This is a genomic window from Dysgonomonas mossii (assembly GCF_004569505.1).
GTDB lineage: Bacteria > Bacteroidota > Bacteroidia > Bacteroidales > Dysgonomonadaceae > Dysgonomonas.
The window spans coordinates 230,687-288,357 of the sequence record NZ_SPPK01000002.1 but is presented as its reverse complement, the minus strand read 5'-3'; the positions used below and the strand labels follow the sequence as shown (position 1 = coordinate 288,357).

At 39.8% G+C, this 57,671-nt stretch carries 49 protein-coding genes and 1 tRNA gene (2 of these 50 running past the window's edge); 23 read left to right on the top strand and 27 right to left on the bottom strand.

Annotated elements, in window-relative coordinates; genetic code table 11:
- The 5 genes from E4T88_RS06515 to E4T88_RS06495 form a co-directional block, all read left to right on the top strand.
- A protein-coding gene (locus E4T88_RS06515; protein WP_135104665.1) for a hypothetical protein crosses the window boundary here: on the top strand, positions 1-231 show its 3' end. Its footprint begins 558 nt before the window's first position; the window shows 231 of its 789 coding nt (coding positions 559-789); the start codon falls outside the window, past its left edge; the stop codon is at positions 229-231.
- A gap of 214 nt (positions 232-445) precedes the next feature.
- Positions 446-1,108: a VOC family protein gene (locus E4T88_RS06510; RefSeq protein ID WP_135104664.1), complete on the top strand. Its 663-nt coding sequence runs from the start codon at positions 446-448 to the stop codon at positions 1,106-1,108.
- A 290-nt stretch (positions 1,109-1,398) separates the two neighbouring features.
- Complete coding sequence (locus E4T88_RS18260) at positions 1,399-1,866, top strand: hypothetical protein (protein ID WP_228093780.1); 468 nt, start codon at positions 1,399-1,401, stop codon at positions 1,864-1,866.
- A 10-nt stretch (positions 1,867-1,876) separates the two neighbouring features.
- Positions 1,877-3,085 (top strand): hypothetical protein, encoded by a 1,209-nt coding sequence (locus tag E4T88_RS06500; RefSeq protein WP_135104663.1) that lies wholly within the window; start codon positions 1,877-1,879, stop codon positions 3,083-3,085.
- A 68-nt stretch (positions 3,086-3,153) separates the two neighbouring features.
- Positions 3,154-3,660, top strand: a complete 507-nt coding sequence (locus E4T88_RS06495) for a hypothetical protein (protein WP_135104662.1) — start codon at positions 3,154-3,156, stop codon at positions 3,658-3,660.
- A 288-nt stretch (positions 3,661-3,948) separates the two neighbouring features.
- Here E4T88_RS06495 and E4T88_RS06490 read toward each other — a convergent pair whose 3' ends face one another.
- The gene (locus E4T88_RS06490) at positions 3,949-6,156 is read right to left on the bottom strand and encodes a hypothetical protein (protein WP_135104661.1); all 2,208 of its coding nucleotides are present in this window, start codon (positions 6,154-6,156) and stop codon (positions 3,949-3,951) included.
- A gap of 238 nt (positions 6,157-6,394) precedes the next feature.
- Positions 6,395-6,937 carry a DUF6712 family protein gene (locus E4T88_RS06485; RefSeq protein WP_135104660.1) on the bottom strand — a complete coding sequence of 181 codons (543 nt, stop codon included), beginning with the start codon at positions 6,935-6,937 and terminating at the stop codon, positions 6,395-6,397.
- A gap of 257 nt (positions 6,938-7,194) precedes the next feature.
- On the opposite strand from E4T88_RS06485, the gene E4T88_RS06480 reads away from it, so the two are divergent.
- Positions 7,195-7,557 (top strand): hypothetical protein, encoded by a 363-nt coding sequence (locus E4T88_RS06480; RefSeq protein WP_135104659.1) that lies wholly within the window; start codon positions 7,195-7,197, stop codon positions 7,555-7,557.
- A gap of 61 nt (positions 7,558-7,618) precedes the next feature.
- Here E4T88_RS06480 and E4T88_RS06475 read toward each other — a convergent pair whose 3' ends face one another.
- Positions 7,619-8,719 (bottom strand): phage portal protein, encoded by a 1,101-nt coding sequence (locus E4T88_RS06475; protein WP_135104658.1) that lies wholly within the window; start codon positions 8,717-8,719, stop codon positions 7,619-7,621.
- A gap of 423 nt (positions 8,720-9,142) precedes the next feature.
- On the opposite strand from E4T88_RS06475, the gene E4T88_RS06470 reads away from it, so the two are divergent.
- Positions 9,143-11,230: a T9SS type A sorting domain-containing protein gene (locus E4T88_RS06470; RefSeq protein ID WP_135104657.1), complete on the top strand. Its 2,088-nt coding sequence runs from the start codon at positions 9,143-9,145 to the stop codon at positions 11,228-11,230.
- A gap of 119 nt (positions 11,231-11,349) precedes the next feature.
- Here the strand turns inward: E4T88_RS06470 and E4T88_RS06465 are convergent, their stop codons facing one another.
- From E4T88_RS06465 to E4T88_RS06455, 3 genes are all read right to left on the bottom strand, one after another.
- Entirely contained in the window at positions 11,350-12,222 is an 873-nt protein-coding gene (locus E4T88_RS06465) for a DKNYY domain-containing protein (RefSeq protein ID WP_135104656.1), read from the bottom strand.
- 184 nt (positions 12,223-12,406) lie between these two features.
- Positions 12,407-13,339, bottom strand: coding sequence for a hypothetical protein (locus E4T88_RS18255; protein WP_228093779.1), 933 nt, complete (start codon positions 13,337-13,339; stop codon positions 12,407-12,409).
- Positions 13,340-13,417: 78 nt separating this feature from the next.
- Entirely contained in the window at positions 13,418-13,972 is a 555-nt protein-coding gene (locus E4T88_RS06455) for a hypothetical protein (RefSeq protein ID WP_135104655.1), read from the bottom strand.
- Between the two features lie 168 nt (positions 13,973-14,140).
- Between E4T88_RS06455 and E4T88_RS06450 the strand changes: the two genes are divergently transcribed.
- The 6 genes from E4T88_RS06450 to E4T88_RS06425 all read left to right on the top strand — a co-directional run bounded on the left by E4T88_RS06450 (position 14,141) and on the right by E4T88_RS06425 (position 22,184).
- Positions 14,141-14,833, top strand: coding sequence for a hypothetical protein (locus E4T88_RS06450; protein ID WP_135104654.1), 693 nt, complete (start codon positions 14,141-14,143; stop codon positions 14,831-14,833).
- Positions 14,834-14,956: 123 nt separating this feature from the next.
- Positions 14,957-15,505, top strand: a complete 549-nt coding sequence (locus E4T88_RS06445; RefSeq protein WP_135104653.1) for a hypothetical protein — start codon at positions 14,957-14,959, stop codon at positions 15,503-15,505.
- A 13-nt stretch (positions 15,506-15,518) separates the two neighbouring features.
- Positions 15,519-15,983 carry a hypothetical protein gene (locus E4T88_RS06440; protein ID WP_135104652.1) on the top strand — a complete coding sequence of 155 codons (465 nt, stop codon included), beginning with the start codon at positions 15,519-15,521 and terminating at the stop codon, positions 15,981-15,983.
- Between the two features lie 297 nt (positions 15,984-16,280).
- On the top strand, positions 16,281-18,005 hold the full coding sequence (locus tag E4T88_RS06435) for a hypothetical protein (protein WP_135104651.1): 1,725 nt from the start codon (positions 16,281-16,283) through the stop codon (positions 18,003-18,005).
- A 323-nt stretch (positions 18,006-18,328) separates the two neighbouring features.
- Positions 18,329-19,501, top strand: coding sequence for a PBSX family phage terminase large subunit (locus E4T88_RS06430; RefSeq protein ID WP_135104650.1), 1,173 nt, complete (start codon positions 18,329-18,331; stop codon positions 19,499-19,501).
- Positions 19,502-19,595: 94 nt separating this feature from the next.
- Entirely contained in the window at positions 19,596-22,184 is a 2,589-nt protein-coding gene (locus E4T88_RS06425; protein WP_135104649.1) for a hypothetical protein, read from the top strand.
- A 56-nt stretch (positions 22,185-22,240) separates the two neighbouring features.
- Here E4T88_RS06425 and E4T88_RS18250 read toward each other — a convergent pair whose 3' ends face one another.
- Together E4T88_RS18250 and E4T88_RS18105 are read right to left on the bottom strand one after the other, a co-directional pair.
- A complete protein-coding gene (locus E4T88_RS18250) occupies positions 22,241-22,675 on the bottom strand; it encodes a hypothetical protein (RefSeq protein ID WP_228093778.1) in 435 nt (144 codons plus the stop codon).
- Positions 22,676-23,053: 378 nt separating this feature from the next.
- Entirely contained in the window at positions 23,054-23,365 is a 312-nt protein-coding gene (locus tag E4T88_RS18105) for a hypothetical protein (protein ID WP_185146734.1), read from the bottom strand.
- Between the two features lie 506 nt (positions 23,366-23,871).
- Here E4T88_RS18105 and E4T88_RS06405 point away from each other — a divergent pair.
- Together E4T88_RS06405 and E4T88_RS06400 are read left to right on the top strand one after the other, a co-directional pair.
- The gene (locus tag E4T88_RS06405; protein ID WP_135104646.1) at positions 23,872-24,423 is read left to right on the top strand and encodes a hypothetical protein; all 552 of its coding nucleotides are present in this window, start codon (positions 23,872-23,874) and stop codon (positions 24,421-24,423) included.
- Positions 24,424-24,742: 319 nt separating this feature from the next.
- Positions 24,743-25,441, top strand: a complete 699-nt coding sequence (locus E4T88_RS06400) for a hypothetical protein (RefSeq protein WP_135104645.1) — start codon at positions 24,743-24,745, stop codon at positions 25,439-25,441.
- A 99-nt stretch (positions 25,442-25,540) separates the two neighbouring features.
- On the opposite strand, the gene E4T88_RS06395 is transcribed toward E4T88_RS06400, so the two are convergent.
- The 6 genes from E4T88_RS06395 to E4T88_RS06370 all read right to left on the bottom strand — a co-directional run bounded on the left by E4T88_RS06395 (position 25,541) and on the right by E4T88_RS06370 (position 29,045).
- Positions 25,541-25,612: transfer RNA gene (locus E4T88_RS06395), tRNA-Arg, on the bottom strand.
- A gap of 135 nt (positions 25,613-25,747) precedes the next feature.
- Entirely contained in the window at positions 25,748-26,662 is a 915-nt protein-coding gene (locus E4T88_RS06390) for a DMT family transporter (RefSeq protein WP_135104644.1), read from the bottom strand.
- Positions 26,663-26,931: 269 nt separating this feature from the next.
- Positions 26,932-27,276, bottom strand: a complete 345-nt coding sequence (gene rplT, locus E4T88_RS06385; RefSeq protein WP_006798843.1) for a 50S ribosomal protein L20 — start codon at positions 27,274-27,276, stop codon at positions 26,932-26,934.
- Positions 27,277-27,378: 102 nt separating this feature from the next.
- The gene (gene rpmI, locus E4T88_RS06380) at positions 27,379-27,576 is read right to left on the bottom strand and encodes a 50S ribosomal protein L35 (RefSeq protein ID WP_006843779.1); all 198 of its coding nucleotides are present in this window, start codon (positions 27,574-27,576) and stop codon (positions 27,379-27,381) included.
- 53 nt (positions 27,577-27,629) lie between these two features.
- Positions 27,630-28,253: a translation initiation factor IF-3 gene (gene infC / locus E4T88_RS06375; RefSeq protein WP_135104643.1), complete on the bottom strand. Its 624-nt coding sequence runs from the start codon at positions 28,251-28,253 to the stop codon at positions 27,630-27,632.
- A gap of 222 nt (positions 28,254-28,475) precedes the next feature.
- A complete protein-coding gene (locus E4T88_RS06370) occupies positions 28,476-29,045 on the bottom strand; it encodes a DUF4468 domain-containing protein (protein ID WP_135104642.1) in 570 nt (189 codons plus the stop codon).
- A 279-nt stretch (positions 29,046-29,324) separates the two neighbouring features.
- On the opposite strand from E4T88_RS06370, the gene E4T88_RS06365 reads away from it, so the two are divergent.
- Positions 29,325-29,786: a hypothetical protein gene (locus tag E4T88_RS06365; protein WP_135104641.1), complete on the top strand. Its 462-nt coding sequence runs from the start codon at positions 29,325-29,327 to the stop codon at positions 29,784-29,786.
- A gap of 115 nt (positions 29,787-29,901) precedes the next feature.
- Here the strand turns inward: E4T88_RS06365 and thrS are convergent, their stop codons facing one another.
- Positions 29,902-31,854 (bottom strand): threonine--tRNA ligase, encoded by a 1,953-nt coding sequence (gene thrS / locus E4T88_RS06360; protein WP_135104640.1) that lies wholly within the window; start codon positions 31,852-31,854, stop codon positions 29,902-29,904.
- 681 nt (positions 31,855-32,535) lie between these two features.
- Between thrS and E4T88_RS06355 the strand changes: the two genes are divergently transcribed.
- On the top strand, positions 32,536-34,473 hold the full coding sequence (locus E4T88_RS06355) for a hypothetical protein (RefSeq protein WP_135104639.1): 1,938 nt from the start codon (positions 32,536-32,538) through the stop codon (positions 34,471-34,473).
- A gap of 266 nt (positions 34,474-34,739) precedes the next feature.
- On the opposite strand, the gene E4T88_RS06350 is transcribed toward E4T88_RS06355, so the two are convergent.
- The 10 genes from E4T88_RS06350 to E4T88_RS06305 all read right to left on the bottom strand — a co-directional run bounded on the left by E4T88_RS06350 (position 34,740) and on the right by E4T88_RS06305 (position 49,030).
- Positions 34,740-36,800: a tetratricopeptide repeat protein gene (locus E4T88_RS06350; protein WP_135104638.1), complete on the bottom strand. Its 2,061-nt coding sequence runs from the start codon at positions 36,798-36,800 to the stop codon at positions 34,740-34,742.
- A gap of 109 nt (positions 36,801-36,909) precedes the next feature.
- Complete coding sequence (locus E4T88_RS06345; RefSeq protein WP_135104637.1) at positions 36,910-39,306, bottom strand: exopolysaccharide transport family protein; 2,397 nt, start codon at positions 39,304-39,306, stop codon at positions 36,910-36,912.
- A 49-nt stretch (positions 39,307-39,355) separates the two neighbouring features.
- Complete coding sequence (locus E4T88_RS06340; protein WP_135104636.1) at positions 39,356-40,099, bottom strand: polysaccharide biosynthesis/export family protein; 744 nt, start codon at positions 40,097-40,099, stop codon at positions 39,356-39,358.
- A 1-nt stretch (position 40,100) separates the two neighbouring features.
- Positions 40,101-40,913, bottom strand: a complete 813-nt coding sequence (locus E4T88_RS06335) for a polysaccharide biosynthesis/export family protein (RefSeq protein ID WP_006843790.1) — start codon at positions 40,911-40,913, stop codon at positions 40,101-40,103.
- An 11-nt stretch (positions 40,914-40,924) separates the two neighbouring features.
- Positions 40,925-41,488 (bottom strand): peptide deformylase, encoded by a 564-nt coding sequence (def, locus tag E4T88_RS06330; RefSeq protein WP_135104635.1) that lies wholly within the window; start codon positions 41,486-41,488, stop codon positions 40,925-40,927.
- Between the two features lie 7 nt (positions 41,489-41,495).
- On the bottom strand, positions 41,496-41,921 hold the full coding sequence (gene ruvX, locus E4T88_RS06325; protein WP_006843792.1) for a Holliday junction resolvase RuvX: 426 nt from the start codon (positions 41,919-41,921) through the stop codon (positions 41,496-41,498).
- A gap of 330 nt (positions 41,922-42,251) precedes the next feature.
- Positions 42,252-43,829 (bottom strand): RagB/SusD family nutrient uptake outer membrane protein, encoded by a 1,578-nt coding sequence (locus tag E4T88_RS06320; RefSeq protein ID WP_135104634.1) that lies wholly within the window; start codon positions 43,827-43,829, stop codon positions 42,252-42,254.
- Between the two features lie 48 nt (positions 43,830-43,877).
- A complete protein-coding gene (locus tag E4T88_RS06315; RefSeq protein WP_135104633.1) occupies positions 43,878-47,225 on the bottom strand; it encodes a TonB-dependent receptor in 3,348 nt (1,115 codons plus the stop codon).
- A gap of 145 nt (positions 47,226-47,370) precedes the next feature.
- Positions 47,371-48,330 carry a FecR family protein gene (locus E4T88_RS06310; RefSeq protein WP_135104632.1) on the bottom strand — a complete coding sequence of 320 codons (960 nt, stop codon included), beginning with the start codon at positions 48,328-48,330 and terminating at the stop codon, positions 47,371-47,373.
- A gap of 130 nt (positions 48,331-48,460) precedes the next feature.
- Positions 48,461-49,030, bottom strand: coding sequence for an RNA polymerase sigma-70 factor (locus tag E4T88_RS06305; RefSeq protein WP_135104631.1), 570 nt, complete (start codon positions 49,028-49,030; stop codon positions 48,461-48,463).
- A 538-nt stretch (positions 49,031-49,568) separates the two neighbouring features.
- On the opposite strand from E4T88_RS06305, the gene E4T88_RS06300 reads away from it, so the two are divergent.
- The 4 genes from E4T88_RS06300 to E4T88_RS06285 all read left to right on the top strand — a co-directional run bounded on the left by E4T88_RS06300 (position 49,569) and on the right by E4T88_RS06285 (position 54,674).
- Positions 49,569-51,410: an ABC transporter ATP-binding protein gene (locus E4T88_RS06300; protein ID WP_135104630.1), complete on the top strand. Its 1,842-nt coding sequence runs from the start codon at positions 49,569-49,571 to the stop codon at positions 51,408-51,410.
- Between the two features lie 90 nt (positions 51,411-51,500).
- Positions 51,501-52,262 carry a tRNA (guanosine(46)-N7)-methyltransferase TrmB gene (gene trmB / locus E4T88_RS06295; RefSeq protein ID WP_135104629.1) on the top strand — a complete coding sequence of 254 codons (762 nt, stop codon included), beginning with the start codon at positions 51,501-51,503 and terminating at the stop codon, positions 52,260-52,262.
- Positions 52,255-53,367 (top strand): Mrp/NBP35 family ATP-binding protein, encoded by a 1,113-nt coding sequence (locus E4T88_RS06290; RefSeq protein WP_135104628.1) that lies wholly within the window; start codon positions 52,255-52,257, stop codon positions 53,365-53,367. The genes trmB and E4T88_RS06290 overlap by 8 nt, the downstream gene beginning before the upstream one ends.
- Before the next feature lie 74 nt (positions 53,368-53,441).
- On the top strand, positions 53,442-54,674 hold the full coding sequence (locus tag E4T88_RS06285; protein ID WP_135104627.1) for a TlpA disulfide reductase family protein: 1,233 nt from the start codon (positions 53,442-53,444) through the stop codon (positions 54,672-54,674).
- 94 nt (positions 54,675-54,768) lie between these two features.
- On the opposite strand, the gene E4T88_RS06280 is transcribed toward E4T88_RS06285, so the two are convergent.
- A complete protein-coding gene (locus E4T88_RS06280; protein WP_135104626.1) occupies positions 54,769-55,158 on the bottom strand; it encodes a YybH family protein in 390 nt (129 codons plus the stop codon).
- Positions 55,159-55,322: 164 nt separating this feature from the next.
- The gene (locus tag E4T88_RS06275; RefSeq protein WP_135104625.1) at positions 55,323-56,195 is read right to left on the bottom strand and encodes an AraC family transcriptional regulator; all 873 of its coding nucleotides are present in this window, start codon (positions 56,193-56,195) and stop codon (positions 55,323-55,325) included.
- Between the two features lie 170 nt (positions 56,196-56,365).
- Between E4T88_RS06275 and E4T88_RS06270 the strand changes: the two genes are divergently transcribed.
- The gene (locus E4T88_RS06270; protein ID WP_135104624.1) at positions 56,366-57,127 is read left to right on the top strand and encodes an amidohydrolase; all 762 of its coding nucleotides are present in this window, start codon (positions 56,366-56,368) and stop codon (positions 57,125-57,127) included.
- Positions 57,128-57,552: 425 nt separating this feature from the next.
- Positions 57,553-57,671, top strand: the 5' end (the start) of a protein-coding gene (locus E4T88_RS06265; protein WP_135104623.1) for a sodium-translocating pyrophosphatase. Its footprint extends 2,305 nt past the window's final position; the window shows 119 of its 2,424 coding nt (coding positions 1-119); the start codon lies at positions 57,553-57,555; its stop codon lies beyond the right edge, outside the window.

Here is a 57,671-nt window from a genome sequence, read left to right as displayed (position 1 = left end):
CCTTTGAGAGACAGCAACAACACCAATCGCTACAAAGCAATAGCTGTGGCCAATCGTGAATATGGACCAAGCGCAATAACAATTACGATAGATAATAAATCTTATATCGCTTTTATCTCGGAAGGCTCACTGGAAGCTGATACGCACTACACATTTAAGGTGAAACCCGACATGGAAGCCAAAGAATTTGTAATTACAGATCTTACAAAAACCAAGTGGAGCGAACAGTAAAAACTATATAGTACACATCTTCGTCTTTTTCGTCTTTCGGGGTTTGTAACCCCGAAGCCTTATTATAAGATTTGAAATCCAAATAAAATAACTTTCGAATTATAAATCCGAAAGAACGGAAAAACAGGTGATTTCGATTCTCCCTATGATGGATATTACTGCTTATATACAAAGCAGAGTATCTGACTTTCATTAAACTAACAAAACAAAAAACATGAAAATTAAAGAGTTACATCTGTTGTCAGATAATATTATAGAAACCGAACTATTTTATAACAACGTTTTAAACGTAAAAACAGAGGATAAAAGTCCAAATACTGTATCTTTCAATGTGGGAAGTACTAAAATCATTTTTATCCAAACCAAAACAAATATCAAACCTGTTTATCATTTTGCATTTGATATTCCTAACAATAAATTCGAAGAGGCGTTTGAGTGGATGAAAGCACGAACTCAACCAATACCGGTGATAGATGAAAATAATTTCGTTTCAAAATTCGACTTGTGGAATGCAAAATCATTCTACTTCTATGATAACAATCTAAATTTACTCGAGTTGATTTGTAGATTTGATGTGAATAACGAAACGAAAAAGCCGTTTGATAGCTCCTCCATACTTTATGCCAGTGAAATTGGTATAGTATCTGAGTCGGCAAGTCAAACAGCTGACTTTCTAACGAATAAATACGGTATAAAAGAATTTACCAAGCAAGCAGGTACCGATAGTTTTACGGCTTTGGGAGATGATTATGGCTTGTTGGTATTAGTAAACAATCAGAGAAATTGGTTCCCTACAAATGATTTAGCGAAGTCTTTCCCCACAAAAATTGTCTTTGACAATGAAGCTAATGAGAATTACATATTAGAGATTGAATAATTCTAGAATATTATACTATTCGTGTCCTAATGAAGGCTATTCACAACGTTCCTTCGGATTTGAAATCCGAAAGGAGACAGAAACAGGGGATTACAAATCCCCTGTGACCAAGGCTTTTGCTTCGTCTTTCGGATTTGCAATCCGAAAGTTATTCTTATCAGGATTTAAAATCCTCTCGTAAAGGATAAGAGAAAAACCTTTCTATTCCCACTATTAATGGGAATTGTAGCTGTTTTTGGATAAAAAAGGTTATCTTTACTGATAAGGACAAATACAAACACACAATAATCATGAGAAAAATTACCATCGTAGCATTTTTTGTGCTTAGCTTAGCAACGTTTGCTCAAAATTCAACACCCCCAATCGAAGGTTTCGGACATTTCAAATTTGGTATGACAAAGAAACAAGGGCAAAATGCTATCAAAAAACACAAAACACGTAATACTAAAACTATTAAGTTAGACACAGATATCGAAGTAGAGAACATAGAGTTAGACGGAGTCGTGTTTGACAGAACTATACTTAGCTTCGATAAGTTACTCTGGTTTGGGAGTTTCGAAAAGGAATATACCTATTGGGACGATGCCGAAAAAGATTTCAACCATCTACTTCGCATAATGCAAATAAGGTATGGTGACACCTCTGTAAAAGATGGATCGACAATATGGTACGACGCCAAGAACAACATAATCTTACTGAAAATAGAAACGAATAATAACGTACCTAAATTGTCGGTTGCATACATCGCAAATCTTTAAATCCTATAATATGAAAAAAATCATTTTATCATCAGCCTTTTTGCTGATGACAGTAACATCATTCGCCCAACAAGCAGTTTACTATGCCCTAGACGGCAGCGAATGGGTATCGGAAACACATCGCGATGCACAGGAAATAATATTGTGGAAAACACTCTCCGAAGATATCAAATATATGAAAGTAAACGGTCGCTGCACTTCCGACTATTTTGATACTTTTTCCGAAATGTTTGAACTCTATAAGAGTGCAATTTCAGATATTAGAATAGCCAATGTATATGCAAAAAAAACGATCGATTCGGGCGAATACAAAGAGATAAAAAACCATATAAAACTGGAACCTACTATCGCCTGCAATGGAGAAACATTCTACAGGAAAGAATTTAGAGAGCTCTTCGATCTGATTGTTGATCAATACAATATGATTTCAACATATCATACCGATATCATAAACCTGCATAAAGGAAGATCGATCAAACGACCGAGAATAGATTTGGATAGATATGTAGAAAACAACAATAAAATTGGAGACTTAGGCAAAGTTTTGAGAGAAACATCGCAAAAATTACAAAACGAGAAAGCCCCTATCGATAAATCGGAAGCGTTAAGAATAGTTGCTGATGAGATCAGAGGCGTAAAAAAAGGATTATACTATACTATCGACGGAAAAGAATACAAAACACTCAAAGGACGTGACAATTATGAAACAAGACTAACTAAAAAATACAAAGAAAGGTTTGATGTAATAAAAACCGATATGAAATATAAAGAGAGTGCTCAATATTTGGAGCAACTTTTATTTGACAATCTGGATTATTTAAAAAATGCAAGAACTATCAATGATCTGCTCAGCTTTCTGAGAGACGAAGCAATGTTGAAAAAAGTAAAAAAGGCATTCCCAAATAGAGATTTTACAACATACATTGCCCGTAATAACGATACTTGCTATATAAAAGAAGTGTATGACTGGTATGACCAGCTTTTAGGTCTTTTTGAAATATACGACAACACATTAAATTATATGGAGCAAATCGACAAGGAAGGTCTCAAAAATAAAGATAAAACTTTTACAATAACCGAATTAATCTCATATATGGATAAACAAAAAGATGCTCGGGGCAATACCCATACAGAGCTATTTAACGATTCTCTTATTAATCTGGAAGCTGTAACACCAATTGCTTCCAGCTTAATAAAGTACTACCTTGACAATAAATAGATTGCAAATCTCCCTGAGTCGAAGAGGGAAAAGCAGCCTATTATTATGCACCAAATAATATAAAAGCTATGAAGACACCAATTATCCTTCTTATTTTATTACTATCCGCCACTACATCTTTTGCACAATCGGTAAAAACAGACGTACCGATAACCGGGCTAGGTGAATTCTATCTGGGTATGCCTATCGAACAAGCATACGAAATATTAATCGATATCAAGACAGAAGACATACAAATCATCCCCCTATTGGAAAACGTGATAAAAGTTACGAATATGGAATTGGCCGGATATGTATTCAATACTTGTTTTTTAACATTTAATGAGAGTGGGCTTCGGCTAATCTCATATATCAAAGAGTTTGATAAGAATAATAAGAATCCTATAGAATTCAATGAGTTGGTATCTATACTCGAAAACGACTATGGCATACAGCCAAATAAAGAAACCGAACTACGCAAAAAAGGAAAAATAGATTTCGCATGGAGCAGACCACCGGAGGGTTTTGTCGGAATAACAAAACAGTATGATGAAAAAAAGAAACTAAATACAGTTCTCATATACGTCAGTAAATAATATGCAATATGAAGGTTGCAAGCGAATGTCCTTTCGGATTTAACTACGCTACACTCTGTTGATTGCTAATTGCAATCCGAAAGTTATTCTTATCAGGATTTAAAATCCTGATAGTATGAGCTTCGGGGTTGCAAACACCGAAGAACGAAAGTTTACAACCGATAGGCAGGTGATTGCAAATCCCCTTTTGTGGCGAAAAAAGTAAATTGAAATGATTGCATATAATAAAAGCGTGACTCATGAGCCACGCTTTTTTGCAAAGGGACGAAATCCATTCCTATTCATCCATTATACCCCCGACCAGCCACTTACACTTACCATATTGTCTTGCGCACGATGAATATCGGTGACGGCAACTTTAGGCTCTATTTTTATAGCTTGAATTGCTTTTATCAGGCTGTCGTTGTCAACATTGGTTGCGGGTTCGATGGTTGGCAACTGCCCCCCTTGAGCAAACATACGCTTGAAGGACGGTTCCAAGCCCTGAGACGAACGTGCGAAAAAGGCATCGAAGTCTTTTGGCTTCAGTTCGCGCCGTTGCTCATTGATATATTTTACGAGTCCCAGATTTTTATCGGTCGACACTCGGTTGACAACAAACTCGCCGCCCTCTACTTCCATATTTGTACCCTCGATACGCATACCTCCTTGTGAGTGGCGTTTGCCGTGGAGAAGACCACCGTCTTGGAATTTGGCCAGTTGCTTGGTCATAATCCCTATCTGAACAGCACCTGCAGCACCAACAATAGTAGCAAGTGCGAGATTTAACGGCCATGGATAAGCCCCTAAAGTCTTGGTTATCCCTTGGGCGACATTGACTGTCGCTTCTCCAATATTTTTTATTAGCGAGGCTTTGCGATTTAGTTTCTCTATTTTTTCTTTTTTTGCTTGCTCTTTTGCTTTTCGCCTTTCGTATTCCCTTTCTTTTTTTTCGAGTTCTTCTTTGTTTTTTAATTGTTCTTGATATATTTCCTTTTCTGCTTTTAAACTTGTCGCTAATTCCTCCGCTCTTTTCTCTAAGCCGGCAGCAGATGCGTTTTTTTGTGCAGCTTCTAACGCCGCTACTTTCTTCCCTTGATTCTCAATTTCTTTTGAGACTTCTGCATTTTTATTTTTCAGATGTTTTATTTTTTCATCCCATGAAGCTATCTCCGCATCGTAAGCTTTACTTACAGCAGTAAATGCAGATCCTAATGCACCTGATATCTGGTCTGTAATTCCCTTTATGCTACCTGCTATCTCTTCTGCTTTCTGAGCATATTGTTTCCATTGCAATATCCCCAGATCTTGCTCTTTCTTTTCCAGTTGATTCTTTGTCTGGTTCAGGATCAACAGTTCTTGCGTAAACTCTTCCATATACTGCGCTTTGCGGGTTTCTATCTCTTTCCGCTTTTCGGCGTTGTCTCCGGCAGCCTCCAGCTCTTCGTCATATCCTTTTATTCTTTTTTCACTTGCATCTTTCAACATCGATCGGTATTCTTCCAACGACAGCTTTATCTTTTCTATATTTTTTCTGGTAGCATCTATGTCCACTATCTTTTTTGTAGCCTCAGCGGTCTTGGCTGCTTCCTCACCGGTCTTTTTTACTTCTGCGGTAGCAGTTTTGGCTGTCTCTTCGGTACTTTTCACCCCTGCTGTAGCTTCTTTCGCCTTTTCTTGTGCCTCTATTGCCGCCTTTATGATAGCTTGTGTTGTCTCATCGCTTATACCCAGCATTTCGGCAGCTTCGGTTGCCGTTGATTTCATCAGCTCCTTTGTACTCTTAGAAGTCGTGTCTTTGAAGATTTCTGCATTCTCGCTAAGACTACTTACCAGCTTATTATATACACCCTTAAAAGAAGCAGAATACTCTTCCGAATTCTTTTTCAGGTCTTTGCCTAGTTCTTCATTAATACGTTTTACTTGCTCTGCCTTTGCTTCTTCGAGTGCCACAACGTTTTTGCCCGCCAGTTTTGCCTTCTCTATTTGTACATTGTATGAGGCCTCTGCCTCAGCTTGAGCTATAATGGCTTGTTCTTCTATAATCTCTTTCTTTTTTTTATAGGCTTCGGTAACAGCTACTACCGATTTGGCATTCTTTGTCAGACCATCTATCTCTTCTTGAATAGCTTTTGCCTTTTCCTGATTATTTTTCATCAATAATTTGTACGATTCTTGATTCAGGTCGCTTATTTCTGAAACTTTAGCCGCTACCTGATGCGACTGCTCAAGCATCTTTGCTGCATTCTCTATATGACTATGCTCTTGAGTGGATATAGCACGATATAACTCAGTCACTTTTTCAGAGTTTTTGGCTCGTCGCTTCGCAATTTGTTCATCTTTCTCCGATTTTTCATTGCCGATCTTTACTGCTTCCTGTTCTATTTTTATTACATCCTTCAATGTCTCTTTCAAGTCTTTGTTACTTATATCTACCGACTTTACAGCTGTTAGAAGCTTTTTTACAGGATCAACATCACTTTTAACTTCGATTTCATACGTTCTTTTATCTGCCATAATATTTTAATTATTAGTATATATAAAGATAAATTTGAAGAGGAATCATAAAAAAAAGCCTGAGACTTCTCTCAAGCTTTTTCAGATATAACGTCCTTTGGGATTGTAAGTCCGAAAGTCATTCTTATCAGGATTTTAAATCCTTATAGTAAAGTTTCGTGGTTGCAAACCCCGAAGGACGGAGGACAAAATAAAACAAAATCCCCTAAACTTGAATGAGTTTAGGGGATTTCTTTCCTCAGCAGCCTTTCCTCTTGCCTTTGAAGTAGAAGCCGCTGTCGAACGATTTCCTACCTGAGCCTTCGCCCATCACCTTGTCGCAGCACCCATCTTGCGGACGCCACAACGGATAGTGGGCACTACACTTGGAGAGAAAGTTCATCAGTTGATTTTTTAACACATCGCCATCGTTCTTTATCCACTGGCGAAGTTGTGCAAGGTCTTTGATATCTACGGCTTTGCTGTTCTCACTCTCACGGATGGTGATACCTTTGTTGACGATGGTAGCCCAATGGAAAGGCAATGCCTGATAGACGGCATAGAACGACAAGGCGGGGGCAAGGCGCACCACAAGGTCGCTGTTGTGCGCCGTAAGGCTGTTTTCGGTTATCTGTGTCTTGAGCTCGGTCATCAATGCTTCGCCCAGTACAGGTTCTATATGTAGCTCTTGCGCAATGCAGATGTAAGGTACAAACTCGGTGATGTCGGTGTTTGCTGTCACGGGAGAGTGCTGCTTAAAGAGGCTCTCGGTGATAAGTGGAATTTGTATGTATTCGTTCATTTTATGTTTTTGTTTAATTGTTTTTTTACTTGATATGCTTTCTTTTACCCTCTTCGTCCTTAGGGGTTTGCAACCCCTAAGGCTTACTATAAGGATTTAAAATCCTGATAAGAATGACTTTCGGATTGCAAATCCGAAAGAACGGTGAAGAACGGCGGAAGTTTTATTATTATTCTCGACTTTTTATTCATATTGCGATTAAACTTATACTACTTTTGCTGGTCTTAACTATAAAGCTAAATATAAAATTAAACATTATGAAAAAGATTAAGCTCCTTCAAAGAACGCTCTTCGCTGCTTTGTTTTCGCTTATTTTAGCATCGTGTGCTACTGTACAAACAGGTGTACAGCAGTTGGAATTGGGGATGACCAAGTCGCAAGTAATAAAGAGATTGGGTTCCGATTTTCAGCTTGTAACCTTGACTCAAACCAACGAGGGTAATCTCGAAGTATTGCGTTATACACAGTATGAGCCGGGAGCCGAAAGGATTCCAACAGACTACTATTTTTTACATTTCCTCAACGGGAAGCTGGTAGAGATAAACAGTGACAAAGCCGGATTTTATTATCCCGACCGTCCCAATCGACCTAATCGCCCACTCAACCCGCCAAGAAGATAAAAATTGCATCCAATATTTTTAATGTGCCAATATGCTGATAGATTCAGCTATTGGCACATTCTTATATAGCCCTATCAGAAATCTGCCCTACGATATCCAAGTCACGCAACTCAAGTTTCTTATATCCGTTGTTGATCGTAAAAATGCTGAGTGTGTCCAATATCCGTCGGCGAAGCTGGTGAATAACGGTCTGGTTGTAAAGTACAAACGAGTTGATAATTTCATTGGCATTACCCGACAGATTGCCCGAACCCGACAGCCCCGCCAAGGTAGGTGATGTAAGACGATGCGCCGAAATAATCTTCTGAAAAATAATTTCATCCACATTGTTGTACAAGTCGGCATTGTTGCTCGCCGTGTATGAAGTCACCACAGGCTTCACTTCCTGACTTTCGCCCCAAAGCACCACAATGCTGTTTGCACCGTTCGTACCCGCATAGCTGCGTTCTATATCGGTTTGGAACTGGTCCTTCTGATCTTCGCTCGGGTTGCTCGGCATAGTGATGATGGTAGAGGGCACAAAGCCGTTGTGAATAGAGTTGCGGTAGAATTTGCCCAGCAATCCGTCCGCTTCGATGTAGTTCAACGCCGAGTAGTATTGCGGTACAGGATAATGGTCGAGGCTTGGCGCATAGTCTTTGTAATAGTACAGATACGGAACGCCCTTTTGCATCTCCTCGCTGCCGTAGGCTTTTATCGCCACAGGTGCATACTTGCCTGCCGTGCGTCGCCAGTCGTTAGACAGATAGAAGCTGAGGTTGATGCCAAAATCGTTCACCTCTCCTATCCTCACCTTACTAAAGTCGGTGTGATAGAGGCTCATGCTCTTGCCATTTTCGTTGAGGATGATCTGGAAGCAATACCCGCCAAAGGTGACATAGTCTTTGGCTACCTTTTCGATGAGGTCGTCCCAGCTATCGTTTGGATTGGGCTGACCGTAATACTCCGTACCGTCAATTCCCGATCCGCAGATATAAGTCACTTTGTTTTCTATCACCGCCTGATTGATTGCCGACTCGTTGTTGAGCTCGATAATGCGCTGTGGCAGGAGATTGTCACGATCGTAGTTTATCCAGCCTTTGTGGTTTTTGGTAAAAGTGGGATACGTGCGCACGGTATCCGACAGCTTAATTACTGTGTACGTTTTTTCTTCTTTTCTCATATCGTTTTTGATGTTATCAATTACATCAATAGATAATTATTGGAGAAAATGATGAAAAAGAGGGGGATTCTTTATAATAATCGAGAGACTTTGGTAATTAGCATGGCAGAGTAATAATACTATAAATCATTTCATAACTTGATTTTTATCACTAAATATTTATTAAAAAATATTAGTTAAATTTTAACAACAACACAAAATCTTTTTGTACATTTATCAACTCAGTTACTAAACATTGATATCACCTCATAAGTATTACAGGGTCTGATAAAAGACCACAAAAAGCATATGTTCAGGATATTACTCCATGTATAATATCTGATTTATGCTCTATAGATTTGCGATAGACATATTGTTAATAAAAGTTACATATTCTTCCATAAGAATAAATAACAAATTGTTTAATTATTAAATCTTATAGTTATGAGAAAAATTGTACTATTGTTTAGTTTATCAATTTTCACGCTACTTGCCGTCGGACAGGTAGAAACAAGGAGCTTTCCTAATGGAAATGCTATCGATCAGGTAAAAACAATACAGAAACGAACAAAATCGATCACAAAAAAGCAAATGCCATCTTTTGACGTACAACAAATGCTCAAAGAAGATTTGATTGTAGACAAAATGGGCGATGCTCCTTATCGCTTTGGAAAAGGCTTCGATGTGAATTACAGTTTGCAAGACGGAAGCTGGGCGAGTACCGACAATGGCAGATTATGGTCGATGAACGTTGAGTCGCAAGGGGCTATTTCTATCAATTTTATATTCAACAACTTCTACCTTCCCGAGGGAGCAGAGTTGTATATAACAAATAAAAAAGGAACAATGCTTTATGGCCCGGTAACTCATAAAGAGAATACCAATAGCGGATTTTTCATGACTGACCTTATAGAAGGAGATAATGTTACTATTTATTTGTTCGAACCTTCAGATCAGAGGAATAAAAGCAAACTGACTATCGAAAGAGTAGTACATGCCTATCGGGGAACTATTTCTACGAATGTTAGCAAACTCAAGGGCTATGGCGATGCAAGATATCCTCATAATGATGTAGTTTGCTATCCCGACTGGAAAAGTGAATCTGATGCTGTATCGGTAATTCTTCTAAGCAATGGAACGGAACTGTGCAGTGGCTCATTATTAAACAGTTACCATAGGAATCCATATTTTCTCACAGCTTTTCATTGCATTGACAGCAATACAGACAGAATATTAAGTACCACCGAAAAGTCAAATGCAGAAAAATGGCTGTTCAAATTCCATTTCACAAGAAATGCTTGTGGCGGAACATCTGCAACAACAGGTATTACATGCAATGGAGCAACATTCAGAGCAGCATGGGCTAATACCGATTTTGCGTTAGTAGAAGCAACGAATGCGCCATATTATGGATCAGCAAGAGCTTCGTTCTTAGGTTGGGATCGCAGTGGTGCAACATCTCCGCAAGGAATCGGAATCCATCACCCGGCAGGGGATGTTATGAAGATATCTTTTGACAATCAGAGTATAACAACAAATAATAGCGTAATAAACTTTCCGGGACAAGCTTTTGCTATAGGCTCTATCTGGAATGTAAATTTTGACAGTGGAGGAATAGAAGGAGGATCTTCGGGCTCTCCGTTATTCAACTCTGACAAAAAAGTAATCGGTCAACTGATTGGGACTACAACAGGTTCCTACACCTCTGTATTTTATGGTAGATTTGATCAATCCTGGACAGGAGGAGGAACAGACGATACACGGTTAAGTAATTGGCTTGACCCTTTTGATGCAATTGGAATGACAGCAAATACGGTTTATATGCCTCTTCCGGAAATAAAAAAAGGGACTCCGGACTTTGTTAACAGAAACGAGATTTGTCAGTTCTTCTTGGATTACTACAGGGGTAATCAAACCATCAATTGGCTAAGCAATAGCGACATGACTTTAATCAGCGGACAGGGAACCGCTTGGGCTACTTATCGTGTTTCAAGTACAGCCTTAGGCAATGTGAAAGTAGAAGCGAATATAGGAACTGAAATAAAGCTAACAAAATATACCTCTGTATTTTACAGACACTTTGGGGGAGTCGACAGCTATTTTTACGGACAAACTTCTCCTATAATTCTAGTGGGAGGAACTAATACAGAACCCACATGGACCTATGATTCTTATTTCTTCGACAAGGTGAGTGATTACAATCCCGAGCCTAAAGTCTGGGGTATTATGCTGAAATCGAAATATAATGGTTCCACTCCAATAACTACAACAGTGACAGTAAAACAGGATGGAGTAACATTAAGCAAAGTGGTAACACTAAAACCTGCAACCACCAAATCTCTTATCGTAGAAGATACTCCTATTTTCAAAAATGTCCGCATCTATAATATATACGGAGTAAAAGTATATGAAGAAAAAAATACCGTGAACTTCAATATAGAAAACACAAACCTTAACAGGGGTATATATTTCTTCGAAAGTACAGATAACGAAGGCAATATAGTTCGAGAAAAAGTAATGAAGAATAAATAGTATAAGCTAAATACATGAATAATAAGAAATGCGAGCTTTAAAAAAAACTCGCATTTTTATTTAACCTTCAGAGATATAATAATCACCTGTGCCCTTTCGGTGTCGTCTCCAAAAAAAGTTTATCTTTCGACAACTCTCCCTCTATAAAACACATTCCAGTTATCCTTTCCATACCCGTCTTCCGAGTATTCAAACGATGAAGCCGAAGCCTCTTTGACTACCATCCCCTGATAGAATACCTTCCAGTTATCTTTGCCATAGCCGCCACCGATATATTTAAATGAACTAGCAGAGGCATCTTCGATCTTTTGGTCTCGAAAGTAAACACTGAAATTATCTTTTGAATAACCGCCGCCTATAGACTGCAAGTTTTGATTTGCAACAGCTTTACCTCTAAAGAAACTCTTCCAGTTATCCTTACCGTAGCCACTTTCCGAATATTCGAACGATGAAGCCGAGGCCTCTTCAACTACCATCCCCTTATAGAATACCTTCCAGTTATCTTTGCCATAGCCACCACCCAGATATTTAAAAGAGCTGGCAGAGGCATCCCTTAACTTTTCTCCTCGAAAATAAACAGCGAAATCATCTTTCGAATAACCACCGCCTATAGACTGCAAATTTTGATTTGCAACAGCTTTACCTCCAACGAAAGTCTTCCAACTATCCTTACCGTAGCCACTTTCAGAGTATTCGAACGATGAGGCCGAAGCCTCTTCAACTACTATCCCCCGATAGAATACTTTCCAGTTATCTTTGCCATAGCCGCCACCCAGATATTTAAATGAGCTGGCAGAGGCACCCCTTAACTTTTCGCCTCGAAAATAAACAGAGAAATCATCTTTTGAATAACCGCCGCCCAATGACGTTATCTTTCTTTGGCAAGAAATCTTCACTTTGGCAGATTCTTGTGAATGATGCTCTATAGCCGACAAGTCAGCAGAGTGAGTATACAAAAGTGTCAATATAAATAATGCAATCAACTTTTTCATAGTATTTACATTTATAGTTTTATTCCTGTTAGAATATAAATCTTGGAGAAGGTTTAATTGTCTCAAACGAAAACTACTGCGTCGCAGAGGATTTACAATCCTTTGCTTCGCTTTCTCTCTGTGATACAAATAATAGGAAGGGGTTTATTCCTATCAGACTTAAAAACTCCGATAGCTAAAAAAACTAGTTCTCTTTTACACGTTCTTTCAGCTCTTTAATTTCTTTATTTTGGTTTTCGATTTTCTTATCTTGCTCTATAACGTATAAGGTCAATTCTTCTATCTTTTGTAGAAGTTTGGCTTGCATTTCCACCACATTTATGCCGTCTTTTAATACTTCTTTTTCGCTAGGAATATCAGGAAGATGCTTATTCTCCTTTATATGAGCTTCTACTTCCGAAAGTGATGGAAGCCTGTAACATTCGTCGAAAACAAAGTCAGACCATCCTGTAGCCTCAATCTTAACTTCGTTACTACGGATAGTACCATTCACTTCGAATAGCTTGTCTGATAATTTGCACAAATCCGTCCCATTATTCACACTAATAGTAATAAAACCTCCTGTTCTTGAATTTCCTCGAAAAAAGTTTATACTGCTATTTAGTTCACCATAAAACATATGCTCTAAACTAAAAGATTTAGTATTCGCAGCTGTATTATAAGCCTTCACTCCCAAATAGGTCCCTTCGCCCACAGTATTACCCTCCCACAGCCTAGCTAAAACCGATTTGAGTAAATTAGGCGATGTTTCAGCAACATCAATGCTTTTAGCCTTTATATCTCCATTTATATCTAGCTTAGCTTGAGGGCTTTTAGTTCCAACACCAATATTGCCTGATGGCAAAAAAACCATCCAGGGAGCATTATAATTTGCATTCATGGTTCCCCCTCCAATAAAGCCATATGTTAATTGATCTCCCTTACCCAAGGCTCCAAAAGAAAATATCTGAGGTCCCTTATTATGAGTAAAGTTAAATTCCCGAGCCCACACAGTGGGATAATCCACATCTATATTTATACCTAGAGGATAACTCGGAGGATTTGTTACAGTAAAATTTTGCCCGCAAATATTTATCGAAAACATTATGACTATTATTAAATACAATACTTTCTTCATAAGACTAAGCTTTTACAAGGTTATTATAATAATTAGGAAAAAATCAAAGTTAAAAATATATCTTTCTTCTAAAGAAAACTATTCGCCTAATGAAGTCACTATACTCCAAAATACTTTACCATCAGGCATCTGAAAATCTATATACTCCGTGCCCATAAATCCATCTTTCTTTTGCATACTTAATTTTTCAGATATTATCTTATCGCCTTTCTTATTTCTTAGCATAAATTTACCATCATGAATCAGATGTGCAACTAAATTATTTAAGTCTCGCAAAAAATAGTAATCTTCATTTTTGAAATCAATATTTCCAAACTTCTTTCTTCTGTATTCATCATCATAGTCATACCACCAATCTGTTATCACATACTTTTGTTTTTCTGTAGAAAACAGTTTTTCCAAACTAAGAAACTTCTCATAAGTATGCTTTTTTCTTAGAACTATGTATTCTCTCATATCCGCTTGTCTCAGATAAATGGTTGCATATCGCTTATTAATGACTAGTATCGAGTCAATAATAGTATCTAGCATTATAGGATGTAATTCTTTATAATGAAACTTATCATATTCCATTTGTGCATATGATGTAGCAGAGAATACACATATTACCAGAAGCAGAAGACGTTTTTTCATAGTGAAATAAATTAATAAATATAATATTTTTCGTCGCAAGGTTTTTTACTTCCTTCCTCCCTTTTCTCTCTGTCATCCTTCGAACACACCACCAAATATACAAAGAATCGCCCTATTCATCATCTTTCCACAAAATTATCTATTACTATACAAACAACTAAAAAACGTATGGTAACAGTAGAATTAAACAACGTAAAACTAGAAATCCCCGAAAATTGGAGCGACATCAAACTATCACGCTACGAAAAACTTTACATGCAAAAGCCCGAGACTAAGCTCGATCTGGTGCATTTCGTTGCCGATGTGTGCAATATCGATGCGAATGTACTGCTGGAATCGCCCGCGCAGGTGTTTAATGCCCTTGCCGAGATTGTAGACTTTGTGTTCGACAGCGAACTGCCCCCTGCTAACGCCATAAAAGTAGGAGACACAGAATATTTCGTATCCTTTGCCGACAAACTTACCCTCGGCGAATGGGTCGATGCCGAAAATGTGATCGGTACCGACAGCAAGTGCAAACTCTCCGAACTGCTGGCTATCCTTTGCCGCCCTATCGGTGAAAAGTACAACCCTGACTTGCTGGGCGAACGTACCGAAATGTTCAAAAACCTGACATGCGACAAGGCACTTCCGCTGATCAGTTTTTTTTTATCCAAAAAGAGAGAATACGAAGCGATTTTGAACCACTATTCGACGGTAATGGCTCAAGCCGCCCGGTTTCTAAAGGATACAAAGACTTTTGCAATAAATGGGGGTGGTATAAAACGATTGCCGATCTGGCAGAGGATAAGATACACCTATTTGATACGATCACTCGAAAAACAGTTGGCGAAGTGTTCGGATTTCTCCTCTACAAAATAGACAAGTCGCACGCCGAAGAAGACCAGTATAAGTTTGAGAGACAGATGAAGAGGTGAACTTCACCTCTTTTCATCATTTTCTAAGAAAATTATCTATTAATAAACACATCCTAAATTTTTAGAAATGATAGAAAGCATAATCGACATTTTCAGACAGCAAGCCCGTGAACAGAAGCTTATCAAAGCCTTCTACTATAGGCGCAATTACGAGCTGGGCAGTGGCAAAGAGGCCTATCCCCTCTTTTGGCTCGAAGACCCTTTGCGGGGCAATAACCGAAACAATACATTCTCTAACTCGGTGAACTTCTCAATACTATTTCTCCCACAAAGTGAAGAGTCAGTAAGCCACTTGCAAAACCTTGCCTTCTCTACCGGGCTGAATATCATAGAGCGTATCAAGCGAAACCGCGACACACTGGGCATCTCCATCACTCCCGATTGGGATTATATGACTCTCAGCGATTACTACGATGACAATGCGGCGGGTTGTCGTTTTTCGGTCAACTTTACACAGGCAAACATGCAAAACCTATGCCTTATCGATCAGCAGTTCGATGCAAACAAGGAGTTCGAAAAAGGTCAAACCTTAAAGAGCTTCGACTTATCGCCTGCGAGCAATTGCGAAGTGTTTGTGAATAAGTTTCCCGATTTTGATCTGAAAACAAAGAAGTAATAAATCTAAAGCAATGACACCCTCACTAAAAAAAGCAATAGATCAGATAACGAACGAAATAGCCATTCTTGCTGGTGATATTTTCAAAGACGACAAAATCAGCAGAAACCCCAAGGTGAATAAAAACACACTGCGAGAGAAGGCGAAAGACGTGAACGTATCGTGGCGAGCAGCAAACGGAAATATCGTGATCGAAGCCTATTTCGACAATTATATCACCTTTCTCGAAAAAGGCAGAGTACCCCGCAAAGGTAAGTTTCCGCCATTGGATGAACTGCGAGACTGGGCACTATCGAGAAGCATCCCTACCGACAACAGCACCCTTTTTCTCATCGCACGTGCCATCTGGCGAGACGGACACGAAGGGCGTCCCATACTGGCAACATTGGAAGAAAAGATAGACCGCAAGTTTGAAACTGAATGGTACGACCAACTTTTTGAAGCAACGATCGACGAATTGAATAAATATTTCAACTGACGGATAAGTAAGTAATTAGCAATAGTTATTCAGGTATTTTGTAGGGATAACCCTTGTGGTTACCCTCAATTGGACGGGCAGGGACAAGCCCCGCCCCTACCTACCGTCCTTTCGGATTGTAAATCCGAAAGTCATTTACCGCTCTACCGTCCTTTCGGATTTGCAATCCGAAAGTAATTCTTGTTAGGATTTTAAATCCTAATAGTAAAGCTTAGGGGTTGCAAACCCCTAAGGACGGAGACTTAGGACGGACAAATACACATCAACATTTTCATACAACTAAAACAACATCACAATATGGGATACTTTATTAACGGCTCAGACATAGCCAAAGCAACAATAAAACCCGCAAAGGTTTCTCTGGCGGGTAACCCCAATTATATACAGTTCGAAGCCAATGTTGCCGCAAAAGGCAAGCCGGTAGAGATACAACTCAAGCTCACAGGGTGTGGCTATGTCTTTATCAGACCCGATGTGCAGGGCATAAAGATATACGAGAATATATCATCATTTAGCATCATAGAAGCCGAATCGGGCATAGAGCATAAGTTTGAGGGCACATCCGACCCCGATAAACTAAACGAGCCCGGAGCCTTCTATCTAGGCAAATACAATGAATACTCGGGACCCGCCTGGGAATACGAATACCACAACACGGCACTGGCTCTGAAAGAAGGTTTGGAGAAAAATGAGTTCTTCAAGAATTTCAATATCTCCATATCGCCGGATGACAATAAAACAATAAATATCGTATCAAACGATAGCGGAAAAGAGTATGTCTTTTCGTTTGTTTTTCGAAAAAACAGCAATGGCAGAGACAGAACTTTTTTCGGTGTCGCAGGCAATCCCGCAGAGACTTATCCCGCAGGCACAGACACGATCGCTATCGGTTATGACAACGTGGGGATACACCTCGATATGTACAAAGACACAGGCATATTCCTTGGCGAAGACGACACCCCCTCGAACGACAATATGGATACAAAGGCAATAACGCTTACCAAAGCATATTCATATACCCCGCTGTGGTTCAATACAAATATACTGGAAAACAATACGATACCCACAACCTTTCTGAAGGCAGAGGACTGGGTTGACACGGGAACGATCAAAGATTTTCGGTTTACAGCAAAACGTGTGATCACCGACAAAACCGTTTCTCACACCACGCCGTTTTACCATTCGTCTGTACTCTACTCCATCGCCGGATACAACCGCACGTTGGAGAAAAACGACCTTTCTGACTATGTGTTCGACACAAAAGAAAGGTTTAAAAACGTCGAAGCCATAAAGAGGGTAAAGCCGTTGACCAATCAGCCTCAGCTCTTTCATATAAAGGGGCAAACACAGTATTTCAATTTCATACTGTCCGATGCCGAGCATAGCAAAAACATTGCTGATGAGTATAAGTTTGGCATCTGTTATGAGCTGTTGTCGCAATCGGGGCAAATGATAGCGAAAGAGACTAAGCACCTGAAAGCCCGCAAGGATTTTTTTATGGTAAATACCATCAAGCTTGATATCGACAGCCTGCTCCACCAATACCCCAACACAGGTCTTGTTCGTGCGTATCTGATATATTCGGCCTACGAGTCGCAAGCCATACAGATAAGCCACGAACTCACGTTCGGCATACTTCCCGAATGCCTGTATAAGATAAAGGATTTTGCATTCCTCAACCGACTGGGCGGATGGAGCAGTTTCAACTTTTCGGGAACGGAGCACACCGATTTCAAGGCTGAGGCTAATACAATATTCAAAACGCAGACTCCTCATTTTACAACGAGTAGCGACATCGAATCGGTGTATAGCAAAACCGTTACCGAGCAGTTCACCGTGCAAACAATGCCTGTGCGCAGGGAAGTATGCAACTGGCTCAAGGAAATGAGTGCGTCACGCATGGTTTACGAGCTGGCTACACAGCGATACATCATTGTAGACGAGATGAATATAAAGCCAAATTCTAAGGACGAGCTTTACAGGGTGGAGATGAAGTATCATTATTCTGATTCGTATAACTAGCCAATACGCAACGTTCTTCCATCCTTTCGGATTTAGCTACGTTACACTCCGTTGATTGCTAATTGCAATCCCACCGTCCTTTCGGATTTGCAATCTCCGTTGATTGTAAACGTTCTTTCGGATTTGCAATCCGAAAGTGGTTCTTATCAGGATTTCAAATCCTTACAGTAAGGTTTAGGGGTTGCAAACCCCTAAGGACGAAAGGTTACAAACCCCTAAGGACGAAAGGTTACAAACTCCTAAGGACGGCTCCCTTAAGGACGGCAGAAGGATAGACACTAAAGGCGAAAAGAAAAAAGAGAGAAAACAAGAGAAAATATACAATGAACACAACAACCGTATTTGACAAAAATCTGAAAGCTTACAACTACCCTTACAGGTATATTGTAAACAAAGGTTCTACACGTTCGTCGAAGACATACAGCTTGTTGCAATTACTGTTTTTTATTGCCGAATATTCGGATAAGCCGAGGGTAATATCCATTGTATCGGAATCGATGCCGCACCTCAAAAAAGGTTGTATCCGAGACTTTAAAGAAATCCTGCAAAAGGAGAATAAATGGAATGCCCGACAGTGGAACGCAACGGATAAGATTTACAGGATAAACAACTGCATTATCGAATTTTTCTCGGCAGATAATCCATCTAAAGTACATGGCCCGAGCCGAAATATTTTGTATATCAACGAGTGCATAAATATAGAATATGAAGTGTTCAGACAATTGGCTATCCGTACCACCGATACGATATTTTTGGACTGCAACCCCTGCTTTGAGTTCTGGCTCGACCAGAAAGTACTGCTAAACGACGATGCCATACTGATTCATTCCACATACAAAGACAACGAGTATCTGACGGAGGCGCAGGTGAAAGAAATAGAATCGAACCGAGGCGACAAAAACTGGTGGCAGGTGTATGGCGAAGGGCTTACAGGTTCGCTCAAAGGGTCTATTATGACCAATTGGGAGGTAGTGAAAGAGATGCCCCATACCTACAAAAACCGCTGGATAGGCATAGACTTCGGGTTCACCAACGACCCTACGGCAATAGTAGACATGCGCCTGTCGGAAGGCGAGCTGTGGATAGACGAATTGCTATACGACAAAGGGTACGACAATATGATGATATCCAACGCCCTGCGGTCTTACGGCATAGCACAAGACATCCCTATCGTAGCCGATAGTGCAGAGCCGAAGAGCATCAGCGAGATAAGGTCGCAAGGATGGAGAGTAGAGCCTGCACAGAAAGGCAAGGACAGCATCGTTACAGGTATCTCGATACTCAACCGTTACCGCAAGCGCATCACGCAGCGAAGCACGAATATCATCAACGAGTACCGCAACTATCGCTGGCAGACCGACATCAACGGCGAGGCTACAAACCGCCCCATCGACCGCTACAACCACTCGATAGATGCGCAACGGTATGTCTGCCTCAACAAGCTGATGGAACGTGGTTCGGAGTTGAGCTATTCGATCATAAAGGGAAGGAGATAGATATGAATAAACGAATTGTTGCTTTTGTTATCCCGGCCGCTGGGAAGCATAACAAATACTAAACAGTCACTTAATTTACAAATCAATACAAATCATGAGCATAGAACTATACATCAAAAACCGCCTTTGCGACATCAACAGTCCCGAGAGCCTCGGCATACGTCTAAAACGCCAGTTTATCAATCCTGCCGAGTTGAGCGTAAAAGACGCACAGATGTCTTACGAGATAACGCTGCCTGCCACACCCAACAACAACGAGATTTTCAGCCATGTGAATGTGGAGGAGGTACAGGGCAAGTTTCGCATCTATGAAGACGCTCGCCTGTATGTGGATGGTATCCTTATCCTCGACGGTAAATTCCGCTTGAGCGAGATCACGCAAGACAGTTACAAAGGCAACTTGGGAGTGCCTGCTCCTCTCACCGCAAAGGATATCTTTGGCGAAACGATGATGAATCAGGCAGGGAAGTGGCTTATTCAGTTTACAGGGGTAGATGATATCACACGATATAATACAGGGGGACACGACAAATCGGTATATGGAGAAATATCGCCTTGTATATTTCCGTTGGTGCTGTATGGGTTGTTGCCGAAGTACCCGTCTAATAATATCTATTCTGCAAAAGATGTGTTTGACAAATCTGTTAGATTGAAATTAGATCATTTTCCGCCATCGGTGAACTGTATCCACATGCTAAAAAAAATATTCGGCAACGCCGGTTATTCGCTCACAGGAAGTGCAGCGGATGACGAACGGATAAAGAACTTATATGTAAGTTACAAAAATAATAATGATTACGAACTGCCGTGGCCACCTTCTAGAATGGAAATATCGGGCAACTGGCAACCTGTAATAGGCTTGGATGCATGGCCAATAAGGGAAATTGGATTGGGGCATCAAATATTTGATGGCAGACAGCGAATCGTCATTAATTATTTCGGAGCTAGTAATCATCGGGTAACAGCAATCTCTGATAACGGCAAGAATATAACAAATGAAGGTATGCAAAGAACCCTCAGAATACCTGCAACAGGATTGTATAAACTTACGTTTAAGGCAAAGTTAGAGATGCTGGATCAAGAACATGACGATCCGTTGGTTAGAATAAAAAGAGGGAATTTGGATACGGTACATACCGAAATAAAAATAATCCGCAATTATACGGGCAATGCCGAAACTACAAAATTTGACAATACATTTTACTACAACAATAGGAATCAAACCGTTGGAATGCCTGATGCTGTTTTTCCTCGAAAAGGGGAAGTAAACTTTATCGACCCGAAGCAGAACAAAGATTTTATAGCAGGGTTTGCCTTTGGAAAATATGGAGAAGATACTTATACAAACCCTCTAGACAACGACCATTGCAACCCAATGGCTATTTTTGGGGGACCATCGTGGACTCTGCCCCTTGGGAGTGATGGAGTAACCGAACGGGCATACTCGGCTATAAAAAGTTCGGGATATGTATATTCTAACCGAGAAGGACCTAATAGCTATAAGGTAGATCTTAATAAAGAAACGTATGCGAAAAGAGCCAACAATAAAAGTGCCTATGGTGAAATTAATCAGGTGATCTGGCTGGAAAAAGGCGAAACTTTGGATATAATAGATATATCATTCAGCGAAGGAAAAGGAATTCCTTTTACAATTTACAATCACTCTGTAGATTATAGTCTTTCATTGGAGCCTTTTCAGCATTCTATAAAATGGCTTGTAGCAAACAAATCTGATATAGTTACAGGCCCAATGAATTGGAACGATGAATCATCCTTCAACAAAGAGGAGGTAAACCTTATCAGATTCTTACCGGCAGAGGTGAAAGTAAACGATTGGATTGAGAACTTTTGTAAAGCCTTTAATCTAAGGCTGATCAATACAGGAGAGACAAGCTTTGAACTGAAAATAAAAGGAAGTGATATAGCGGACGACCTATCGGATATTATCGATCTGGACAGGCGCGCAAATGTAGTGCAGCGCAGAAATGAATCTCTTAAACTTCCCTATCTCTATGAGCTGGGGTTCACGGTAGACACAGGAGAGGAAGGATATTACGACACTATTGAAGAATATGTGACAGACGAAAAAGGCTATGAGCAAAAGAAGATAGATGCCGGCGACAAAGGCGGCGGACAATACTACACAGGGAGCAACGAAACCACAAAGCTATCACAAACGTCTTCGTTCTCCTACAATTGGCATAAGGGTTTAAGACAAGACGAAGCTGACAAAGATCCTTTTATCATGGTTCCTATAATTGCAGATCATGAAGTATGGGAAAACAAGTATGATTATGCAGAAATGATGAGTAATAAATATTATGACAAAGCACAACGTTTCTGGTATAAGTCAGGCTTTGTAAATCTAACGATAAATGAGATTGACAAAGTAGCTGTTGATATTGCTTTAGTGGATAATGTATATAATGACTCTCAGCACAGGTTGATGCTGAACTATAAGAATGAGCATGATTCGATTATGAAAAGCTTCTTCTTGCTACTAACGAACAACGATAACTGTTATACGATTGTAGATTGCTACCTGACAGCCGAAGAATATAGCCGTTTAAACAAATCGCTGATAAAGCTAAATGGAGACTTGTACCATATAGCTGAAGTAGATGGCTACGATCCATTAAAAAAAGGACAAGGTACAATGAAACTGATAAGGAAAATAGGATAAGATTATAATAACGATGCTGCTAGCGATGTTTATCAATAGCAGCTTCTTCATTTTTCTCAAGGCTCTATTCTTACATATATCTCATCTCGATTTTTATCGTCAATATCAATTAAATGAAAATAAACAGTTAAAATGTTGCCTTCTATTTTATAACGTTCTATAATATCCGCTTTCCCATATCTATATGCTTTATTATTAACAACATAGTTACCCACATATTTTTCATCATACCCATCAAAAGAATAGAAGTTTAATGCATATACTTTGAAATCCTCTGTATATTTAACTCCCAGCGTAGTATTAACACGCTTCCATACCCCCTTTATCGGATTAAACCCTTCCGGCTTAAAATTAGGGTCGGCAGGATCGTTCCAATCGCCGTTCCATACAAATTCTTGGGGTTTCTTCATTTCCTCTTCCATATCATCTCCACACGAATAGAAGGCTACAGACAGGCTGAGTAGTAGGATTATGGATAGTAGTTTTTTCATTTTTGTCTCGGTTTGTTTGAGTGTAAAGATATAGAAAATAGCTGAGGAAGCAAGAATTTTTGTTAAAATGAGATTTCTGCGTATGGAAAAAGTAATAATCGAGAAACGGTTCAATCAAAAAATGATTTCTTATTGCTACTTTCGTCTTTTGAATAAATTGTGACAAAAAATACAGAAATCGACGATTGCTTTATGAAAAAAGTTGCGTACAGTGCTTTATATAGCCTTTTATATCTTTTAGGTCTTATTTTTCTATATCTGATAATAGGGTATATAGTAGAAAAACTATACGGCTATCCCCAACAATCGAGCGATGCGTATTTATTATATAATCCTTTTGTGGTTGTAGGAAAAACCATGAAAGCATATATTGTAGGGTTAATTGTCTCTATTAATATTCTGGTTTATCTTTTCATTAGCAAGAGGATGGATAAGTTTTTGTTTATCCCATTCTTTACTATATCGGCTATGCTTCTGACGATATTTGTGTATGCTCTTTTCTTTTAAAGTATCGAAATCACTTCCTCTTCTGATCGTTTCGGTATTGCTCCAACTGTTTATCAATTGACTTCCCTGTTCTGGCATTGAGATCAGCGGGGAGGCCATAACCATCGCAATGGAACGAGCAATAGTTACAATTATCGGCACATTCCCTGTCGCAATTCGGATAATTACATTGATTAATCCCAAGTAATGAATTGATTACCATACATGAATTGAGGGAGATAAAAAAAGATAAGATTAAAGTTCGCGTTAGTAGTTTTTTCATATTTGTAATTTATAAAGCTATTCGCTACAAATTTAAAAAATTTTCAAAAGGAATAAAATAAATAAGAAGCCCGCGAAATCACTTCGCAGACTTCCCAACCTTAACACAAACTTTACAAAACTACAGACATAAAACAGCCCACCTCCGAAAAAGTTCGCTATACAATCACTAAAAAGCGTAAAAAATGTTAATTTATATTCTTAAAAAAGAAGATGCCCATCGGAAAGGTTGAGTTATTGGATATGAAGAAGGGGTAAGGAGATTGTAGTCAAGGGGGTGAAAGATAAATCGTATTGGAGATGATGTTTTATTTTTTCAGAAAAAAATATTAGCATATCAATGATAATATATCAAGAATCATTATTTCCCAATTAATATTTATAAATTGCAAGCGACAATGCAACCTGTAAATCTAACATCTTATACTATGAATGAGACAATAAAGAACATCTTTAAAGAGACAGTACAGTGCTATAATCAGATATTAAGCAAATATTATCCGGCACACAAATCCAACGGTTTTACTGAGCGAAATTTAACATTTAACTTTTCATCTTGCTATAGAAAGGCTTATCCTAAATCTATTATTTGGCAGGAGGCATGCCTTGCCGGACGAGAACATATTGATACCCTCGTTATAGACGAAGAAAGCAAAGCTGTTATTTTAATAGAAGCAAAGCGTTTGCAAGGAGAGAACAAGAAAGAATCTCTATTGCGGGACTATGAACGTATTACCAATAAAGACATAAACATCAATGGTCTTGCTGATATAAATTCAGAGGATTACTCCCTATATGCCCTCATGATATTTGATGTGTGGGTCTCAAAAAAGACAAACGAAAAGGATAACAGATATAAACGTCTTCATGAGATATTGCCTAAGGGTGAAACCAATTATGTAGAGGAAGTATCCTTTAATAAAGATTGGGATATGAAAGAAACTTATCATTTAGCTTACATACTAAAAAAGCTAAAATAATAATATTGCAGAAGACTCTATAAAAAAGGATGAGAGCTGGAATATTGTCACCATTTTACAATACGAAGTATTAGCCTAAGTATACAAAAAACCCTAATGTAAATACATGATTTACATTAGGGTTTTAAATTATCCTGTGCCCACGACAATATTAGTCAGTCACTACCTGTTTTCTTTATCTTTTTGTTTTAGTATATTACCTGCCTGATTCGCATGCTTTTTAAACATAAAAAGGGACATATTAATTTGCATAAACAGAATAAATAATTTTCTTTTGTAAGAAATAAAATAGATAAATAAAATAATAATCTTTTAAGAATTGGAAAATACTGATTTTAGCAATGTCTTAGAGTATTGCAGCAAAGAAAAATTTTTCTTGGGAGAAGGTTCGCCCACATCTCGTATACTGATCATAGGCAAAGAATGTGGCTGGAACAATAAAAAGATGCCTAACCCTGATAAAAAAGAAAACATAATACTTCAGGAAAAATATTCTACTGAACATAATTTAGATTGTTGGCTAAATGGTAATGGTCGACTGGATCAATTAAAGACAGATGCCTTGAAAGATTGGCCAAATAGTCCAACATGGAGAAATTATCAAACGTTGGTACAAACTATAATTGGAAAGGAAATCCCCAAATATGATTTTCTTGATTATAGTTTTATCACAGAACTAAGTCAAATATGCTTACCTAACAGCAACTATTTAAAAAATAATGATTTAACTAAAGAAAGTATAGAAAAACGCAAATCATTATTTAAAAAGGATTTCTTTCAAAGATTTCCTATTGTAATAATGGCTTGCGGTCATTATCCAAAAAAATTTAATTTTGATATAGAGGATATCTTTGATGTAAAATGGACAGGGGAGACGACTATATTATCGAAAGGAAACTACTATAATGTTCATTATGGAAAGAGCAAAATTCTCATTCACACACGACAAGTAAGCATCGGTGTAACCAATCAGCTGCTATTCGAAATCGCAGAGCTTTGCAAAAAGTATTACAAATAATTCATATTCTATAGTGCCCTTATAGGCATAAAATAAACACAAAAGAAAAAAAGCGCTGTAATCAAATAGATTACAGTGCTTTCACAACTCTAATTTTTGTGACCCTGGCGGGAATCGAACCCACAGCTAAGGAACCGGAATCCTTTATTTTATCCATTAAACTACAGGGCCGTTAGGCGACACAAAAATATAAAATTATTCCCAGCTTTTGTATACAATCCAAAATTATCTTACAGCCTCCCACAAAGAACAAAAAGAGACACTCTCAGCGAATATCTCTTTTTGACTACAATCGGTTCATTCAATTTAATTCACAGTACAGAATGCCCTGATACGTCGGTATACAGCCATGACGTTTACTTCCGCCAAAAGCATTGCCGACAGAATCAGTGTACCTCCAATCACTGTTCGGCTAGTTATCTCTTCATTCAATATTATATACGCAAATACAGTCGCAAAAATAGGTTCGCACAAGTATGTCAGAGCGATCTTCTCAGCCTCGATATACTTCTGAGCCGCATTCTGGATACAATACATGTAAGCCGTAGACAAAATGGCCACAAACAGGAGTGCCTTCCATACATCAAAAGGCAACGACATCGAGACAGCCCCAACGCCCTGCGTAGATACAGTTAATGCGCCCGCCAAAAGAGCACAAACAGATAGCTGTATGATAACAAACGGAATAGCCGTTACCTCAGACCGTGAATCTGTGCTGATCTTGCCTACATACAAAATGTAAACCGAATAAAACAACGACCCCACAAACACCATCAGGTCTCCGATCCTAAAGTCTGAGAAACCCGATGCCATGGCAATAATATACAACCCGGCTAAAGCCAGAAGACACGCCACCCACATTCGTGTCTGAATAGATCTTTTCATAAATAGGAACGTAAACAAAGGAATCAGCACAACCTCTACCCCCGCAATAAACGAGGCATTGGACGAACTTGTATACTTCAACCCCACCGTTTGCCAGCAAATACCCATGAAAAGGAATAGCCCGGCAATAGCGCCTTTACGGATTGTTTCACTGTTTATCTTCGGAATCTGCTTGTAGAATATCAAAGCCAGAATGAAAGTTGCAATTAAGAAACGATAAAACATGAATGTGTAAGGGTGGATAGAATCGAATGCATCTTTGGATAAAGGAAACGAAATTCCCCAAAATGCAGTTCCCAACACTAAGAGAGGCAGGTAAATTTTGCTTTTACTCATCAATCAAAATAATTTAAAAATTAGTATATCTAAATTATTAGGGTATGCAAAGAACTCTTTACAAAAGGATACCCATACTCCCTATTTTCTTCCCTAACGCTGGAGCACAAGTAGCAAAATCCTTATCTGAGCTGCAAAAGTATAGCTTTTTTATACAATAACAAAATCAACGATGAAGAAAAGCCCCATAATAGACAAACTCGATAACGTATAGAAACAAAAAAAGCAACCACAGTGGGTTGCTTTTTCTTTGTATATAAAGATATTCTTTATTTTACTTTATCTACGATTGCTTTGAACGCTTCCGGATGGTTCATTGCAAGGTCTGCAAGAACTTTACGGTTGATCTCTACTCCATTCTTGTGAAGAGCGCCCATCAGGCGAGAGTAAGACATACCTTCCAAACGTGCAGCAGCATTGATACGTTGTATCCAAAGTGCACGGAAGTTGCGTTTTTTAGCACGACGGTCACGGAAAGCATAGGTAAGACCTTTTTCCCATGTGTTTTTGGCTACTGTCCACACATTTTTGCGGGCTCCATAGTAACCTCTTGTTAATTTCAGAACTTTTTTTCTGCGGTTGCGCGAAGCAACATGATTGACTGATCTTGGCATAATTTACGTTGTTTTGAATGATAGCGGTTTTTTTATTTCAAAAACACTTTGCTGCATACATCCGGTTAATAAATCTTTAAAACTTGCTTTTAAGAAATACAATTATTTCATTCCCAACAATTGCTTAACAGACTTTTCGTCCACCTTGCTTACTGTTGTTGTGTGAGTAAGGTTTCTTTTCTGTTTTTTTGTTTTCTTAGTCAAGATGTGACTTTTGAAAGCATGTTTTCTTTTGATTTTTCCTGTTCCGGTAAGGGCAAACCTCTTTTTGGCACCGGAATTAGTCTTCTTTTTTGGCATCTCAGTTTATTAATTAAATTAATTTATATACGAATGCAATTCTTTCGAACTGCTTATTCTGCGCTTTTTTCTTCGTCCTCTTTCTTTTCCACTTTCACCTTTGGCTTATCTTCCTTCGGTTTAGCAGGAGTAGCCTTTGCAGGTGATTTTTTAGGAGACATCATCATGATCATTCTCTTACCTTCAAGTGCCGGCAACTGATCTACTTTTCCGTAGTCTTCGAGCTCGGTAGCAAAACGAAGCAACAACACCTCTCCTTGTTCTTTAAACAAGATAGAACGTCCCTTGAAGAATACATAAGCCTTTAGCTTAGAACCTTCTTCTAGGAATCCTTTGGCGTGTTTCAACTTGAAGTTGAAGTCATGATCGTCGGTCTGTGGTCCGAAACGAATTTCTTTCACCACCACCTTCACCGATTTGGCTTTGGCTTCTTTTTGCTTTTTCTTTTGTTGATAGAGGAATTTCTGATAATCTGTAATCCTACAAACAGGAGGTTCTGCTGTTGGAGAGATTTCAACGAGGTCAAGCTCAAGCTCATCAGCCAATCGTAAAGCCTCACCAATAGAGTATACCCCTTGCTCGACATTATCTCCGACTAAACGAACTTCTCTAGCTCGAATGTTATTATTGATCTTGTGTAACTCTTCTTTTTTTTGATTAAATCTATTGTTCCTCATTCAAAAAATGTTAGATTCTTTTCCTTTATTTTTATTTATTTTTATTTTTAAAACAAAGCTGGGTGCAAAGGTAATAAAAAACTTATTGAATTTGTATAAATTTCCCTATCTTTTTAATTCAAAGGGGGATGTCTTCTATTCTTACTTATACATCCAAAATTGCCACAGCTTCATCACTTTAGTTTCAATTAATCAGATTTCGTTTTGTATAACGGCTCTTATTTACCAATTATCATTTACACTAGCTCCATCCGATTGAATGAAATCAATAAACATCTTCACTTCATTATTAAAATGGTCTTCAAGTTTTCGCTTTTCATTTTTCATCAAAAGTTTTCCCTTATTATCAAAAATAGCCCAGCCTTTCATTTTACTGGCTGCAATATAAAACTCATTGCCACCCTCCTCGAAGGTTAAACTCAGAGTTGTGATATTATACCGAACACGCCCATCCCGAAATCTCATTTCTATCTGATAAGCGCCATTTATTTTGAGACTAACCAGCATTTTAGAAAAGCTGAACATCGTTGGGTAATAAAGACTATATCGCAAATAATCTCCATCTAAATCGGATTTTATTGCAAATTTGGGATTCGACATTTTTTCATTTACATACCGCTTGGACACACTATACAAGTCTGATGCAGATTTTCCGTCAACAGGAATAACTAAAAAGTCTTTCGATGTATCAGCAGCGTCTCTCAACCCTTCGGGGGTTAATTCAAATTGCTGCGAAAAACAGGATAATGAGATCACTCCCAAAATGAGTGTAATTAATAAAGTTTTTTTCATTGTATTGTCTTTTATGTTTGCATTAAAAAACTAATATACGAAATAAAACCTTAAATACCGCATGAACAGACAAACTTAGCTAAAAAGCAGGATCAAATTACACTCTATATATTACAGTATATATAATGTAACCTTTAGAGCATCATCAGCATATCCATAAAACAAAGAGAATACAAAGAGTAAGTAGCAAAGATTAAACTACACAAAATCGTACTCTTGCCTTATCGTATCTAATCGGAAATTGTTAACTTTATCAAAAGAATGAATAAAATACGCTAGATGAAAAACATTTTACCTTACGAAAACATTGTATACGAGACCCATCTGTCCGAAAATGATATACAAAATAGAATAAACGACATTATTAGAATACAGAATACGTACAAAGGATACTCCACAAATAATGCATTTGAGATAAAACGCAATATAAATTATCAGAATTCTTTTTCACCTAAAATCAAAGGCGAATTTCAAAACGAATGGGGCAAGACCATAATCAGAGTAAAAATGAAACTTCCTGGTTATGTTATTATTTTTTTGGGCTTCTGGTTCTCATTCATTATTCTCATCGGTATCTTGTTTCCTTTTTTAATAAAGGAGAATGAGTTCGGCATATTTTCTTTAATTCCTTACGTAATGTTGATTATGGGATGTGCGTTAACGATAGGAGCATTTAAGTTTGAAAGCATCAGAAGCAAAAAAGACTTACAGCAAATATTCGAGGCAACGATAATTAAGTGAATGCTCTCAGAATTGAAACAACAAGAAAGCTGAAATCTTGTACAAATACAAAGAGTCCCAAAAGTTCTTATAACTTTTGGGACTCTTTTATATTACGTAGTAAAAATGACGACGCTTAAGCCTGTTGTTCCCAAGCATTCATCATCTGTTCCATTTCTTCATTTAGCTGTGCGGCAAAGTTCACAAACTTCATAGAGCCTTTATCCCCATCACCTTGTTTGCGGATCGAAACCTCTTCACTTTCGGCTTCTTTCTCTCCCACAATCAGCAAGTAAGGGATACGCTTCAATTCGTTGTCACGGATTTTGCGTCCAATCTTTTCGTTACGGTCGTCTACCTGCGAACTGATACCCTGTTGCTTGAAATAGTGAGACACACGGTGAGCATAGTCGTTAAACTTCTCGCTGATAGGCAATATCACCACCTGATCGGGAGCAAGCCACAACGGGAATTTTCCTGCGGTATGCTCTATAAGCACGGCAATGAAACGCTCCATCGACCCAAACGGCGCACGGTGAATCATCACCGGACGGTGCTTTTGGTTGTCGGCTCCTGTGTATTCGAGTTCGAAACGCTCCGGAAGGTTGTAGTCTACCTGTATAGTCCCCAACTGCCAACGGCGCCCCAATGCGTCCTTCACCATAAAGTCGAGCTTAGGGCCATAGAAAGCCGCTTCGCCAAGCTCTACACGTGCCGGCAAGCCTTTTTCTTCACAGGCTTCTATAATGGCACGCTCTGCTTTCTCCCAGTTTGCATCACTACCGATATATTTTTCACGATTGTTAGGGTCTCTGAGCGAGATTTGTGCTTCGAAGTTTTCAAAATTAAGAGCCTTGAAAATAATGAATACAATATCCATCACTTTGAGGAACTCTTCTTTGAGCTGCTCAGGTGTACAAAAAATATGCGCATCATCCTGGGTAAATCCACGTACCCTTGTCAGTCCATGAAGCTCGCCACTTTGCTCGTAACGGTATACAGTACCAAACTCGGCCATACGCAAAGGCAGGTCGCGATATGAGCGCGGAACAACTTTGTATATTTCGCAGTGATGAGGGCAGTTCATCGGTTTCAACAAGAATTCCTCTCCTTCTTCCGGTGTATGTATCGGCTGGAAAGAATCTTGTCCGTATTTTGCATAGTGACCCGAAGTCACGTAAAGCAATTTACTACCGATATGCGGTGTCATCACCTGTTGGTATTCGAATCTCTTCTGTATCTTCTTCAGGAAGTCTTCGAGTTTCAGGCGCAACTGTGTACCACGAGGCAACCACAACGGAAGGCCTTTACCCACATTTTCGGAGAAGGCAAACAGTTCAAGCTCTTTTCCTATCTTGCGGTGGTCACGCTTCTTGGCTTCTTCGAGCATCAAAAGGTACTCGTCGAGCATTTTCTTTTTAGGGAAAGTGATACCGTAAAGACGTGTCAGCTGCTTGCGTTTTTCGTCGCCACGCCAGTATGCACCCGCCGCACTAAGTATCTTCACTGCCTTGATATACGATGTATTGGGCAAGTGAGGTCCACGGCAAAGGTCGGTAAATACCCCTTGTGTATATGTTGTAATGGTTCCGTCCGCAAGGTCGTTGATAAGTTCTACCTTATACCCCTCGTTACGGTCGCCAAACATTTTGAGCGCATCGGTCTTTGTTATACTCTGACGTTTGATCTCTTCCTTATTGGCTATCAGCTCCATCATTTTAGCTTCGATCTTATGAAAATCGGCATCTTTGACAGGAGTATCACCAAAGTCTATATCATAATAGAATCCATTCTCGATGGCAGGGCCTATCCCAAATTTTGCATGAGGGTAAAGTATCTGCACCGCTTCGGCCATAAGGTGTGCCGACGAATGCCAGTATGCATGCTTTCCGTCTTCATCTTCCCATTTCAGCAATTCGATCGTCGCATCCGTATCTATTGGTCTTGTTAAATCCCAAACCTCCCCGTTTACCTTTGCGGCAAGCACGTCTTGCGCCAAACGGGAACTGATACTCTCAGCAACCTGCATAGATGTTGTTCCTTTTTCGAATTCTCTTACGGAACCATCCGGAAATGTAATTTTAATCATATTCGTCTTTCTCTTTTTTTAGTTATGCAGCTCCTACAAATAAGCTGCTCTCCAGAACTTGCAAAAATAAACATTTTTTACAGATTAATATAATTAGCCATCACAGATTTTATTCAATTACACTATTTACGCCCCGCATCCATCTTTCCGAAACCTACGTTATTGAAGCCTTCTTCATAAACTCTTCTTATATATTTAGTTATATGATTATTAAAGGGTTGTTTTTTTATATAATATTATTATCTTTGCATAATATTTGTGACAAACATTTATTAAACGAGGCAACACAAGTCGGTAATACGGAAGACTTATTTATGAATTCTGACCAGAACAATATGTTTATTGAGCATATATTTCTTTCTGATGATGCACAAGATATGTTTATTTCATTGGTAGCATAAAGTCAGTTTACATATAATTTTTCTTTATTTTCAATCCACTTACTTCTCTTTTATTTGTCATAAACAAATTAGACATAAAACTTTACAAAAGTGTATACCAAACAAATACTGTATTTTATAAAAATTAAAATCTTATTCCTCTGTCTCTATGCCAGAGAATAAATAGCACAACTTGCTATTTTCATAAAAAAGAAAAAAACGATAAAAAAATAGATACTTACAACAAACAAGACTATGCGATTATACACGATTATTCATAAAACTTAAAATTGAAAACTACATGAAGCAGACAAACATGAGACAAATGCCAAAACGTATATCCTTCGGGGTATTATTATTGCTGATAGCAATTTTCTGCACAAATCTGACAACAAATGCACAAGTAACCATTGGTTCGGGTGAACCTTCTGCTACCGGAGCATTATTGCAGCTGAAAGATAAAGACAATATTATTGATGGTACAGCCAATGCCTCCAAAGGATTAGCCTTACCACGTGTAAACCTCTCACAGAAGAATCAGCTCTTCCCTATGTTTTTGAAAGATTCGAGCAATCCGACTTCCGGACCTAGCGATGATTATGCGGCAAACAAGACGGGCATAGATCAGATGCACACCGGACTGATTGTATATAATCTGGTAGAAGACGACGATAAGGAACTGTGTCTGGGACTAAACCAATGGGACGGTGAAAAATGGAATTGCTTCGAATCTAAGCTTGGTAACGCCGTTGTAGAAATAGGTAATTGCGACTCCTTGACCTTTGCGGGGATATACCAAAACAATGTATCGTTAAACGCAAGCAATTACATGACTATACCATTGCACGTAACAAAGGCAGGGGCATACAATATAATTACAATGCCCGATCCGTCTAACGGATATTACTTTACCGCTTCGGGCGTTTTTCTGACTACGGGTTATTATTACCTTTCTATCCCCGGTGCAGGAACTCCAACCAACCATACAGTAGGAACAGCAGGTGATCTCATAAAAATAACATTTAACGGAAAACAACTGACCTCTTGCGACCCTTTGCGAATCAATGTGGAAGATTCTTCGGTGAAACCTGTTTACAATATGTCTTGTAGCGCCACTAAGGTGAGAGGTGTATATGAGCTAAATAAACCGCTCGACCCTGATGCAAATTACATTGAAGTGACATTGAATGTAACAGCCCCATACGGAGCAACCTACTCTATTGAAACAAACGCAGTAGATGGCATTTACTTCAAAGGCTCGGGTCTGCTAAGTACTGCCAGCCAAACAGTAAAACTTCAAGGCTATGGTACTCCCACCAGTGTAGAAAACAAGGTAATGACAATCACATCCAACAGTTCTTCAAATGTTTCCACTTGTAAGGCAACCGTTGTGGTAAGCTATCCTACAAAATCGGTATTTGCGTTCGGATATTATGAAAATACAGCCGGATATCTAGGTCAGCCCGGATCGGGACTAAGAAAAATGATGGATGCTTCTGTCAACTTTGGTAATACAGAAAACAGCACCGTTAAGATAGTACCTTATTCAGCGAATCAAACATTCTATCCGTACAATGTTGTAAGCGGAGGAGCGGCCTACAATACAGCCACTGTTAAAAGCTATCTGGATACAAAACCCGATATTGTTATCACTGGTTTTGACCTCGACCCTCTCGATAAAGCAACTATGGCAAGCAATTTGGTCGATTATCTGAAAAAAGGAGGTGTACTTATCTTTGTATGCGAACGTCAGGCAATGGTGAAAGCTTTTTTTGAAGCTCTGTATCCGGGATATACTATCACGGCAGACTGGACAACAACCAATGTGATGTCTCTTAACTTTGTGAATGACGACGTTGTGAATGGTCCGTTTGGCGACATACGTGGGCTTTTGTGGGGTAATGACAGTTATGGTGCTTCGGGTGCTCAAGGCTTACCTGATGATGACGATATAGTAATTATATCTAAAAACAACAGTGGAACACCAATGATATTGAAGCACAAAAGATACAACCTCCTCTTCATCAGTGAGGGCGGGTTTGCAGCCAACTTCAATGGTACGACAGGATCAGGAGCCGGTGGATCGGCCTCTACATATCCTCTAGCTATCGACGCCAGCTTCAAACCTACTACGCGTACGGGATGGACCGGAGGTAATGTAGAAAATGCACGACTTATGGCAAATGCCTTAGCTTGGGCAATCAAGCAAGCACAATTTAATGGGATAAATACGCCGTAAATTTATATTATTGAAGAAGTGGGGGACAAACACTTCTACTGCATATTAGAAAGAAGCCTGTTGAGATACAGGCTTCTTTTGTTGTTTAAGGAAAGTAAGGTTGAGTGTATCCCCTATTTTCGAGAGATCATTTCAACCGATTATTTTTAGTCATAACCTCTCACCGGCAAATCCCCGTCGCAGATATAATAAAAATTAGCTCCGAACTCGGAGCTAATAAAAGGTTTATCATTTGATTTCAATTGAGTTACTTAATAAGGAGAAGACTACTCGGTCATACGCTTGATAATACTATAAGCTTCTATCACACCAAGCTCTCCGGCTTTGCGCATATCGTCCAAAGCACGGTCTTTGTCCTTGATCTGGAAGCGTGCCAACCCACGATTATAGTATGCTTCGGCAAACTGAGGGTCGCGTCTGATGGCTTCGTTATAGTCTAAGATTGCCGCACGGAAGTCATTTTGCTTGTAGCGTATTTCCGCCCTGTTGTAGTAAGCATATACAAACTCAGGGTTAAGCTCTATAACCTTGCTGTAGTTCTTCACAATGAGGTCGTACTCCATCTTTCCCGGATCGAGCATCGATGCTCCTGCACCTGTCAAGGTAGCATCTTTCTTCGCATTAGCTCCTGTCAAAGAAGAAAGGGCATCGGGCTGTTCCGATTTCTTATCATATTCAGGAACGTTCTCTTTCAACTCCAATTGCTTGGTATATACCACCGCCAAGTCGAAATAAGCCAACGTAAATCGAGGGTCGAGAGCAATCGCCTTATTGAAATTCTCAATAGAGTTGCCAAAGTCTTGAACCAGCATGTAATCCAATGCACGAGCATAGTACAACTCTGCATTCGCAGGGCTTTCCTCTATCCGTTTCGACAGTTCGTTTATCGACCAGAAATGATCCGCTATCTGAGGCTCATTCAGTGCGGCCTCGCTATTGGTTATCCTTAACTTTTTGGGCAATGTAGACTTGCGGTTAAGACCGTCTACCAACTGGCTATAATATACAAAACGTCTGATGTCGTTCGGTTTTTCGTAATAAGTAATCACAAAGCGAGGTTCGAGCTCAAGGCGCACTTGCTTATTCTGAATACGTCCACGAGAGTTACTTTCGTACTTGCTCTTTTCTTCGTCTTTCTTATCGGCAACAACAAGCAAGTTAAATTTATCGATATCCTTATCGGATGTTTCCCTTGTCTTAGCCTCCTCTTCTGTAATGCCTTTGGCTGCCATTTCTTTATTCTTACGGGCCTCTTCGTTTCGGGCATAATTGAAGTCACGTTCCGCACCCTTCAGGTCGTTTTGCCTCCGTTTGATTTCACCCCTGCTATAAAATCCATGATAAAATTCGGGATACTGGGCAAGCACCACATTGAGGTCAGAAATCGCTCCATTGTAGTCGCCGATGTTGCTCTTTATGAGAGACCTGTTGAAGTAAGCAATATAGTTGTTAGGCTCAAATTTGAGTACTACATCGAAGTCGGCAATGGCACGGTTATCGTCACCCACCTGTGCACGTAGCAAGCCTCGGTTGAAGCGAGCAATTATATTGTTTGCATCAAGCTCTATAACCTTGTCGTAGTCGGCCATAGCACCACGAAGGTCGTTTTTGGAATAACGAATAAGCCCCCGGTTGATATAGTTGCCCGATTGGAGAGGTTCTATCTTTATGGCTTCGTCTAAGTCCGCCAAAGCCTTATCATAGTCTTTCTTATAGTAATGGAGCAATCCTCGCATAGAATACGACTGAGCCATATACTTATCCTGCTTGATGGCTTCATTGTAGTTTTCGAATGCCTGAATAGTATCTCCTTTCTCCTGATACATGGCGCCACGTGTCAGATAGCCCTGAGTATATGTCGGGTATATGCGAAGCAGCTCGTTCAGATATTTCTCGGCTTGGTCATAATCTTTCTTCTGAATGTTGACAATACCCATATTTACGAGCGTAAACTTATCGTTCGGATAGTTATCCAAAGACACTTTATAATCTTCCAACGCCCCGTCGTAATTATTCTGATTTTGACGGGCATCGGCTCTCAACTGATATGCCTTCGATATAAACGGATTTCGCTCCAATGCCAGCGTACAATCGTCTTCCGTTCCTTTAAAGTCGTCGAGATAATATTTTGCGATTGCCCTGTAAAAATAAGGCTCGGCAAGATACGGCTTTGCTTTTATCACCTGATTGAAATACTGAATAGCAAGCACGTAATCTTCATAATAAAGCGAATTTCGGCCGATGAGGATTACTCTATCCGTATTTATTTGGGCAAAACTAGACAGACTGCTGAATAAAAGGAATATTGAGAATAGAAACTTTTTCACGATTATAGTGTATTAATCAACGATTGGCAAATATATGAATAATACATTAACAAAAAAGAAGAGAGACCGTTGGAGCCTCTCTTTTTTATATTTTTTAGTTTTTCGAAATTTAACTTTCAAAATAGTCGTCGTGATAATACGAATTCTTCTTCAGATAGTATGTCTTGTCACCATAGTAGCGTGATGTTCCATAATAACCTTCCCTACCCTTCACATCGTTGAACACCAAGGCTATGTTTTCCACACCATCGAACCCAAGCTGTGTAATCACGCTCTTAAAGAACGCCTTGTTGGTTTTGGCACGCCGCACCACAAACAGTGTTGTATCAGCCATAGAAGAAAGGATGTAGGCATCTGAAACAAGACCTACCGGACTACAGTCTACGATAACATAGTCGTATTCTTCTTTCAGGTGTTCCAACAGTTGCTTTGTTTTGGCAGTCTTGATCAGCTCACTCGGATTAGGAGGCAGCGTTCCGGCTGGGATAATATCGAATCCATAGTCGGGGTGCGAAATGATGATCTCGTCCAAAGTAACCTGCCCTATCAGATAGTTGGATATTCCCTTTTGTGCGTCGATCTGTAGTGTTTTTCCTACCGAAGGACGTCTGAGGTCGAGGTCGACGATAATTACCTTCTTACCCATCAACTGGTAAACAGAAGCCACATTGGTAGCGATAAACGTTTTACCATCGGCAGGCTCGGTAGAGGTAACCAATATGGTGATTTTATTTTCACGCTGAGCCATATATTCTATGCGTACACGCATATTGCGGAACGATTCGGCAAAGCTCGATTTGGGGAAATTCTTCACCAGTACGACACCACCGGCGAGCTTTTTCGAGATATTCTCGATAGTCCCGATAACAGGCAATCCCGATATTTTTTCACATTCCTCTTTAGAAGTGATCGCAAAATTGAGAACCTCTTCTTTGACTACGACAAAGATCAACGGAATAACCAAAGCTATCATCAAGAAGTACATATAATTTTTGCTCTTCTCACCCGTATTCATCGCTCCGCCAACCATACGTGGATATTCCCATATAAAGTTGTCGGGTGTATTGGATGCTCTTTGTATCTTGGCTTCGTACTGCCTTTGGGTAAGAAACTGGTGATACATCTCGTTGACATTGTATTCTCGCTGATATTTTATCAGGTCTCGTTCCTGCGGAGGCAGGTTGTCGAGCTTGAGATCGAGGTTCTGATATTTCTTCACCAAAAGGTCTTTCTGATCCTGAAGCTTCACCTGAATAAGTTGCAGCTCTCTCAATATCTGCACACGGCTCTCGTTCAGCTTGTTGATAGCCGTCATATAAATCGGGCTCTTAGGCCCTAAGTTCTTCGACTTTCTAAGCTCCTGATTATATTCCTCAACGTATCTCGACAATTTTATTTCGTCTGTCAACCCTATACTTATAGGATCTATCAGTTCTGCACTACCCATAATGCCTTCTTTGATCTTCTGTGTAGTAAACAACACTGTTTTTTCTCGCATCGCCACCTGATCTCTATCCACATCGGCAACATCAAGCTCCCGCCTCACGGTAGCCGAAGACACTTCATATACTCCCGTCTCTTTCTGGAATCGTTCGAGCTTGAGGCGTGATATATTCAGCGAGTCGTTGATAACGGTTATCTGGGCATCAAGGAATTTGATCGTCAGGTCGGCCTGTTGATTTTTCAAAGCCAGATTATAATCCTGAAACTCATCCAAAAGAGCTTTCAGATAATCCATATCCTTAGCCGGATCCGTTCCGTACATACTGACGGTAAGAGCCGTAGAGTTTTCGGTTTTGAGGGCAGTAGACACCCGTCCGCTATACATCCCTGTGAGTTGGCTATTGGTAAAAAAGCGGAAGCTAAAGGGCAGAAAGTCGCGCTTGAAGTTTTTCGTTTTACGAATCGTGCCTTTAAAGAATTTATTCTCTACAGGACTATCAAACACGATATTGAAGGCTTCTTCGGGTTCTCCGTCCAAGCCATCCTTGTAGCTCACACGTATCTGGCTATCGCTAACGTATGCCACATCAAAGACTTTGCTGTACGCCTGAGGCGTAATATCTGTTTCGAGGCTGTCGATAGCAATTTCGATGGGCGAATCGGTGTAAAGGCTGATATATTTAAACCTTGTCTGGATAAAGTAGTCGATATGCATCTTCTTCGGCAGGTTCTTTACCGTTCTTTCGGTAAGCCCGTACGATTCCAATACAATCTGTTGATTTTCGGTATTACGCAAGATACTTCCCAGCGGCACTGCTCCTGATATCATACTCGACCCCCGGTCTTCGAGTATTATCATAGCCTGAATTCCGTAGAAAGGCACCCACGATTTATTTTTTATAAATGCGTATGCCATAAACAGCGCTATCGAAATAACAAAGAGATACCAGTATTTCAATATGCGGTAAAACCAAAGTACGAAGTCGAAAGACAAGGTCGTCTTGGCCTTTATCTCTTCGAAATACGGGTCCGTATCAGCTCCAGGTTTATTATTTATGTCCATCGTAACAAAGTATTTGTGCTAGAAAGGGTTGCTTTTGTATTTATATCGATCACCAGCGATACATCACCGTATACACGAGGAATGTAAGAGGGATCATCATCGTTGCCGCAAACGAGCCTAACGATTCTATATTAAAGAACGAATTCTTGTTTGTAGGGAAATATATCAGGTCGTTGGGACGTATATAGTAAAACTCGGACTGAATCACATCCTGGGTTCTGAGGTCGAAAGTTTTTACTATCGAATTTCCCAAAGCGTCTCTACGGATGATACTTACCTTCGACAAATCCATCGTACCCGTAGTCTGCTGCGATATGGCCAATGCCTGATAAATGGTCATATTATCTTTATAAACAGAATAGAAGCCTTGTTTGTTAGACGCAAGTATATAAAAATAGTTGCTTGACAATGTCACTTTTACCTGTGCATCGAGGATAGACTCCTGTATCAGCTTCTGGATAATATCTTCTGCCTCCTGAACCGTACGGCCTGCGACCTTCACTTTGCCGAAGAAAGGGAGAATAACTGTACTGTCGCTGTATATGGTATATGCTTTGAGAGCATTCTGATTGGGACCCACCACCGAGTTGAAAGCACGGAATACTTCTTCGTCGCTGGTAGAGATAGAGCATGATATTTTATCATCCACAGCCAACCTGTATTCGGTATAGGGCTGTAGAGGATATTGCAAGTTGATATTTTGCAGATAATTTATTTCTTCGCTCGAGATGCAGGAAGAGAATATACCAACCATCATCAAACCGGATAACATGTAATATATTATAGCCTTCATATCAAAATACTCTAAGTGTAAATACAATAACCCCGGCCACTGATGTCAGCAAACCGAACAAACCGGCAAAAGAAGTGGTTGTACCAAGAAACTTACGTTTCATCTGAGGGATATACAACACATCATTGGGCTGTATATAGTAATATTCCGAATCTATGATATCCTTGCTTCGGAGGTCGAATGTTTTTACGGTAGAGCCTGTTTCCGTCTGGCGGATAATGCTCACTTTCGATCTGTCGGCGTATGCCCCTATCGTGCTTGCTATAGAGAGAGCCTGATAGATAGTCATAGTGGTACTGGGCATGTGTATGCGATTTGCCCCCGCTTCGCCAAGTATGCTGAAGTATCTGTTGTAGAGAGACACTTCGGCAGTAGTTCCGTCGGCATAGGCATTCAGCTTGTTGGATATAACATTCCTTATTTCGAGCATCGTTTGCCCTTGCACATACACCTTACCGATGTAGGGAAATGTTATCGTTCCGTCGGCATATACGGTTACAGGAGGCACTCCGGCTGCATCGTCGAGACCTCTTGTCTGCGAGTAAGCGTCGACACCTGTACGCTCGCTGATACCTTGCCCCGAAAAACGAGGGGTATAAGCCGAAAACATGGCTTTGGTCTGTTCATCCCATGCATATACAACAATACTGAGTTGGTCGCCCGGTATCACACGATATTGATCGGGCTTGACTGACGTTTCGGGATATTTAAGTTTTATGTCTTGTAAAAAGTCTGTGTCCTTGTTTGTTACACAAGAGCTAAGACTGTAAAAAATAGAAACAAGTATTAAAAATACCTTGATCACACTTTTCATAATAACAGGTCTTAGTTTTTTGTTTGCACCGGTTTTACTCTATATCGGCAATTTGTCCTCCCCTTTAGTAGGTTATTTAATTTAGATTTTATCAATTGTTTTCTGATGCCCGAGATAAGGTCTACAAACAGTACGCCTTCTATATGGTCGTATTCGTGCTGAATGCAACGTGCGAAGAAATCCTCATACACCTCGTCGTGAGCTACAAAATTTTCGTCGAGATACTGAATGCGGATTCTCTCTTTACGCTCCACCATTTCGTTGATTCCCGGTATGCTGAGGCATCCTTCTTCCAACTTCACAGGCTCGCCTGACTCTTCTACTATCCGAGGATTGATAAACACTTTCTTAAATCCTGCGTATTTGGGTTCATCTTCGGCCAGCGGCTCGAGGTCTATCACAAAAAGGCGAATAGCCAATCCTATCTGAGGTGCTGCCAGTCCGATGCCATCGGCATTGTACATGGTTTCGAACATATTGTCGATAAGCGTCTCCAGATTTGGGTAATCTTTTGTAATATCTTCTCCGACTTTCCTAAGCACCGGATGTCCGTATAAGTATATTGGTAATATCATTGTTTAATTATTTGCTTTGTAATCGTAAACTTTCCATGTACCCTTGCAGTATAATAGTTGCACTGATCTCGTCTACAAGGCTTTTGTTCTGTCTGTCTGTTTTCTTTAATCCTGCGTCCAGCATTGTTTTGTGTGCCAAGGCTGAAGTGAACCGCTCATCATAATATTCTATCTGCATATCGGGATAGAGAGATTGCAACTTCTTAACAAATGGACGGATGTGCTTCATGTTCTCCGAATATTCGTTATTCATTTGTTTTGGCAAACCCACAATGATGCGCTCTACATCTTCTTTCTGCAAATATGTTTTCAGATAATCCAAAAGAGTATGGGTGGGCACGGTAGTCAGTCCGTTAGCTATTATCTTAAGTGTATCCGATACTGCGATACCTGTCCGCTTTGTTCCATAATCCAGAGCTAAATATCTTCCCATATTATTTCGGCAAAGGTAGAAAAAATATTTATTTCCCTCTAATATAAAGAAGTAAATATAATAAGCGTGTCATTTCTTTTGACTGCTTCATCTTTTTTGCAGCATAATTTTGATACCGACTAATCAATCATCTCCACATTTGTAACATCACGAAACAACAATTGTTTTCGGTCGGCATGCAAATCGTAACAATACAAGTCTTTCTTAAAATATATACAGGCAGCAAGAACGAGTCTTACTGCCTGTACTAATCCGAAATCCAATATTAAATCTATCAGATGCCGAAACGGGCATTTACATATAAAAGGGCAATCATCTTTCTTTTACCTTTTACCATCCTTTGTTCGGGTTCTTATCCCACCATAGTTTTGTACTATAGTTATCTTGTCCGCCTAGCAGTTTCACAGCCTCGTTGTAGTTCTGTGTATTATTGTTCTGCTCATCAGGCGGGAACGGAATACGAGAAGCGAATCTTGTTTTCAGATTTGCATCGGTATTCGAATTTAACAATACAGGGAAGAAACGTGGATATCCGGTACGGCGTTGTTCGCTCCATGCTTCTTGTCCCAGCGGATACATTGCAATCCACTTCTGAGTGATAACTCTCTCCAATTTGGTTTCGAACGGATCTGCATCATTCCATTTTATTGTTATCGTGCTTATGGCTTTTGCTGCCAACGCAGGATCAGGATCGTTATAGTCGCCCGGTTTGCTTACTGCATCTTGCAAGTATGCGTCGGCACCGCTTGCCAACCACTGAGAGAATGACAGCTTAACGCCTTCTTCATAAAGTTCTTTAGCTGTACCACCCATATCCCAGCCTCTTAGTGCTCCTTCGGCTCTTAGGAATGCTACTTCCGAAGCAGGAAGCCACAATGTTGGTGCTGTTTGGGTATAAGTAGCAGACGAATATTTATCGGCCCAGTCTTTTCCCGGAACAGCAATACCTGTTCTCAAACCAAGATATTCAGGACCATTTACCACCTGACTTTTTGTAAAATATCTGGACAAACGGGGATCGCTATAGCCCGACAGATAGGCGATAATATCGGCACAAGCTCGCGAGTCGCCCCATGATGTCGTTACTGTCCAGATTGGATTTTGAGGAAATGCATTCTGTGCAATATCATTATTGCTTACAATTACTCCCAACGTATGTTTTACGGCTTCTTCTGCTTTTTGTTTAGCAAGTTCAGGATTTGCATATACGATACGCATTGCCATACGAAGCTTAAGCGAGTTAGCATATTTTATCCATTTGGTAAAATCTCCGCTATATACTTTGTCAAACTTAGCCATCGCCGTATAGTTCGGGTTGGCAGCAACAAATGTTGTAAGCTCGGCAATAGCAGCATCCAGATCGGTAAGCATATTTTTGTATACATCTTCCTGACTATCGTAAGCCGAACCAAGGCTTCCACCACCCACTTTGGAGTAAGGGATAGGTCCGTACAGGTCTGTGATACGTTGCATAGATGTAACACGCAATATCTGAGCCCATGCATAAAGAGGTCCTTCGCCTTTGGTTTGCTCCTTCACTTGTGTCCATCCTCCGTATACTTTTTCGAAAGCATCCTTAAACGGAGAGTTGATCCATCCGGCAGGTGCATTGAAAGTAGAGAAGTTTGAAGACCATGTATTTGCAATAGACAGATAGCGTCCGTATGGGTCACCGATAAGGTTTTCGCCCATCTGGTAAGCATTTTCCTGTGCAGGGTACGCATAATTGAGCATCTGAGGGAAAAAGGCACCCAGCTTGTAGTAACCTTCAAGAATTTCTTTGTCGGTAGGTTGAGCAGGATTTCTGTTCATGTCTTCGAAGTTGTCGGTACATGATACCAAAACAAGTGAGCACAACAGTGCTGAAGCAAGTCCTGTTTTTATCTTTTGAAATATATTGTTATTCATAATTTTAACTTTTAATATTGTATGAACAATAATCGTAATGAATTAATATTAGAACTCTACCTTAACGCTGAATCCCAAATTGCGAAGACTTGGCTGCATAAAGTAGTCGATACCCTGGAAGTAAGTTCCGGTAGAAGCTGTTGCTTCAGGATCGAAAGGTGCTTTGTTGTAGATCATCCACAGGTTGCGCCCAACGAACGATACATTTACTTTCATTACATCGTTGAACCATTTACTAGGCAGGGTATAACCTACAGATACTTCTTGCAAACGAACGTTGGTGGCTTTGTAGATATAATCTGACAATAAGCCTTCGGTTTGTCCTGTTACAGAATAGTATTTGTAAGGGTCGATCTTCGTATTACCTATCATTACGCCTCCATTGTCTCTGGCAACGGCAGTAGCTTTAGTTACACCAAATCCGTCCAAAATAGCCTGTGTAGGAGAAACAACGATACCGCCCAAACGTGCCGATACGAGGAATCCGAAGTTGATATCTTTCCATCTGAAGTCGTTTCTAAAGCCTAGGTTCCATTTTGGAAGCACCGAGCCCACTTTATCCATTGTATTTTCAAGTTCAGGACTTCCGTTTTCGTTCAGAACGACAGCGCCTTTATCATCATATTTCAATTTTTTCTTAACATAGAAGTCACCCATTGTACCGCCTGCCATCAAACGGAATTCTGAAGCTCCGATACCGCCCTGAGAAATAGACTCAAGTGTAACCATTTCACCGGTAACGGGATCAGCATATTTACCGAGCTGCTTAATCGTATTTTTGTTGTAGCTGGCAGTAAATGTCGAGTTCCAGTTGAAGTTACCCCATTTGTTGTCAGCTCCCAATGTGATTTCCACACCTTGGTTTTCTACATTACCTGTTTGTATATACATCGATGTGTATCCTGTAGTAGGTGATACCGGTACTTTTAGCGTCTGATTTTTGGTATTAGACTTGTACCATGTCATATCGAAGCTTAATCTGTTACCCCAGAATTTAGAGCTCAAACCAGCTTCCCACGATCCTGTTCTTTCAGGTTTAAGGTCTGTAATCGGCATATATGTGTTGGTTTTCCAGAAACCGCCCTGCTCGTCATATTCGTATGTCGGGATAGACAGGTTGCGAGGAATAGCCGAACCTACCGAAGAGTAAGACCCACGTACTTTCATGTATGAAATAAAGCTTGGCAATTTCACCATTTCGGATACCACACCCGAAACCCCTACTGATGGATAGAAGAATGAACTGTTGCTTGTATTTGCAAGAGCAGAAGCCCAGTCGTTACGACCTGTCAATGTAAGGTATAACATGCTCTTCCAGCCTAGTTCCACATTGGCGAATACCGACTGAGTTTGTTCGTGCCAGCCATCTTGTATCAATCTGGTTTTAGGAGCATTTTTGTCGATATTTGTTATCGCAAAGAAGTTAGGGATCATCAGTGATGCACCATCTACGCCGCTTTCGTCGGAACGCATATCAGAGATACTTGTACCGATATTGGCAGACAAAGAGTAGCTGCCGAAGTACTTGTTGATGTTTAACAACAAGTCGGCATACGCTTGCTTGTAGTCTTCTTTTGTAGACTTGAAACGTCCTGTTTCGGATGCAAACAATTGGTGAGTAGAAGCATAATTCTTCTGAGTGAAGTTATTCTGCGAATTGTCGAGACGTGCACGTCCCATTACATTCATCCAGTCGAAGATATTGTATTGCAGGTTCACGTTCATCATATAACGGTCGCGTTTGTTTACCATTCTGTTGCGGTTGATAATCCAATACGGATTTTGCATCCCTAAGCCTTGGTCTCCAAACTTCCACTGTTGTACGTTGTATCCCAATGCATCGCTATATAATTCATAGTTTTTAGCATAGCTGAAGTCTTCGCCTCTCGGATACGTATATATTGCAGTAAGCGGATTGTAATATTGCCCCTGAGCCATCATATTCTGGTCTTTTTGCTTGATATAGCTAAAGCCGAAATCGAGGATCATTTTATCGTTCAAGAATTTAGTTGTATTCCTCAACGTTGCATTGTATTTCATATAATCGTTTTCAGGTATTATACCATTGGCTTTAGTAGAACCCAACGACATAAATGTCTGATTCTTGTCTGTACCTACCGACAGTGTAGCCGATGTTTGGGAAGTAGCACCTGTATCGAAAAAGTCTGAAGGATTGTAAGCGTATTTGTTTTGCACATCGCCCCAGCTCTTATATTCACCTGTTTTGTTTCCATATTTGTTTTGGAAGTCAGGCATCACAAACGGACGAGAGAATGTAGTCTGGTTTGATATCGTAACTTTTGGTTTACCTGTTGCTCCTTTTTTGGTTGTGATCACAATCGCACCATTTGCAGCGTTAGATCCGTAAAGGGCAGCAGCGGCAGGACCTGTAAGCACCGACATGCTTTCGATATCATCAGGATTGAGGTCTGAGATTCCCTCTCCACGAGGCTGATCGGCATACTCATTGTTCTGATTCAATCCGCCCTTGTTAGCGTTGAAGATAGGCACACCGTCTATCACGTACAATGCGTTGTTATCCTTTGTTATAGATTTAGAACCACGCATTACTACACGTGTAGCTCCACCGATACCGGCAGCAGACGCATTGATGTTTACACCGGCAACTTTACCCGACAGGGAGTTCATCAGGTTTACATCTTTTACACCTGTAAGCTGATCGCCTTTTATTTCCTGCACATTGTAGCTCAATGCTTTTTGTGCTCTCTTGATACCCAAAGCGGTTACCACCACTTCGTCAAGGTTCACGTCGCTTTCTTTCAATACTACATCGAACGACGTTTGACTTCCTACATTCAGCGTTTGCGAAACATAACCAATATAAGTTACTTCCAACGTTTTTCCTGCAGGAACTTTTATCGAGAAATTACCGTCAATGTCGGTCATTGTACCTGTAGAAGTACCTTTTATGGCTACACTAACCCCGATAAGCGGTTCGCCATTCTTATCCTTTATAGTACCTGTTACCAACCTGTCTTGCTGAGTTGCACCGGTTTCTTTGGTATTTGCATTCGCCGAAAGGATAATATGCGCACCTTCCATGCTATAGCTGATATTTGTATTCTTCAACACATGATCAAGCACCTCCGCAGTGGGCTTGTCTTTTACGTTCACAGTCGTTGTCTGATCTACACCAACCTTGTTGTTATAAATAAACAAATAGCTGGTTTGGCTTTCGATTTCGTTTAAGACTTTGGCTAACTTAACATTTTTCAGGTTCATTGTCACTCTTGCACTCTGAGAGTAAGAGTTTTCAGCAAATAGAAATTGGATGCTGCATAATAGACATAAAATAAAAACCCTCATGATTTTTGTCAATTGTTTTAATTCCGGATATTTTAAATAAAAAACATCCTTCAAATCATTATTTTTCATAGATTTGTTTTGTTAATGAGATTGATACTCTTTTTTATTAAAACTGTATTGGTTTCACGTGCCAAAAAATGTTGCAGCATTTTTTGGCACTTTTTGTTACGATCAGGTATTTTGCATTGGCTTACATTTTAGAGTGATTGTATTTTTACTTGATATTAATGATATGGGTCTCAGGATCCCTTTGGTATTCAAATTTTATATCTCTTTGCAAAACCCGTAACGCATAGTCGATGCCGTCTACAAAACGGAACTTACCGGTGTACGAATATTTACCTACGTGCGTATTCTCTATATTGATTTTTAGTCCGTATATTTTTTCAAAGTCGCGCATAATGCTGCCAAAAGATGCATTGTTGAAGCTGATCAAACCCTCTTTCCATCGGTAGGCATCATAATCTTCGATACCCGAAACCTCGAGCTTGCCATCTCTCAAAACTGCCCTGGTGTTGGGGCTGAGGATCAACGACTGGCTAGGGTCGGACGCAAGATCTACTTTTACCTTACCATCCATCAGTGTGGCCACAAAATCGTCTTCACCCGAATATGCCATCACATCAAACTTGGTTCCCAGTACGCTCACGTTTCCTTTCGATGTTTCTACGATAAAAGGTTTATCCTCGTTGTGCACCACCTCAAAATAGGCTTGTCCGTCGAGCTTCACAATACGTTGTTTTTTATTGAAAGATACCGGATATTCTATTTTGGTACGGGCATTGAGCCATACTTGTGTACCATCGGGCAAAGAAAGGTTTACATATTGCCCGGCAGGAACACTGATAGACTGCATTCCATAGTCTTCATTACTGTTTTTTATTTGCATGTACAGCAATCCGCTCATAAGCAATATAGCAATAACAGCCGCCACTTTCATAAATGTACCGAACAGTATCCGTTTACGGTCTGCCAACGGTTCTTCTACCAATATGCTACTATCGGCAGTGATGCTGCTTTGGTCGTGATGCAGGATCAAGGCATCAAAAAGTTTTCTCTCCTGATAAAACTGCTCCTGATTCTGAGGCGATGCATCAAACCATTCTTTTATTGTTTGATCTTCACTATCAGTAGTTAAACCTTCAAAAAACCTAAATAACAATTCTGAATCCATTTACTTTTTGCGACTATTTATATTTTTTCTATAAGAATGTCGTGTATAAGAATAACAACCGAAGGCAGTACATCCCTAGTCAAAATATTGTTAACAAATATTAAAAATAAAATTCGGTTATAAACAAGAGCTACTTATTCAGAATAAAGAAAAGCGCAATCCACGCCGAAAGGTAATCTTTCAGGTTTAGCCGAAGTAAGCTCAGGGCTTTTGAGATATGAAATTCAACTCCTTTGGTAGTAATGCCAAACATTTCGGCTATTTCTTTATGCGATTTTTCTTTATAACGGCTCTCAACAAATATATCGATTGTTCGCTGTGGTAGTTTGGCCAGTGTATCTCTCACAATCTGCTGTATCTCTTCGGAGAATATCTCTTCGGGGTCGCATGCTTCCAACGAACTGATACGCACATCGAGCTCCCACTGGGCGTAGCTACCCATATCGGTAAGTATCTGGCTTCTGCGTTCTGTTTGTTTGAGGTAGTTGAGGCATTTGTTTTTTATTATCGTCAATATATATGCCTCTATATTAGAATCTGCACTCAGGCTATCCTTATTGTCCCAATAAATCATGAAGGCCTCTGTGGTGAGGTCTTCTGCAACATCCATACTACGTACATACGAATTAGCAAAACGAACAAAGCGGTTATAGTATTTCGTGAAAAAACTATTAAACTTTGGATTTACAGGGTTAACCATTCATACATCATTTAGACAATACAAAAGTAGGAACTATTTAGAACCTGTTTAAATTTTCCACGAATATTTTTCTATGAATATTTCTCCGATTTTCTTCGTTCATTTTTAGTCTCTTTTTGTCCGCTTTATCCTTTTGTTCAACTTTAATAGCTCGCTATTATGGTTTCTCAAAAGAATAAATCATCCTGAAAATAGTTCTAAAAATTGGAACGAGCAAAATTCAAACAGACTCTTAAAATATCAACTGTAAGATTTCATTTTTTTGTAAATCTTTCACAACGGAAATATTAACACAAAATCTCACAGTAAAAAGAGTCGGCACAACTGCTGCGTACCGTATATCATTACCATACTCTATATTTGCCTTGCTTCACCCAATTAAGTGTCAAATATCACAAAACATTTCCATTAAAACAACATATATGCCAATTATCTAAAATACCTGAAAGCTATTCTATAAATAAAGAATTATGGCTAACTTGCAGCCGTTTTTCGCCGGGACGTAAACCCCGACATTTTTTCACCCAAAAACTTTCTGATGAAAGACTTTATAACACTGATAAGGAGGTTTGTACCTCCATACAAAAGGCAAGTAGTACTAAATCTTGTATTCAACATACTGAGTGCTATCCTCAATGTATTTTCTTTTGCGCTGATAGTACCTATACTCCGCATATTGTTTAAGGTAGACGAAAAGGTATACGAATACATGCCTGTGGATACTTCAAGCATCAGCACGATGCTCAATTATAAGGTTCTTGAAAACAACTTCTACGCATACCTCTCGGATATGATGGCCACACACTCGGGCGGAGCAGTATTGCTTGGCTTGGGACTAACCCTTGTGGTGATGACCCTATTCAAAACCGGCGCCACCTACCTCAGTGCTCACTATATTGTAGATGTACGCACAGGCGTGGTACGGGATATCCGCAAACAGATAAACGACAAAATACTATCGCTGCCTCTCGGTTTCTTCTCGGGAGAACGCAAAGGCGATATTATTGCACGTATGACAGGGGATGTAAACGAGGTGGAAAACTCGGTGATGAGTTCGCTCGATATGGTTACCAAAAACCCGATCATGATACTCGTATATCTGGGCACAATGCTTTTTATCAGTTGGGAACTTACCATCTTCGTACTGATACTATTACCTATAGCCGGATATATTATGGGCAAGGTAGGCAAAAGCCTCAAACGCAGGTCGGTGACAGCACAAAACCAATGGGGAAGCCTTGTTTCGCAGATAGAAGAAACGCTGGGCGGATTGCGTATCATCAAAGCATTCAATGCCGAGCCGAAAATGAAAACCCGTTTCGACTCGTCTAACAATATTTTCAGAAACATGTCGAACAAGATCGCTCGCCGCCAACAGATGGCACACCCCATGAGCGAATTCCTGGGAACGATTGCTGTGGTTTGTGTACTCTGGTTTGGAGGAACACTTATATTAGACGGATCGGGATCGATGGACGCATCTAAGTTTATTTATTATCTGACTATATTTTATCTGATCATCAATCCGGCCAAAGACCTATCCAAATCGGTTTATGCCATACAAAAAGGGATGGCTTCGGTTGAACGTATCGACAAGATACTGAAAGCTGAGAATAACATTAAAAATCCTGCTAATCCGAAACCAATATCGCTAAAGGAATCGATCACCTACAGAAATGTAGAATTCAAATACGAAACCAGCCATTGGGTTATCAAGAATGTAAGCCTCACCATACCTAAAGGGAAAACAGTTGCCCTTGTGGGACAATCGGGCTCGGGCAAATCGACGATGGCAGACCTCCTACCCCGTTTTTATGACGTAAACAAGGGAGGTATCTATATCGACGATGTAAACATCAAGGATGCCGATATACACGACCTCCGCTCGCTGATGGGTAATGTAAATCAGGAAGCAATCCTTTTCAATGATACATTCTACAACAACATTGCTTTTGGCGTAGATGATGCCACAATGGAAAGAGTGGTAGAGGCAGCCAAGATAGCCAATGCCCACGACTTTATCATTGCCACCGAAGAAGGATACAACACAAATATAGGCGACCGCGGCAGCAAACTGTCGGGCGGTCAACGCCAACGCATCAGCATTGCCCGTGCCATCCTAAAGAACCCTCAGATACTGATTCTCGACGAAGCCACATCGGCACTCGATACCGAATCGGAACGTCTGGTGCAGGATGCTCTCGACAACCTGATGAAGAACCGCACCACGCTGGTTATCGCTCACCGCCTTTCTACAATAAAGAATGCGGACGAAATATGTGTGATGCACGAAGGCGAGATTGTAGAACGTGGACATCACGACGAGCTATTCGAAAAGAATGGCTACTACCGTAAACTGTGCGACATGCAACAGTTTTGATATGCCAATGTGAAAATATGCCTATTGCCAATTTTGATTTCTTATACCATTGGCAGATCGGCACATTAACCAATTATTAATTAATAATCAATGGGAAAAAATAAGCTTGCCAAATTTGCCAACATGGAAGAATACCCGCACGTATTCCAATATCCGTTTGCCGTTTTGCAGGAAAAAGGATTTGAGATGAAAGGAAAGTGGAACTCGCTTTTCTTCAAAAACGACAACCCGATAGTCCTCGAACTGGGCTGCGGCAAAGGCGAATATACCGTAGGGCTTGCAAAGCTGTATCCAAATAAGAATTTCATAGGAGTAGATATAAAAGGCGCACGCATGTGGACAGGGGCAAAGCAGTCTCTCGAAGCCGGTATGCAGAATGTCGCATTCTTGCGCACGCACATCGAACTGATAACGCACTTCTTTGCAGCGGGCGAAGTATCGGAAATATGGATCACCTTCCCCGACCCACAAATGAGCAAGGTAAACAAGCGGATGACCTCTACCCGCTTTATGAAGCTGTACCGTGAGATTTTGTCCGACAAGGGTATTGTACACCTCAAAACAGACAGCAACTTTATGTACACCTACACCAGCGAGATGGTGAAAGTAAACGCTTTGCCTGTACTGTTCGAAACGGATGATCTGTATCACTCTCAGCTTGTGGACGATATACTTAAAATACAAACCTACTATGAACAACAATGGCTGGCAAGGGGTTTAAATATCAAGTATATAAAATTTGAATGTCAACATCGCGACCACTGGATAGAACCCGACATAGAGATCGAAAAAGACGACTATCGCAGCTTTGGGCGAAGTAATATATTAAATCAATCAACTAAAAATGGCTAATATATATCCTAAATTAATTATCGACGCACTGCGCAATGTGCGTTATCCCGGTACAGGGAAGGATATCGTAGAAATGGGATTTGTGTCTGACGATATCCACATCGACGGAATGAAAGTAAGCTTTTCTCTACTTTTCGAAAAAGCGAACGACCCGTTTATCAAATCGATAGTGAAAGCTGCCGAAACAGCTATCCTGACTTACGTCGACCCCAATGTCGACATAAAAGGAAATATTGAAGTAAAAACCCAACAGGTAGAAGCACCCAAACCGGTGAAAGCTCTGCCTCAGGTAAAAAATATAATTGCCATATCGTCCGGGAAAGGCGGTGTAGGCAAAAGCACCGTATCGGTAAATCTGGCGGTTGCCCTTGCCAAGAAAGGCTACAAGGTGGGCTTGCTCGATGCCGATATCTTCGGGCCTTCGTTACCCAAAATGTTTGACGAAGAAGAAGCTCGCCCGTTTCTTGAACCGATTGACGGAAAAGAATACATTGTTCCGATAGAAAAGTATGGTGTAAAAATGCTTTCGATAGGTTTCTTTGTCAACAGAGACGACGCCGTGGTATGGCGTGGAGCAATGGCAGGAAATGCATTGAAGCAACTGATAAACGACGGCAACTGGGGCGAACTCGATTATTTCCTTATCGACTTCCCGCCCGGAACAAGCGACATTCACCTCACACTGGTGCAAACGCTTGCAATAACCGGGGCGGTAGTGGTCAGCACCCCTCAGCAGGTAGCGCTTGCCGACGCCCGCAAGGGAATCAATATGTTTACCAACGAAAAGGTAGATGTGCCTATCCTCGGGCTGGTAGAGAACATGGCATGGTTTACTCCTGCCGAACTGCCTGAAAACAAGTATTTCATCTTCGGCAAAGAAGGTGCAAAAAATCTGGCAGAAGAAATGAATGTACCATTACTAGGACAAATACCTATCGTACAAAGCATTTGCGAAGGTGGCGACAAGGGTGTGCCTGTAGCATTGAACGAAAATACGATCACGGGAATGGCGTTTGCGCATCTTGCCGACAACTTTATCAGCTCGGTAGAGAAACGTAATGCAGAAAAAGCTCCTACTCAAAAAGTAGAGATACATAATAGATAAAAAAAGAAATATTTATTTATTTTCAAATAAAGCCTTACATTTAGAGCTATGTAAGGCTTTAATTATTTATTATCATGAGAAAACTCTTATACCTTATCTGTTTTTGCGGACTATTTTTTTCCGCCTGCACCTCTTCTAAGCAAGAAGCTACTCTGGTAGGCAAAATTGACAATCCAATCTCCGATATTGTTGCCATTTCATACTGGACTCTCGAGAATGACAAATGGAGGCATATCGAGGATACCTGTTCTATTATTGACGGAAAGTTTTCATTCGATTTGCATATAAATGATTTGACTAAAGCCGATCTTATATTTAATACATTTCATGCCATATCTATATACATAGAACCCAAACAGATGGAATTATCCCTATCTGCCAAAAACTTATTCGACTATAAGCTGACAGGAACCGATTCGGAAAAAGAATACCAACCTTTGAAACAGCAAATAGCTAGTTTGGAAGACAGCCTCAGAGTTTTAGTCTATGACAAGATTGAACCATTGGTGCGACAGCTTGAGAAGAACCCAAATGAAGAGAATTTCAAAGCATTTCAAGAAGAGAGAGAGAAACTAGATCCAATCAGACTGCTTCTCAATAATAAATTAGAGAAGATAAATATAGAATATATAAAAAATCATCCCAATTCATTTATAGCGGCGGGACAACTGCTTTACATTATAAAGCGAGCCGAAGTCTATGATTCTCCTACGGACAGTGCAAAACTATTGTATAATGAACTCTCTGCCAAGGTAAAAAAATCGCAACTTGGACTCCTCGCCCTGAAACAGATACAAGATATTGATGATGAAAAAGCTCTGAAAGAAACAACAAATATTGGGCAAAAAGCCGTAGACTTTTCTACTTATAGTCTTATTAGTGGGGATACGGTAAGATTGTCCGATTATAGAGGAAAATCTTATGTGCTACTCGATTTTTGGGGTAGCTGGTGCAGGCCTTGCCTGCAAGGTATTCCGTTTCTGAAAGAGATACACAAAAAATACAATAAAAAAGGCCTTACCATCATTGGTATAGCATCAGAATCAAAAAAAGAGCCCTATCTAGATGCAGTAGAAAAGCATAATTTGAAAGACTGGCCTCAAATATTAGATGTACAAAATATCGAAGAATCAGCAAAAGGGAATACAAATAAAGAAGATGTAAAAAACAAATATTATATTGACTCTTTTCCAACCTATTTACTTATCGACCAGAATGGAATAATAATAGGAAAATGGAAAGGAACGAGTGAGGAAAATGATAAGGAGATAAGTGCGATGCTGGAAAAACTCTTACTAAAAAAATAAACGTAAACTATAAAAAGTCTATCTTCTTTGTCTTCCCGAGCGAAGCGAAGAATCTCAATGATTATCGCTACACTCAGGAGGACTAGAAATATTATTACCCCAACGGTTTTATCAGCGACCAGTGGTTATGGATTATTTTCCACTCAGCCTTGTCGTTCAATTGATACACTTCGGTACAATTCCATCGGTAAAGCTCTTCGCCGGAATAAGAAATCAGATTATATGTCAGTACAGCCGTTTGCGGATATACTTGCACCACAGGGTCTATCATTTCGTAGCGCTCTACCTGAAAATTATTTCTCATACTCTCATACAACTCTTTTATTCTCTCAAAGCCGTCAAGCCTTTTTTCTTGATACGGATCAAAATAAGTAAAGTCAGGGGAGTAAATACCCAGATAACCGTCAGGGTTTCCTTTGTTCCACAACTCCAAAGCTGCAACTTCCATTTCGATAATCTTGTTCTTGATGATTTCTTTATCCATGTTTTTTATTATTAGATTATGTATTCTTTATCATTTCGCATCTCTGTCATTCTGAGTGTAAGAAAGACTCCCGACTCATTTTAATAAAAGAGATATTTATTAGACAAAAATAGAGATCGTTTACCTATTTATCAGGATATAAACTACGGAGAAAATAGCACTTTTCAACGTTTTTCACTATTGCGATATTGCAGCGGTGTGGAGTTGGTATATTTTCTAAAAAAGCGAATAAAATAAGAAGAAGTCTCAAAATTAAGATGCTCGGCTATTTCAGATACAGACAAACTGGAATAGGCAAGCTTCTTTTTTGCTTCCGCAAGTATCTTATTCTGAATATAAAGCTTTGCATTTACACCCATCGCCTTTTTCACGATTGCATTCAGATAATTGGGTGTTATACACAGCTTGTCGGCATAATACGCTGTGTCGTGAAACTCCCTAAAATCTTTATCTACCGCTTCTACAAAAGAGTCGACATGCCTGCTCGGCGTTACTTGCATTTCGCTTTCACCTTCATTTTGCTTTTTATATTCACGGTCGAGGAGCATGAGTATTTCATAAAGCAATGCCCTTAATATATGTTTGTCTTTCGACTGATAATCTTGTATTTCGGCTGTTATATTGCCAACAAGATATACTATCCGTTCCTTTATAGCAGCAATATTTATCTTATGAATCTTTCTTTGTGTTCCGAAATACGAAAGGCTTTGCAGAAAGAGTGGGTCGTTGAAAAAAGAAAGTAGAAATTCACCTTCAAAGATTAGCGCATAGCCATCCGGCGTATTTTCGCTTTTTATCCATGCACGCACATCTCCGGGCTTTGAGAAAACGACATCGCCACTATCCAACGTGTATTTGCTATTGTTGAGACCAAACGCCACATTATCACTCTCTATAAAAGTAATGTCATAATAAGATAATGTGTGTACAGGATCTTTTTGTATATACTTCTGTATATCTGCAAGCCTGACAACATCGATAAGGAGTTCTTCTCCGTATTTTGTTTTATGAAAATTATATGCCGGTATTGATTTCATTCGTTTTAACAATATACAAATCTACAAAAAATCGTTACAGATGATACGAAGCAAAAGCAAAATTCATTTCTGCCTGAAATTAAAATAGACTTTTAGAAAATGTAACTTTTTTCTTTTATAGAAAATCTTTAACTTCGAAGCTAATATCATCAAATAAATATCTGATATACATGAACATTAAATTGCTGCAAACCGACATCGTATGGCAGAAGCCTGAAGCCAACAGAGATCATGTCGAGAATTTGATAGATTCGTTATCAGATTCTACAGACCTTGTCGTTTTACCCGAAATGTTCACCACCGGTTTTTGCACATCACCCAAAGGTGCTGCCGAAAAGGCTGACACAGACACACTGCTGTGGATGCAATCCATTGCCCTACGCCGAAATATGGCTTTGGCTGGAAGTGTAGCCACCGAGGAGAATGGAAAATACTATAACCGCTTATATTTCGTCAAACCCGACGGAAGCTATGTGACATACAACAAACGCCATCTGTTTACCTTTGCGGGAGAGCATAAAGAATACACCGCCGGAGAAGAAAGAGTCGTTGTAGAATACCTCGGTTTCCGCATTCTGTTGCAGATATGTTATGATGTACGCTTTCCTGTTTATTCGCGCAACAGGGGGGACTATGACATTATAATATATGTAGCCAACTGGCCTACCGTACGTTTGGATGCATGGAATACCCTAGTGCGGGCTCGTGCCATAGAAAACGTTTGTTATGTAGCAGCCGTAAACCGCACAGGAAGCGACCCTTTTGTAAAATACAGCGGAGGAACAGCCCTTTATGACTTTATGGGAAAAACCATCGCCGAAGCCGGAACAGAAGAAGGTATTGTAAGCGGAACAATCGATATGCAGGATTTAATCAGGTTTAGAAGTAAATTTCCTGCGTTACAAGACGCAGATCAATTTAAACTAATATAAGATTTTGTCAAGCGGAGGGACGAAGCATCTCATCCCTTTATTGCAAAAAATTCTTATTTCTTACAACTGCAATTTGTTAAATCGAAACAATCTCAAGCAATAATAATTTTTGAAGGTATCCATCACCTCATCAAGGTAATTAGCTTATTACTAAGCAAAATATGTTGTTTAACATATAAAAAACACCATAAGACAAGCATAAAAACGAGCTAAATGTTAATTTAACTCCTGCATTGTTATTTTTACTTAAAACGTTTTTTTAACGGTAAGAAAATCAACAAAAAATAGATAGTAAAAGGATTAAATTTTGTAAATTCAAAACAATTTTTAGTTCGGAGCGGAAACTGATAAACAAACATATTTTCAGTTGGTATTTTAGGGAGAGAGTATGTTTGTTATTGTCTATCTAAATACAATTTTTTATCATGAAAAAACTAAAAAATGTTGGTCTACTGATTGGTCTGCTTCTTGGTGTTAACCTATCTACGTTTGCAAGCGAAGCCGACCTGGCGATTCCTGATCTCCATGAGGGCACCTTCCACAT

Bases quoted from the DNA above. Each gene is read 5' to 3' on its own strand.
- E4T88_RS06510 (WP_135104664.1), top strand. From the start codon at position 446: ATGAAAATTAAAGAGTTACATCTGTTGTCAGATAATATTATAGAAACC.
- E4T88_RS18260 (WP_228093780.1), top strand. From the start codon at position 1,399: ATGAGAAAAATTACCATCGTAGCATTTTTTGTGCTTAGCTTAGCAACG.
- E4T88_RS06500 (WP_135104663.1), top strand. From the start codon at position 1,877: ATGAAAAAAATCATTTTATCATCAGCCTTTTTGCTGATGACAGTAACA.
- E4T88_RS06495 (WP_135104662.1), top strand. From the start codon at position 3,154: ATGAAGACACCAATTATCCTTCTTATTTTATTACTATCCGCCACTACA.
- E4T88_RS06490 (WP_135104661.1), bottom strand. From the start codon at position 6,156: ATGGCAGATAAAAGAACGTATGAAATCGAAGTTAAAAGTGATGTTGAT.
- E4T88_RS06485 (WP_135104660.1), bottom strand. From the start codon at position 6,937: ATGAACGAATACATACAAATTCCACTTATCACCGAGAGCCTCTTTAAG.
- E4T88_RS06480 (WP_135104659.1), top strand. From the start codon at position 7,195: ATGAAAAAGATTAAGCTCCTTCAAAGAACGCTCTTCGCTGCTTTGTTT.
- E4T88_RS06475 (WP_135104658.1), bottom strand. From the start codon at position 8,719: ATGAGAAAAGAAGAAAAAACGTACACAGTAATTAAGCTGTCGGATACC.
- E4T88_RS06470 (WP_135104657.1), top strand. From the start codon at position 9,143: ATGAGAAAAATTGTACTATTGTTTAGTTTATCAATTTTCACGCTACTT.
- E4T88_RS06465 (WP_135104656.1), bottom strand. From the start codon at position 12,222: ATGAAAAAGTTGATTGCATTATTTATATTGACACTTTTGTATACTCAC.
- E4T88_RS18255 (WP_228093779.1), bottom strand. From the start codon at position 13,339: ATGAAGAAAGTATTGTATTTAATAATAGTCATAATGTTTTCGATAAAT.
- E4T88_RS06455 (WP_135104655.1), bottom strand. From the start codon at position 13,972: ATGAAAAAACGTCTTCTGCTTCTGGTAATATGTGTATTCTCTGCTACA.
- E4T88_RS06450 (WP_135104654.1), top strand. From the start codon at position 14,141: ATGGTAACAGTAGAATTAAACAACGTAAAACTAGAAATCCCCGAAAAT.
- E4T88_RS06445 (WP_135104653.1), top strand. From the start codon at position 14,957: ATGATAGAAAGCATAATCGACATTTTCAGACAGCAAGCCCGTGAACAG.
- E4T88_RS06440 (WP_135104652.1), top strand. From the start codon at position 15,519: ATGACACCCTCACTAAAAAAAGCAATAGATCAGATAACGAACGAAATA.
- E4T88_RS06435 (WP_135104651.1), top strand. From the start codon at position 16,281: ATGGGATACTTTATTAACGGCTCAGACATAGCCAAAGCAACAATAAAA.
- E4T88_RS06430 (WP_135104650.1), top strand. From the start codon at position 18,329: ATGAACACAACAACCGTATTTGACAAAAATCTGAAAGCTTACAACTAC.
- E4T88_RS06425 (WP_135104649.1), top strand. From the start codon at position 19,596: ATGAGCATAGAACTATACATCAAAAACCGCCTTTGCGACATCAACAGT.
- E4T88_RS18250 (WP_228093778.1), bottom strand. From the start codon at position 22,675: ATGAAAAAACTACTATCCATAATCCTACTACTCAGCCTGTCTGTAGCC.
- E4T88_RS06405 (WP_135104646.1), top strand. From the start codon at position 23,872: ATGAATGAGACAATAAAGAACATCTTTAAAGAGACAGTACAGTGCTAT.
- E4T88_RS06390 (WP_135104644.1), bottom strand. From the start codon at position 26,662: ATGAGTAAAAGCAAAATTTACCTGCCTCTCTTAGTGTTGGGAACTGCA.
- rplT (WP_006798843.1), bottom strand. From the start codon at position 27,276: ATGCCAAGATCAGTCAATCATGTTGCTTCGCGCAACCGCAGAAAAAAA.
- rpmI (WP_006843779.1), bottom strand. From the start codon at position 27,576: ATGCCAAAAAAGAAGACTAATTCCGGTGCCAAAAAGAGGTTTGCCCTT.
- infC (WP_135104643.1), bottom strand. From the start codon at position 28,253: ATGAGGAACAATAGATTTAATCAAAAAAAAGAAGAGTTACACAAGATC.
- E4T88_RS06370 (WP_135104642.1), bottom strand. From the start codon at position 29,045: ATGAAAAAAACTTTATTAATTACACTCATTTTGGGAGTGATCTCATTA.
- E4T88_RS06365 (WP_135104641.1), top strand. From the start codon at position 29,325: ATGAAAAACATTTTACCTTACGAAAACATTGTATACGAGACCCATCTG.
- thrS (WP_135104640.1), bottom strand. From the start codon at position 31,854: ATGATTAAAATTACATTTCCGGATGGTTCCGTAAGAGAATTCGAAAAA.
- E4T88_RS06355 (WP_135104639.1), top strand. From the start codon at position 32,536: ATGAAGCAGACAAACATGAGACAAATGCCAAAACGTATATCCTTCGGG.
- E4T88_RS06345 (WP_135104637.1), bottom strand. From the start codon at position 39,306: ATGGACATAAATAATAAACCTGGAGCTGATACGGACCCGTATTTCGAA.
- E4T88_RS06340 (WP_135104636.1), bottom strand. From the start codon at position 40,099: ATGAAGGCTATAATATATTACATGTTATCCGGTTTGATGATGGTTGGT.
- E4T88_RS06335 (WP_006843790.1), bottom strand. From the start codon at position 40,913: ATGAAAAGTGTGATCAAGGTATTTTTAATACTTGTTTCTATTTTTTAC.
- def (WP_135104635.1), bottom strand. From the start codon at position 41,488: ATGATATTACCAATATACTTATACGGACATCCGGTGCTTAGGAAAGTC.
- ruvX (WP_006843792.1), bottom strand. From the start codon at position 41,921: ATGGGAAGATATTTAGCTCTGGATTATGGAACAAAGCGGACAGGTATC.
- E4T88_RS06320 (WP_135104634.1), bottom strand. From the start codon at position 43,829: ATGAATAACAATATATTTCAAAAGATAAAAACAGGACTTGCTTCAGCA.
- E4T88_RS06315 (WP_135104633.1), bottom strand. From the start codon at position 47,225: ATGAAAAATAATGATTTGAAGGATGTTTTTTATTTAAAATATCCGGAA.
- E4T88_RS06310 (WP_135104632.1), bottom strand. From the start codon at position 48,330: ATGGATTCAGAATTGTTATTTAGGTTTTTTGAAGGTTTAACTACTGAT.
- E4T88_RS06305 (WP_135104631.1), bottom strand. From the start codon at position 49,030: ATGGTTAACCCTGTAAATCCAAAGTTTAATAGTTTTTTCACGAAATAC.
- E4T88_RS06300 (WP_135104630.1), top strand. From the start codon at position 49,569: ATGAAAGACTTTATAACACTGATAAGGAGGTTTGTACCTCCATACAAA.
- trmB (WP_135104629.1), top strand. From the start codon at position 51,501: ATGGGAAAAAATAAGCTTGCCAAATTTGCCAACATGGAAGAATACCCG.
- E4T88_RS06290 (WP_135104628.1), top strand. From the start codon at position 52,255: ATGGCTAATATATATCCTAAATTAATTATCGACGCACTGCGCAATGTG.
- E4T88_RS06285 (WP_135104627.1), top strand. From the start codon at position 53,442: ATGAGAAAACTCTTATACCTTATCTGTTTTTGCGGACTATTTTTTTCC.
- E4T88_RS06280 (WP_135104626.1), bottom strand. From the start codon at position 55,158: ATGGATAAAGAAATCATCAAGAACAAGATTATCGAAATGGAAGTTGCA.
- E4T88_RS06275 (WP_135104625.1), bottom strand. From the start codon at position 56,195: ATGAAATCAATACCGGCATATAATTTTCATAAAACAAAATACGGAGAA.
- E4T88_RS06270 (WP_135104624.1), top strand. From the start codon at position 56,366: ATGAACATTAAATTGCTGCAAACCGACATCGTATGGCAGAAGCCTGAA.